Source organism: Rathayibacter sp. AY2B7 (genome assembly GCF_002931635.1).
Classification (GTDB): Bacteria; Actinomycetota; Actinomycetes; order Actinomycetales; family Microbacteriaceae; genus Rathayibacter.
Genome location: NZ_PSUC01000009.1, coordinates 1 through 54,671, shown reverse-complemented (window position 1 = coordinate 54,671; position 54,671 = coordinate 1). Strand labels below are relative to the sequence as shown.

The window sequence follows — 54,671 nt, the reverse complement described above, 5'->3', positions numbered from 1 at the left end:
TCCAGCTCGACGAGGGTGTTGAGGAGCGCCCCATTGATGGGGGTGGTGTCCGGTCCGTTGTAGAAGGACGGGAACTGCTCGACGGAGGTCGCCATGACCTCGCCGATCTTCGAGTCGCCGAAGAACGGGTCGGTGTACGACTGGACCTCTTCGCTGGCGATCGCCTCGGTGGCGGCGGGCAGCGTGCCCGAGGCCTTGAAGTGGTCGGTCTGGCCCTCGGCCGACATCATCGTCTTGATGTACTGCCAGGCGGCCTCGGGGTGCTCGGCGCGGGCGGGGATGGCGATGACGCTGCCGCCCCAGTTGCCGCCGATGCCGGGGACGCTGGTGACGCGCCAGTTGCCGGCGGTGTCGGGGGCGTCGGTCTTGATGCCGGCGAGGATCCACGAGGGGGCGATCGTCACGGCGAAGGCGCCGTTCGCGCGGCCCGGGGCCCAGCCCGAGGACCAGGCGGCGATGCCGGCGCTGATGCCGGCGTCCTTGGTGTCCACGGCGACCTGGAACGCGTCCTTCACCTGCGGGTTGGTGTCGTAGACCAGCTCGCCGTCCGGCGAGTAGTACTTCTCCGAGACCTGGTTGACGGTCGAGAAGAAGACGCTGGTCTCGATGTTGTCGACGAACGGCTTGCCGGTCGCCTCGGTGTACTTCTTGCCGGTCTCGATGAAGGACGGCCAGTCCTTCCAGAGCTCGGCGACCTGGTCGGGCTCGGTCGGCAGGCCGGCCTGCTCGAAGAGGTCGGCGCGGTAGGCGAAGCCCAGTCCGCCGACGTCGGTCGGGACGCCCACGACGGATCCGTCGTCGGCGGTCGCGGCGGAGGCGGCCCACGGGAGGTAGGTGGAGGCGACGTCGTCGCCGCCGAGGGTGCGCAGGTCGAGGAAGTTCGAGCTGTTGGCGACGAACTGGGGCAGGTCGTCGTTCTGGATCATGACCAGGTCGGGCACCTTGCCGCCGGCGAGGGCCGCGGTGAGGGCGGTGGCGGTCTCGGTCGTGCTGCCGACCTCGGAGAGCTTGATCTTCGCGTCGGGCATCTTCGCGAGGTACTCGTCGACGCTGTCCTTGGCGTTGATGCCGGTGAAGGACCAGAAGGTGGCTTCGGCGTTCGGGTCGTCCGAGGCGCCTCCTCCCCCTCCGGACGAGCACCCGGTCAGGGTGAGCGCGACTACTGCTGCTGCTGCGGCTACGGCCGTCAGGCTTCTTTTCACGACAATTCCTCTTCGTTGGGGATTCGCAGGGCTTCGGTGAGGGCGGGCCTCAGAGAACGATCTCTTGGCGGCCAACCTAACCCGCCCGCGAGCACGATGCAAGCGAGAACCGGTCTCCGCGAGATAACGATCTCCGCCTAGTATCAAAGGGAAGTTTCGCAAATCGAGCAGTTCCGGACGGCCGCCCGCCGCCCCGTGCGAGTCTTCACCTCGACGCTCTCCCCACCGTGCTCCGCGGGGAGGCGCGGAAGCCGGAACCTCCCCTCGCAGAAGGAAGCAGCATGACTCGACCCACGCTGGTGGACGTCGCCCAGGCCGCGGGCGTCTCGCGCGCCACCGCCGCCCGGGTGCTCGCAGGCGGCACCAATGTCGACGTCCGGATGACCGCCGCGGTCGAGCGCGCCGCGAAGTCTCTCGGCTACGAGGCGAACAGCGCCGCCCGGATGCTCCGCGGCGGGCGGGCCGGGGCCATCGCCCTGATCGTCGCCTTCAACGAGCTCGACAGCCTCACCGGGACGTTCTTCACCTCGGTGCTGAAGGGCGCCGCGAAGGGCCTCTACGCCGGCGAGGTGCAGCCCGTGCTGCTGCCCGCCGACCACGACGACAGCGACCGCATCCCCCGCTTCCTCCGCTCGCGGGCCGTCGACGGCGCGATCGTGATCCTCCAGCACGAGATCACCCACCTCGCCCAGGCGCTGGCCGACTCCCCCGTGCCGATCGCCTGGGTCGGCCGCCCGCGCGTCGCCCTGCCCGAGGACGCGATCGTCATCGACTCCGACAACTACGGAGGCGGCCGCCTCGCCGCCCGCGCGCTCGCCGACTCCGGCCGCCGGCGCCTGGGCATCATCGCCGGCCCGCACGACATGGAGCCCGCCCGCGACCGCATCCGCGGCTGGCGCGACGAGCTGACCGAGCTCGGCCTCGACTCCAGCCCGATCGTGCACGGCGAGTTCACCCTCGAGAGCGGTTCCGCCGCGATGGCGCGCCTCCTGCAGCGCCACCCCGACCTCGACGGCGTCTTCGCCTCCTCCGACCTGATGGCCAACGGCGCGATCCGCGTGCTCCAGGCGTCCGGCCGCCGCGTCCCCGCCGACGTCTCCGTGATCGGCTTCGACGACGTCGTCATCGCGACCACCTCGGATCCGACCCTCACGACCATCCGGCAGCCCCTGGAGGACATGGGCCGCGTCGCCGCCGAGACCGTCGTCGCCGTCGTGCAGGGCCGCCCGGTCGACCGGCAGCCGATCCTCGCGACGACACTCGTGCAGCGCGAGTCCGCATGACCCCGCCTCCCCCGCACCGCCTGATCGTCAGCACCGACGCCGCGAACGAGGCCGACGACCAGTTCGCGATCGTCCAGGCGCTGCTCTCGACCACCCTCGACGTCCGCGGTCTCGTGGCGGCGCACTTCGGCCGGCCGGGGAGCATGCCGGAGTCGCGCGCCGAGATCGACCGCATCGTGGAGTTGGCGGGAGCGACGGTGACCGTCGTCGACGGCGCCGAGTCGGCCCTGCCCGCGGCGGCGTCGGACGGCGCCCGCCTGATCGTCGCGGAGGCTCTGCGCGACGACGGCCGGCTGTGGATCGCCGTGCTCGGGCCGCTGACCGACGTCGCCGCCGCCCTGCTCCTCGAGCCGTCGATCGCCTCCCGTGACGTCGTGGTCGTCTGGGTCGGCGGCCCGCCCTACGACGAGATCCCCGCCTACAGCCCCGAGTTCAACCTGATCAACGACGTCGACGCGGCGAACCTGGTGCTCGAGTCGGGCATCGCCCTCTGGCAGATCCCGATGCCCGTGTACTCCGGAGTCGGAGTCGGGCACGCCGAGCTGCGGACGCGCCTGCGCGGAACCAGCCCCCTCGGCGACTACCTGGTGGACCAGCTGATCGCGTTCAACGACACCATCCCGTACGGGCCGCTCGACTTCCGGTCGCTGGGCGACAGCCCGGCCATCGGCGCCGTGATGAACCCCGCCGGCGGACGCTGGCGGGAGCGCCGCGCACCGCGGTTCTCCGCGGACGGCGAGCTCCTGCCCGACTCCGGGCCGCACACGATCCGTGTCTGCGAGGCGTTCGACACCCGCTGGCTGATCGAGGACCTGTTCGCGAAGCTCGTGGAGTTCGGGGAGCGGTCCGGCGGCGAGCGCTAGCGTTCCTGCCGCGAGCGCTCGGTAGACGAAGCGGGGCCTCGTGCCGGCGGACACGCCGCTGCGGCTACTGGTCGCGGGGCTCGTCACTGCGGCCTGCGCCCTGACGGCGATGATCACCCTCCCGGGGCCGCCCCCTCGACTTCCCTCAGGACGCGATTCAGCCGGACGACCCCGCCCCGTCACTTCGGCCGGCCGCTCGTCCGACACCTCAGAGAGTCGGCGACCACCCGGGTCGACGATCCCTCATCAGGACGGCGAGACGTCCCGCGCGAGCCGCTCGAGCACCTGTATCAAGGTCGCGCGATCGATGCCGTCGGTGCGATCGACGAGGTGCCTGCGAACCGCGGCGGCGTGGATCGGACGGGCGACGCGGACGGCATCCCGCCCCTCATCGGTGATGCACACGTGGACGCCGGCGTCCACGCTCCGACGACCCAGCAGACCGCGCTGCTCCATGCGGGTCAGTTGGTGTGAGAGCCGGCTGCGGTGCCACTGCATCGAGGTGGCGAGGTCGCTCTGGCGGAGCTCCCCGCCGCCGAGCTCGACCAGGCGCGTCAGGATGCCGAAGTCCGGGTCGGAGAGACCCGTGCCGGTCTTGATCTCCTCGGCGACGCGCTGCCGGACCTGGTCCGATGCGATCTTCCACGTGTGCCAGAGAACCTGCTCCTGTTCGCTCAGCGCTGCGGTCATCTGCTCAGACTACGGTCCCGGTGTTGACACGACAACGTCCCGAGCGCAGAGTGTTGACATGACAACACTTGGAGATCCTGCGACGAAGCTCGCCCTCGTCACCGGCGGCAACAAGGGCATCGGCCTGGCCATCACCCGCGGCCTCGCACAGCAGGGGTTCACCGTCCTGCTCGGCGCGAGGAGCGTCGACGCCGGCCGGGACGCCGCGGAGAGCCTCGACGGGGACGTCCGCCCCGTCCTTCTCGACGTCACCCGGCAAGACCATGTCGACGCCCTCGCGACGCGCGTCGCGGAGGAGTTCGGGCAACTCGACGTACTGGTGAACAATGCCGGCGTCAACACGCTCACCTTCCACCCGATGGATCATCTGCCGACGCCGACCGAGGAGACGGTCGACGACATCAGGAGCGTGTACGAGGTCAACGTCTTCGCCGTCGTGCGGATGATGACGGCCTTCCTGCCGCTCCTGACCCGGGCGGAGGACGCACGGGTGGTGAACGTCACGAGCAAGCGCGGCTCACTCGGCGAGGAGGGCGCCTGGGTGGGGCAGCCCTCCATGGCCTACTCCAGCTCGAAGACCGCCCTCAACGCGCTGACCGTGCACTACGCCCGCGAGTTCGCCGCCACGACGCTGAAGATCAACGGCGCGGCCCCGGGGCACGTCGCCACTGACTTCAACGACTTCCGCGGCACGAGGACGCCGGACGAAGGCGCGGCGGTCGCCGTTCGCCTGGCCACCCTGCCGGCCGACGGCCCGACGGGCGCGGTCTTCGAGGACGACCATCAGCTCGCCTGGTGAGCGCTTCTCGCGTCAGCGGAACCTCCGGCCGATCGCGCTGCCCGTCTGGAACATCAGGCGGACTCGCGGAGCACCAGCTGGTGGCGGACTGTGCGATGGACGGCCGGGCCGCCCCGGGGGAGCTCGCCGGCGATCATGGCGACCGCGAGGTCGAGGGCGTGCCGCGCGAGCTCGTCGAGATCGACGGCGAGGGTGGTCAGAGTCGGAGCGAGCAGCCGCCCGATCGAGAGGCCGTCGATCCCGACCACCCGGACGTCGCCGGGCACGTCGACACCCGCCCGGCGGCAGGCGGAGAGCACGCCGAGCGCGCAGAGGTCGTTGAACGCGACGATCGCGTCGGCGACCCGCGGCCGGGCGATGATCCGCTCGGTCGCGTCCGCGGCCGCCTGGGCGGTGGGGCCCTCGGCGCGGACGACGGAGGCCTCGAGTCCGCGCGCGGCGAAGGCCCGGATCAGCAGCTCGGCCCGCCGGCTCGGCCGGGCATCCCGCGAGACGTCGACGACCACCGGATTCCGCACGCCCGCTCCCGCCAGGTGCTCGGCCAGCGCCTCGACGGCGTCGGAGTGGTCGAGCAGCACCGCGGCGCGCAGCGGGTCGCCGGTCGGGTCGAGCTCGACGACGGGCACGGAGCCGAGCCGTTCGATCCACTCCGCCGCGCGATCGCCGAAGGTGCCGATCACCGCGTCGGTCTGCGCGCCCAGCGCCTGGATCATCCGGTCGGAGTCGGCGGCGAGGCCCACGTCCGCGAGCGACACGTTCCAGCCCCGCGCCGCCGCGACCCGGACGACGGCTGAGGCGAGCTCCGGCGACCACGGGTTCCGCAGGTCGTCGACGACGAGCCCGAGCTGGTGCTCGCCGCCGGTGACCAGGCCGCGGCCGAACCGCGACGGGCGGTAGGACAGCTGCTCCGCGGCGTCGAGGACCCGCCGCTTCGTCTCCTCGCTGATGCCCGGCAAGCCGTTCATCGCGCGGGTGACGGTCTGGCGGGAGACCCCGGCGGCGGCAGCGACGTCGTGGATCGTCGCGCGGCCGCCGGCCTCGGCACCGCTCAGGCGCGGAGGTCGAGCCATGCCGTCTGCTCCGGGGTCAGCTCGATCGACAGGCCGCGCATCGACGAGCGCAGCTCGGTGATCGTGCGCGGCCCGAAGAGCGGGAAGGTGGGGAACGGCTGCGCGAGCACGTAGGCCAGCGCGATCGCCGTCGCTCCGACACCGTGCTCGGCCGCCAGCTGCTCGGCCCGGCGCAGGCGCTCGAAGTTGTCCGGCCCGTAGTAGCAGCGCACCAGCTCGGCGTCGCTGGTGTCGTCCGGGCGGGCGCGGCCGGTGAAGAAGCCGCGCGCCTGCGAGGACCACGGCAGCAGCGGGATCTGCCGCTCGACCAGCCACTCCTTCGACGCCCGGTCGGTGACGTGGACGCAGCCCTCCCACGGCACGTCGTACGCCTCGGCCAGGCCGAAGTGGTCGCTCAGCGCCTGGAACCCGGCCCGCCCGTGAGTGCGGGCGTACTCCTGCGCCTCGTCGAAGCGGGCCGGCGTCCAGTTCGAGACGCCGTAGGCGCGGATCCGCCCGGCGCGCTGGTGCTCGTCCATCACGTCGACGAACTCGCCCACCGGCACCTCGAGGTTGTCGCGGTGCATCAGGTAGATGTCGGCGTAGTCGGTGCCCTGCCGCTCGAGGCTCTCGAGCAGCTGCCGGGAGAGCGACTCCGGGTCGCAGTAGGGGGTGTGCGCGCCCTTGGTGATCACGACGACGTCCTCGCGGATGCCGCGGTTGCGGATCCACCGGCCGAGGCGGCCCTCCATCTCGCCGTCGCCGTAGATGTAGCCGGTGTCGAAGGCGGTGCCGCCCTGCTCGACGAACGCGTCGAAGATCGCCGAGGCGTGCGCCAGATCCGGCTGGTTGTCGACGCCCATCACGAGCCGCGACATCCGCTTGCCGACGCCGGGGATCTCCCCGAAGAGCATCGGGCTGTCCGACGCCGCGCGCAGCGGCCGCCCGGACACCGTCGGGATGTCCGCGGTCTCGGCCTCGAACGGGAAGCGCAGGCCGATCGCGGCGCGCCAGCGGTCGAGCGTGCGGGCCGTCGCGAGGGTCTCCTCGAGCGTGATCTGCGGCGCCTCGACGGATCCGGCCGCCAGGGCGTCGGTCGTCGCGTCCGCCTCGAGCGCGTAGGGGCTCTCCCCCTCGAACGTGAGGATGCGCGGCTCCTCCCCCACGACGCTGATCTCGATGCCCGCGTCGGACGCACCGAACCACGGGTCGGCCACGTGCAGACGGCCGCGCGTGCCGTGGATTGTCAGGGCGTTCACGTCGTCGAGTGCCACGCCGGTGCGGAGGGTCGCGGTGATGCCGCCGCGGTAGGTCGCGCGGGCGACGCTCCACTCGTCGACGCCGGTCGGGCCGAGGCTGCCCCTCGCGTCGAACTCGACGGGCTCCGCGACGGCGGCACCGGTCGCGGCCTGCACCACGGCCGCCGCGGCGGTGACGGTGTATCCGCCGACGTCGAGGACGCCTCCTCCGGCCGTCGCGGCGTCGTACAGGCGGCCCTCGCGGGACGGGGTGCGGAAGGAGAAGGAGGCGTCGATGTGCACGACGTCGCCGATCGCGCCGTCGCGGACGAGCTCGAGCAGCGCGGCGGTCTGCGGGTGGAAGCGGTACATGTACGCCTCGACCAGCGGCAGACCGGCGCTGCGGGCGGCGTCGACCAGGGCCATCGCCGTGCCGTGGTTGACGGCGAGCGGCTTCTCGCAGAGCACGGCCTTGCCGGCCTCGAGCGCCTGCAGGACGAGCACGGCGTGACCCGTGTGCACGGTGGAGATGTAGACCGCGGTGACCCGCGGATCGGCGAGGACCGCGGCGTAGTCGCCGGCTGTCGCGTCCGCGAAGCCGTGCTCGACGGCCTCGGCGGCGAAGGCCGCGGCGCGCCCCGGGTCGGAGCTGCCCGCCGCGACGAGCCGGGCGCCGCGGTCGCTCGCCGGCAGCTGGGAGAGGAACCGGCGCGCGATGCTGCCGGGGCCGAGCACCGCCCAGCCGGGTGCGGGAGTGGTCGGGGTGGAGTCGGTCATGGGGACCCTTTCGCGGCGTCGTCGTCGTGAACGTTCACGCACCACGCTAGGCGGGCGGGAGGGGCCGGGACAAGTGCGGTGCGAAGCCTGTACGTGAACGTTCACCACGAGACCGAGGGCGCTCCCCCGCTGCTCGAGCGGCCGGGCGGAGGGAGCGGCGCCGCGATCGCTTCCGATGCCGAGCGCCGCCTCGGCCTCGTCGAGTGACGGCAGCGGCCCACGCGGAGATCGCCGAGGGCGTCGTTCCGCCGGAACAGGTCGCCGTCGCGGCCGGACGGAGCACACAGGCAGCGGCGCCTCGGAGTAGTCCGCCTTCCGCGGCGCCACGAGTACCGTCCCGAGTGGGGTGCCTCGGCGGGACTCTTCATCGGACGGGTCTGTCGGGACCCTGCGCTCCGCGGGATCCCGCGGCCGGTTTATGAATGACAGCGCTAGACGGCGGCGTTCTGATGCTGCCTCGTGGCGGCACGCATATTGCACTACAGCGCGACCGCGCTTACACGCGGGAGGGTCCGCGCGGAACGCTGTCAATGGAGACCGGATGTTGAGGTCTCTTGTGTGCGAGTTTGACGATAAACCAGATGTCGATGAGCGCAACGGCGAGGTTCATGCCAACCATCGGCCAGGTTTCGACAACGATGTTGTACGCGACCAGCATCACTGCCGCAACGAGGTTGAGAACGCGTAGGCGCATCATGTTGCCCTGGAGCAGCGAGGCGACGAGGATCGCCGAACCGATCCAGCCGAACACGTCGATCACGAGAAGGCTCCAGCCGGCGGGTGTTCCCCGCATGATTCGCGAACAACCAGGTCGAACTCGGCCGTTTCGTGAAGGGGCTCCGTTGGGCGATTTCGCGCGACCATTGCGAGGGCACGCTCGGCGATCTCGTGAATCGGCTGGCGCACCGTCGTTAGGGGAGGAAGGGAGTACGCCGAGTGTTCAGTGCCGTCGAAGCCTGTAACTGCGACGTCTCCTGGGACTGAGAGGCCTAGGCGGTGGCAAGCGAAGAGCACCCCGTACGCCTGCTCGTCGGTGGAGCAGTAGACAGCACGGGGGCGGTCAGGGCGCGCTAGGAGGTCGAGCATGACCTGAGCCGCATTCGCGCGGGAAAACTCGCTGCTGACCTCCGTCATGCCTACACCGCCGGCGGCGGTCGCAGCGCGTCGTACGCCGGCGCGGTGCTGTTGCGAGCCGGCCGCGTCCCCTGGTCCGTTCAGGAGAGCGATGGTCTCGTAGCCGTGCTCGATGAGGTGCGATGCGGCGGCGAACGCGGCTGCCTCGTAATCGATCGAAATCGTCGAGGCGTGGTGCGAGTCGGGGATGGGATGCAGCAGTACTACCGGGATCCCCGCTTGCTGCAGTGGTCCGAGGTCAGGTGCGTCATGGACGGAGACCACGACGACTGCGTCGACCCGGCGGTCGACGAACGCGGTGATGTTCGAATGTTCCCGCTTGGGGTCGAGCCCAGAGTCGCCGATGAGCAGCAGATCACCTTGAGCTGCGGCAGCCTCCTCGAGCGCACGTGCAAGCTCTCCGAAGAAGCGGTTGGCGATGTCGGGAACGACGAGACCGATGGACGAGGTCCGACCATGGCTGAGTGCGCGCGCCAACACGTTCGGTCGGTAGTCGAGTGCTCGAGCGGCATCGAGGACGCGCTCCCGGGTCGCGGGTGAGACGTTGCGGGGCCCGTTGTTGAACACATAGCTAACGACCGCGGTCGAGGTCCCTGCACGTTTCGCCACGTCTCGAGCTGTCGACATCGACGGCCTCCTTCTACCCGGTTAGATAGCTGAGACCGTAGCAGACCTGAAGTGGTCTCTGATCGTTGCTGTTTCCGCCTACGCCCAGCTACAGTGCCATCTACGCGGTTCGTCTAACCGCGTAGATACAGCCACCCGGCATGGGTTCGAAGGAGAAGCACCATGAAACGACCGATCATCATTGTCGCCGGCGTCATCGCCACGTCCCTTGCTCTGGCGGGTTGCACCGGGTCAGGGGGCTCATCGAGCACCGGTGAGGAAGGCGCGGGCAGTGTGCAGTTTGTGGGCCCCGAGGATCCGGCGGTGTTCGCGCCCGTAATCGCCGCGTTCGAGGAGAAGCATCCCGATATCACGGTCGATTACACGCAGGTCCCGTTCGATACCTACGCGACGACCCTCCAGCAGCGGCTCGCGGCGAAGGACGACACGATAGACGTGTTCGCCGTTGACCAGCCCAACCTCGCGCAGATCGCTGCGCAGGGTTTCCTCGAGGACCTCACAGACCTCAGCGACGACGCTCAGGCGGCTACGTCGGAGGCGCAGTACGGCATCAACATCTACCAGGACAAGATGTACGCGCTTCCGGTGTGGAACTCGACTCAGATGCTCTTCTACAACAAGGACATCCTCGACACCGCCGGCGTGGTAGCCCCCTCGCTGGACCCCGCCCAGCGCTGGACGTGGGATCAGGTCGAAGACGCGGGAACCAAGGCCAAGGCCGCGGGCATGGAGTCCGGTCTTCTGCTCGAGCAGGCGGAGGGGTACTACCAGCTGCAGCCGCTGGTCGAGTCCCTGGGTGGTGGTTCCGGGATCACTGGCGACGACATGCTCACCGTGGACGTCACGACCGACGGATGGAAGGAGGCGATGACCTGGTACGGCGAGACCTTTGCGTCGGGTCTCTCGCCGCGCGGTGTCGGTGGCTTCCAGACGAGTGCTGTGTTCAGCGACCAGAAGACGGCATTCTTCGTCGGCGGCCCGTGGGACATCGGCAACTTCGCCACGAATGCGACCTTCAACTGGGGGATCGCTCCGCACCCGTACTTCGCTGGCGGCGACGCTGTGACCCCGACCGGCTCTTGGTCGTGGGGCATCAATACGGCCTCGCAGAACAAGGATGCGGCGCGGACTTTCCTCGAGTACGTCGCGCTCGATCCTGAAGGCAACCTGGCCTCCACCGAGACGCAGACCATCATCCCGGCGAACACGGAGGCCGCGGCCCAGTATCTGCCTCGCCTCGAGGCGCTTGGTGGGGACCACAGCGCAGGTGCGGCCGATCTCATCACCTATGAGATCGAGAACACCGCCGTCGCGCGCCCTGTTTCCGTTGGGTACGTCCAGTTCGAATCGCTCATCAACAAGGCGTTCGCCGATATCCGTAACGGATCCGACGCCACCGAGCGGCTCGAGCAGGCACAGAAGCAGATCGAAGACGCATGGAGCCAGCTGCGATGACAGCTCTCGTCCCGGAACCGGGCGCGGCGAAGAGTCGCGCACGGTCCCGCGGCGCCCGCTCTGCTCTCAGCGGACCCGCCCCCATCGCTCTCCTCTTCCTCCTTCCCGCCCTCGTCTCGCTGCTCGTGCTCCGGCTGGCACCGGCGGGCGTCGCTCTCTTCGACAGCCTCTTCCGAACGAGCCTGCTCAGCGGCACCACATTCGTCGGCCTCGGCAACTACATCGAGCTCTTCGCCAACCCCGACTTCCAGAACTCCCTTAGCGTCACACTGCTGTTCACCATCGTGGTCAACCCGCTGCAGGTGGCGGCCGCGTTCCTTCTCGCGGTGCTCTTCACGCGCAAAGCGGCGGGAGCGCGGTTCTGGCGGTCTCTGGTGATCCTGCCCATCGCGGTACCTCCGGCCGTCTCCGCCGTGATCTGGAGCGTCATCTACCGACCGGACGGCCTGGGCAACGGCTTCCTCGCCATCTTCGGTATCCCCACGCAGCCCTTCCTGACCTCTCCCGAGCAATCGCTGATGTCGATCATCGTGCTCCTGTCCTGGATCGGAGTTGGCTACTGGATGATGTTCCTGATCGCCGGCATCAACGACGTCCCCGGTGAGTACTACGAGGCCGCCTCTCTCGACGGCGCTTCCGCTTGGCGCCAGCTGTGGACAGTCACCTTCCCGCTGGTCCGCCGACCGCTCGCCTTCGTGCTCGTCGCCGACACCGTGTCGAACTTCCTGATCTTCGCCCCCGTCCAGATCCTCACCAAGGGCGGGCCAAACGGGTCGACCAACCTCCTCATGTACGACATCTTCACGCGCGCGTACACCTTCGCCGACGTCAACAAAGCACAAGCCGAGGTCGTGATCCTCGTGTTGATCACGATCGTCATCGTCGCCGTGCAGTTCCGCATGCTCCGAACGGAGAACTGACATGACCACGCACGCACCTCGTCGGCGTACTAGCCCTAAGCGGCTCGCTCTTTACCTCGGAACGACCCTGCTCGCCGTCATCGCCGGAATTGCATTCCTGACACCCCTGTGGTGGTCGTTCATCAATTCCTTGCGACCAGGATCAGAGACCTTCAGCTACCTGAACCCCCTGCAATGGCAGACGTTCTTCACCCTCAGCCCGACCCTCGACAATTACGCCGCACTGCTGGACACCGACCTCTCCAGAGCCATCCTGAACTCGCTTCTGGTCAGCCTCGTGACCGTTGTCGCAGGCCTCGCCGTGTGCGCGACAGCCGCTTTCGGCCTCTCCGCCTTTCGCTTCCGCGGACAGGGGATCCTCTTCTCCGTCATCATCCTGACGTTCCTCATCCCCTTCGATGCCATCGCGATCCCCCTCGCCGACATGTTCCGCGATTGGAACCTGCAGAACACCTTCATCGGACTGATCCTCCCCGGCATCGGGAACGGGATGGCCATCTTCCTACTGCGCACCTTCTTCCTCGCCATCCCAGAGGAGCTCGTCGAAGCCGCAAGGCTGGACGGACTCGGCTGGTGGGGAGTCTTCACCAGGATCTACCTGCCACTGTCCCGACCCTCCCTCATCGGAGCGGGCCTGATGCTTTTCCTCTTCCAATGGCAGGCCTACGTCTGGCCGCTGCTCATGGGAACCGATAAGGACCACATCCTCGGTCCGGTCGCCCTGTCCAACCTGCAGGGACAGTTCCAGGTCGACTACGGGGTCCTCTTCGCCGCCTCGATGGTCCTCGTCCTCATCCCACTGATCATCATCCTCAGCTTCCAGCGCTACTTCATCCAGTCCGTGACCACCTCCGGACTCAAATGACCTCCACCGAAAGGTTCCCCGTGACCAACCACCACCGCGTCATCCTCGACACCGACATCGGCAGCGACGTCGACGACCTCATGGCGCTCACCCTCCTCCTCGGCACGCCTTCTGTAGAGCTCGTCGGCGTGACGACCGTCTATGGCGACACCCCGCTGCGCGCACGACTGGCCAAGAGAGTGTTGCGCATGGCTGGGTGCGATGCCCCCGTGCATGCAGGGCTCCGCGTGCCCCTCTCCAGGCGAGACGTCTGGTGGGCCGGCCACGAAGGCGCTCTGTACCCCGACCTCGACGCCGAAACCTACGATTCCGACGACGCCGTGCGCTATCTCATCGACACGGTCCTCGCGTCGCCCGGTGAGATCGAGCTCGTCGCCATCGGGCCCCTCACCAATATCGCCGCAGCGCTCATCGCCGAGCCACGTTTCGCAGGGGCCGTGGGGCGTGTGTGGATCATGGGAGGCGACTTCGCGGACGACACCCCCGAGCACAATCTCCTCTCGGACTCAGACGCCGCACGAACCGTCTTCGACTCCGGCATGACGATCACGATCACGGGACTCGAGGTCACCCGCCGTATCGACATCCGCACAGCGGAACTCGACCGCATCGAACAGTCCGGAGCTCTTGGAGCACTCATCAGAGCCGAGATCGAGCAGTGGTGGGCGTTCTGGAACGAGGAATGGAACGTGCCCCACGACCCGGTCACGGTCCTCACCCTCACTCACCCGGAACTCTTCGAGGCAACCGCTCCAGGACACGTCCAGATCGGTACAGGGGAGCGGGAGGGACGCACTGGCCACACGCTGGGAGGGGGACGCACACGCGTCATCACCGCTCTCGACGCAGCGGCGGTCTCGGAGAGCATCGTCTCCGGCATCGTGACGGGGAGCACCGAAGACGCGCCCCTCGGGATCGTCCCGTGACGCCCGCCATGGCAGTCCTCGGCTCGATCAACCGCGACCTCGTCACCCGCACGGCTCGCGCCCCCCTCCCCGGCGAGACCGTCATCGGTGGTCCGCTCGAGCGGCTACCCGGGGGTAAAGGCGCCAATCAGGCGATCGCGGCACACCGACTAGGAGCGTCCGTGCGCTTCCTCGGAGCGGTTGGCGACGATGAGGACGGTCGCTCCCTCGTCGCGCACCTCGCCGACGTCGGCGTGGACACCACTGGTATCCAAATCGTCGACACTCCGACCGGTGCCGCACTGATCGTCCTCGACGAGGACGGTGAGAACTCCATCGTCGTGTCCCCGGGTGCCAATCACCGCATCGACGCCACCCGGCTGACGATCGGACCCGATGAAGCACTCCTCGCTCAACTCGAAGTCCCTATCGAAACCGTGGAGGCGGTCGCCGCGAGGACGACAGGGTTCATCGCCGTGAACGTGTCACCGGCGCAGACTGTGCCCACAACCCTCCTCACCCGCATCGACCTCTGCATCGTCAATGAGACCGAGCTCGACTCCCTTCCGCAGCTGAAAAGTGCACCCCTGCTCGCTCTGACTCTCGGAGCGCGAGGTGCGGTGCTCTACCGCCACGGGCAGGAGGTGGCGCGCTCGAGCAGCTCCGCGGAGATCGTCGTCAACACCGTCGGTGCAGGCGACGCCTTCGCCGCCGCACTCACGGTCGGACTTCTTCGAGGAGACGACGAAGCAACAGCCCTGCACCGTGCCTGCGCCGTCGGAGCCGCCGCGGTTGCAGACCCGCTCTCGCAGCCTCCTCTCCGCCCCTTGGACTTCTACGGCGGGGGAAGTAACGGATGAACACCAGCGGTTTCCTAGCTGGCCTGCCGAAGGTTTCCCTCCACGATCACCTTGACGGCGCGATCCGCACAGCGACAGTGCTGGAGCTCTCCGGAGACAGAACGGGCCGGTTCTCCAGTCCGGGAGCACTCTCGGAGTGGATGCTCACGAACAGCGAATCCGGTTCACTCGACCAGTACCTCTCGAGCTTCGCCGTCATCGGCCCAGTCCTGCAGGTCAGAGAAGCACTCGAACGAGTCGCCTCCGAGTACGTCGAGGACCTCGTCGCCGACGGAGTCGTCTACGCCGAAGTCCGCTGGGCACCCGAAGCACACACGAGCGAGTCCCTCACCCTCGAGCAGGCCGTCGATGCAGTGCAACGCGGCCTCGACTCGGCGTGCTCGGCAGCGAACGCCGCCGGCCACCACATCCACGTCACTCAGATCCTTATCGCCCTCAGGCACCAGGACGCCTCGCTCGAGATCGCGCGGCTAGTCCTCGAACGCCGGAATGACGGAGTGGTCGCTTTCGACCTAGCGGGACCGGAGGCGGGATACCCGGCTCATCACCACAGAGCCGCACTCGACCTTCTTGCGGAGAACCTCATGCCGGTGACCATCCACGCCGGTGAAGGGGACGGCTTGCAATCCATCCGCTCCGCCCTCGTCGACGGTCGTGCTCTTCGGCTTGGGCACGGTGCTCGCCTCGCCGAAGACCTCACGACCGGAAGCGCCCCCCATGAACTTGCAGCATCATTTGGCGCGCTAGCGACGTGGGTCCTCGACCGGCAGATCGCGCTTGAACTCTCACCGACGTCGAACCGTCAAACGGGTGCCATCGCCGCGTGGGGAGACACTCTTCAACACCACCCGTTCGATCTGCTCTACCGAGGCGGCTTCGCGGTCACCGTCAACACGGATAACCGCACACTCAGCTCCACCACCCTCACCACCGAAATCGAACGCCTGAGCGACGCCTTCGGCTACGGACCGAGCGACTGGATCGCCTTCCAGCTCAACGCCGCGTCGGCAGCATTTCTCCCGCACGACAAAAAAGAAGCCCTGATCAACCAGATCATCGACTTCCGGAACCTTCATGCGGTAGACGACCCGCAGGAGGAATCATGACGGATACTCTCTCCCCCCAAGAAATGGCTGGTTCAGCTGCATCCGCCGTCAGAGAGGCAACGGGCATCTCGTCGGTCGACTTGGCCGTCACACTCGGGAGCGGCTGGCGATCAGCCGACCAGTTCATCGGCGAAACGGTAGCTGTGCTCGACGCGAGCGCCGTGCCCGGATTCCGATCTTCACCAGTGCCGGGACATGCCAGCGTCTTGAAGATCATGCGCACCCCGCGCGGAGCCACCATCCTTATCATCGGAGCGAGAACTCACCTCTACGAGGGCCACGGAGTCGCTGCTGTCGTGCACGGCGTGAGAACGGCAGCCGCGCTCGGCGCCCGCACCGTAGTGCTGACGAACGGAGCAGGCGCCGTCACGCCGAGACTCACGCCCGGACGAGCCGTCCTGATCAGAGATCACCTCAACCTCACCAGCCTCTCACCCCTCGTGGGCGCAGAGTTCGTCGACCTCACTGACCTGTACTCCTCCCGACTCCGACGGATCGCGCAGGGACTCGCTCCCGAACTCGGCGAAGGCGTCTACGCCCAGCTACCGGGACCGCATTACGAGACCCCCGCCGAAGTGCGCATGCTCGAGACACTCGGCGCCGACGTCGTCGGCATGTCGACTGCACTCGAAGCCATCGCCGCTCGCCACGTAGGTCTCGACGTTTGTGCGCTCTCGCTTGTCACCAACTTCGGAGCTGGCCTTCAAACCACCGCCCTCAACCACAGAGAGGTTCTCGAAGCCGGAGCTACCGCCGAGCACACCCTGGGCCCACTGTTGGCCCGCATCATCGACGCAATCGCCACTGGCGAACCGAAATAACACAGAGCTACCGTCCAGGGTGCCAGTCCGGAAAGCAGTAGCTTTCTGAGACGTGCCGTCTGGCGGTCGCTCCGCGCTCGGCGGGTCCAGGTTCTCGGGACATCGGCTGTCTTAGAAAGGCGTCTTGCCGCGTTTCGTCTCAGGAGGGGACGCGGAGGGTGTTTCCGAGTCAGAATGAGGTCGTGAGGCTTCTGGGTTATACGCGCGTGAGTACGTCGAGTCAGGACGCGCAGCTGCAGCTCAACGCGCTCGTCGCCGCCGGCGTGCAGAAGCGCGACGTCTTCGCGGACGTCACCTCGGGGAGCAAGACCGCGATCGAGCGGACCGGGATGAAAAAGCTCCTCGAGTACGCCGAGGACGGCGACACCGTCGTCGTCTGGCGAGTCGACCGCCTCGGCCGCTCCCTGATCGACGTGCTGAACACGGTGAACCTGCTGCGCGAGCGCGGGGTGCAGGTGCGGTCGATTTCGGACGGCATCGATCCGTCGACGTTAACGGGTCGGCTGATGTTGAACATGCTCGCCACGCTTGCGGAGTACGAGCGGGAACTCATCGTGGAGCGGGTCAACGCCGGCATCGCCGCCGCCCGCGCGAACGGGACCCGGTTCGGCCGGCCTCTGTCGGATCCGGTCGTGATCGCGGACAAGCTCGCGATCGCTGCGGACGCTCGCGCCCGTGGCCGCACCGCTGAGGACGCTGCTCGTCTCGTCGGGTGGAGTCGCGCGACGCTCTACCGCCACCAGCAGGCTCATGCGGCCCGCGAGAGCGCAGCGATGTAGCGACTGATGGACGGCCTCGAGCGGTGGCGGATCCTTCGACTTCACGTCGAAGATCAGGTCTCTCTCGCGGCCATCGCCCGCGAGAGCGGCATCGGCACGCGGACGCTGCAGCGCTGGCATCAGCTCTATAAGAGGGACGGGCTCGCCGGGCTCGACGACACTGCGAGGACGGACAAGGGCGGTCGGCGCACGGATCCGGCGACCGTCGCCGCCATCGAGCGGCTCGCCCTGACCCGGCCTCGACCGTCGATCGCCACGCTGCACCGCCTCACCATCGAGGAGTGCCTGCGCGACAGCAGGCCAGCGCCGAGCTACGCGACGGTCCGCGAGATCGTGCAGGCCCTCGACCCCGCGCTCGTCACTCTCGCGTTGGAGGGTCCTGCTTCCTATCGCGACCGCCACGAGCTGGTGTTCCGCCGTCGCGCGGAACGGCCGAACCAGATCTGGCAGGCCGACCACACCGAACTCGACATCCTCATCGTCGGAGCGAACGGCAAGCCCGACCGCCCTTGGCTGACGACCGTCATGGATGATCACTCCCGCGCGATCTGCGGCTACATGGTCTTCACCGGAGCGCCCTCATCACTGAACACCGCCCTCGCGCTGCGCCAGGCGATCTGGCGGAAGACCGACCCCGCGTGGGCGATGTGCTGAATCCCCGACGTGCTGCACGTCGATCACGGCTCCGACTTCACCAGCCACCACCTCGAGCGCACCGCCGTCGAGCTACACCTCCGGCTCATCTTCTCGACCGTCGGCCGGCCCCAGGGGCGCGGCAAGATCGAGCGCTTCTTCGGCACCATCAACACCGAAGTCCTCCCGACCCTCCCCGGCCACCTCGGCCCCGGGAACCGCAGCCCGCAGCCCGTGCTCGATCTCCCGGGCGTGGACCGGGCGATCGGCGCCTTCATCGCCACCTACAACCAGCGCATCCACCAGGAGCTCGGTGTTTCTCCGCGAGACGCGTGGGTCGCGGACGGGTGGATGCCCCGCATGCCCGACACCCTCGACGAGCTCGACGGCCTGTTGCTCACCGTGCCCACGCATCGGACCGTGCAACGAGACGGAATCCACTTCCAGGGCCAGCGCTACCTCGCGACCACCCTCGCCCCGTTCGTCGGACACACCGTCACCATCCGCTACGACCCCCGCGACGTCTCCGAGATCCGTGTCTACGACCACGACACCTTCATCTGCGTCGCCGTCGACGAAGCCCACCCCAACATCCGCCTCAGCCTCCGCGACATCGAAGCCGCCCGCCGCGCCCGCCGCCACGAACTCCGCCGCACCATCAACGACCGCATCCCCACCGTCGCCCACCGCGAGGAACCCCACCCCACGGCACCCGCCCCGCGCAAGAAACGACTCCGTACCTACGAGGAGGAGTGATGACCCAGAGCTTCATCATCACCAAGGAACACCGCCGCTTCACCGAGTTCGCGAACGCGGTGAAGAAGGAGCACACCATCGGCATCTGCCACGGCGACGCCGGAGTCGGTAAAACAAACTCCGCCCGCCGCTACGCCAACTGGGACACCCTCGAGCCCTACCTCACCACGTGGGGCCCACGGAGCGAGGACGACGCGAAACACAACGCGCTCGCGCATCGCTCCCGCACCGTCTTCTACACACCCGAGGTGCTGCCGCGACCCAAAGACCTCATGCGAGAGATCGGCAAGTGGCAGGCCCACCTCGGCATCTGCATCGATGAACACCTCCGCACCATCGGGAAGGTCACCGGCGTGCACAACGGCGACATCACCCGGCGAGTCGAGATGCTCATCGTCGACGAAGCCGAACGGCTCACGCCCACCGCTCTCGAGCTGCTCCGCGACGAACACGACCGCACCCACCTCGCGATAATCCTGATCGGCATGCCCGGCATCGACCAGCGCTTCCGCCACTACCCCCAGCTCTACAGCCGCCTCGGCTTCTCCCACCGCTACCGCGCCCTCGGCCGAGACGAACTCCTCTTCGTCCTCGATCGACACTGGAAACGCCTCGGACGCACCCTCGACCCCGACGACTTCACCGACGCTCAAGCCGTCGCCGCGATCGAACGCATCACCCGCGGGAACTTCCGCCTCCTCGAGCGCCTGTTCCCTCAGATCAGCCGCGTCCTCAAGATCAACGAGCTCGAGACGATCACCGACGACGTCATCGAGGCCGCCGCCAGCGTCCTCGTCATCGGCAACTGACCTAGCGACACCGAGCGATCAGAGAACGCCGCCATCAAGCGAGCAACTCCACAGCCGAGCTGCTCAGGTGCGACGTCTCGTCAACGTTCGTCTAGGAGACACGTGATTCAGCAGTGTGCGGCGTCACCGGCGTCGTTCGCCCTCCGGTAGCGGCTTCGCAGCGCGGCCCCGATCGGGTGGGTCCGCTTGCTGGCTCGTCTGTAGCTCGTAGGAGCTACGAGATATAGACTGTCGGGGCCCGGGACGGTGAGTCTCGGGAAGTGAACCCGAGACCCGTCCGGAATGGACGCGGCGCTCGGGTTTCGCGCATTCAGGGTGTGATGTCGATCACTGCACTGATCATCGATTGCGCGCGCCGCCGCCAGTCTCCGCCGCGAGCCCACGCCCACCCCACGGCGTCGGGGATCGCGAGCAGCGGCTCGCTGGCCGCAGACTCGTGCCAGTACTCCAAGGTGCCGACGCTCCCGGTGCGGCGGGTCGCCTCGATCATGCACTGCTTGTCGCGCGCGACCAGCGTCTCATCGCGCTCGAGGCAGAGACGGCCTCCGGTAGGGCCGATGGTGCCGACGAGTTCCTCAAGGCAGCGTCGACGGCGGACGACCTCGCTGCCGAGGTCCCGCGGAGCCCGGAAGATCGTCACCGTGGTGTCGAGGGTGGCGAAAGTGTCGAGCAGGAGTCGCTTTCGCGACTCGTTCTCCTGCTTCATGTGAAGGCGAGGCTGCCCGGGAAGGAGTAGAGCGCGAACCGTGCGCCGCGATTCCGCGATGTCACGGGGAATGATCGCCGCCGCGATGAGCAGGTAGTCCTTTGCTTTCGACTCGTCGACGAAGACGGAGGCGGCGCTCACGTCTCGTCCTCGGGAGGCCAATTGATCTCGAAGTAGCCGGTCCGGTCGCGATCGCTGGCCGCTCCGCCCCACAGCCTGACGATCGACCGCCCGAACTCGCGCGGATCGACCGCATCCTCGCCATCGAGGGGCGCCTCGATCGTGAACGTCAGCATGTTGCCCGGCTCATTGAGCATGGGAGGAGGAGCGGTGACCGTCGATGCGATCGTCCTGCCAGCGATGCGGTAGTCCCGGACGAGCCAGACGAGCCATTCCGTGACCAGCCAGCCGTCACCTGAGGGGCCGGCGGAAAAGATGTCGACGTGGCTGTCGGCTGATTTGATATTCCACCAGAGGGTCCAGACCGGGCGCCCTCGGCGCTCGTCGGTCGTCGCGTGAGCTCTGATGCCGGGCATGGCGTTGAGAAGCCTGCACGGCCATCGCAGCACCGCAGGCGTGTGCGGGTCGTCCTGCTCGGCCGCATCAACGGTGGCGGGTCGAGACCTCTCCAAGCCCGCTAGCCCGCTCAGGTACTGAGCGCGCTCGAAACCGTCGTGGATCTTCCACCAGTGGTCGTCGTCCGAATCGAAATCGGCGGCCCGGTACCAATGGCCCGACAACTTGGCGACGACATGAGCAAGAACACCGACCGCGGTCGTGCTCGCGAGCATCGCCTCCGCATGGGCGACGTCGGGATCTTCCTGGCTCCCAACCTTCGCCGCGAGAACAAGATCGCGCAGCATCTCCAGGTCGGTACGGCGATACTCCGCCGACGCTTGCGAAACGGTCTTCGCGCTCACTCCCAGCTCGGCCGCGACGCTACGTCCCGTTGCTCCCGGTTTGAGTGTCGCCTCATAGATTGCCTTCCGCCGCACCGCAGCCAGCTGCGAGTGAAGGCCCCGAACCTCTTCCCCGACGCGTACACATTCACTCGCGCGCTCGATCGGATCCGGGATCGCCGACACGGACGCGACGAGCTGCCGCAGCAGCCCATCCGCATCGCGCTCCTCGGTCTCAGCCATAGCACGACCCTAGCAGCACGTTACCCCTGGGGGGAATGCTAGAACCGGCAGGAGTAATTCTCTAAGCGGGCACTCGGCCGTGGAGCCGTCCGCCGCTGGATCGAGCGAAGGCGGAGGGGGCGAGTCGCTCGCCCTGTCCCTGGCGGGGGCACGGAACGAGCCGACCGCCTGACTCGTCGCTTCACTCTGCGCTCAGCTCGGACGGTCGATCGCAGATGCGCTGGTTTCGATCTGATCGATTTCAGTCGATAACATCGGTGTATGCCGATTGATTCTGTGCGGGGCACGTCTGCCGCCGTATCCCTGTTCCATTCCTTGGCTGACCCGAAGCGTCTCCAAATCGTGAGGCGCTTGCGGCAGGGGGAGGCTCGGGTGAGCGATCTCGTGGCCGAGTTGGGTGTGGCGCAGTCCACGGCCTCGGAGCACATGAGCTGCCTGCGTGAATGCGGCCTCGTGGTGGGGCGCGCGGAGGGGCGACAGGTGTTCTACTCCCTGGCCCGGCCGGAGCTGATCGACCTGCTGGAGTCCGCAGAGGCTCTACTGGAAGCGACGGGCTTCCAGGTCGACCTGTGCGGCATGTTCGGAACGGACTCCCGGGACGCAACCGACGCGGATGCCGCGTCGACGGTGAGCCGCGACGCGGGGGCTGCGAAGTGATCGGCACGATCGCCGCGGCGATCGGTTTGTTCGCAGCGACGAACATCGATGACATCGTGGTTTTGACGGTGCTGTTCCTCGCGTCCGCGCGCGGCTCGTTGCCGGCATGGAAGGTCGTCGCGGGGCAGTATCTCGGTTTCGCGACTCTCGTCGCGATCAGCGTGGTCGCTGCCGCCGGTCTGACGATCATTCCGGATGAGTGGGTGGGCCTGCTGGGCCTGATTCCTCTGGCGATCGGTCTGTACGGGCTGATCCGCACCCTGCGCAACAGGGGCGACGATGACGATGACGATGAGGGCTCGATCAGCGCGGTCGGGCTGCTGGGTGTCGCGGGCATCACGATTGCGAACGGCGCGGACAACATCTCGCTGTACACGCCGGTGTTCCGTACCAGCCCGGTCGCGGACACGGTGGTCACGATCATCGTGTTCTTCCTGCTCGTGGCGGTGTGGTGCCTGGTCGCTCGCGTCGTCGGGACGAACAAGACAGTCACGGAGCTGCTCGAGCGGGTCGAGCACTGGCTCGTGCCTGCCGTGTTCATCGGTCTGGGGCTCTTCATCCTGATCGAGTCGGGTGTCCTGCCCCGACTCCTCGAACTCTTCTGATGGCCGCGACGCGCACGGCCGCGTTCCGAGTGGCGGTGGCGGCCGCGCTGATCGCGGCAGCGTTCGCCCTCGATCAGCTCACCAAGAGCTGGGCGCTCACGGAGCTAGGCGACGGGCGCACCATCGAGCTCGCGCTGGGCGCCCGGCTGAAGTTGATCTTCAATCCCGGCGTCGCGTTCGGGATGGGCTCGGAGCTGGGCCCGCCGCTGGCGGTGGGACTGATCGGCATCGCCGGCGCTCTCACGGTCTGGGTCTTCGTGCGTGCCGCTCGAGGCGCGCCGATGGGCGGCACGGCTCTCCTGGCTCTTGCCGCTGGGGGTGGCGCCGGGAACATCTGGGACCGCATCAGCCGCGCAACAGGCACTCCCCTCAGCGGGGAGGTCGTGGACTTCATCGCGGTCGACTGGTTCGCGATCTTCAACGTCGCGGACATCTTCGCCACCTGTGGCATCGCCGGCTGGGCTGTCCTCCAGGTCTTCGGCAAGCACGACAGTCCCGAACCGCGCAGGTCCGAAACGTGATCACTTCGCCGCCCCCCGTCCTAACCCCTCGCAAATCCTCCGCGACCGTTCGTCGCGCGACGATCACCGGCCTGACAGAAAGCACCACCGTGACAACCAGCACTCTGATCGCGGTCACCTCGTGAGCGCCCTCACCCGCCGCGCCCTGCTGACCTTCCCCCCGCTCGCCGTGATCGGCTTGGCGACCAGCGGGTGCGCCCGCGATGACCTCGCGGAGCAGTACCGGGGCGGGTCGAACAAGAACTACGTCGCCGGCGACGGCACGGTCATCGAGTGGCCGATTGGCAGCCGCGGCGAGCCGGTGGAGTTCGTGGGAACAGGCGAGACCGGGGAGTCGATCAGCTCGGACGACTATCGCGGGCAGGTGCTCGTTGTGAACTTCTGGTACGCCGCGTGCGCCCCCTGCCGCGCCGAAGCACCCGACCTCCAGGCGCTGCACGAGCAGTACGACGGGAACGGCGCGACGTTTCTGGGGGTCAACGTCCGCGACCAGGCCGAGACGGCCGTGGCGTTCGCGAACACCTACGACATCACCTACCCTTCGATCATCGACACCGACGCCGCGGTGGCTCTCGCGTTCGCTGGGAAGTTCGCCGCGAACGCCGTCCCCACCACCCTCGTCCTCGACGTCGAGGGTCGGCCCGCCGCGCGGATCCTCGGCCGCGTCACGGCCCGCTCGATCCTCGACACCCTCATCGCGGACACCATCGCGGAGGCGGCGTCGTGAACTGGGGAGAGGCCGTGTTCAGCGGCCAACTGTTGCTCGCTGCACCCATCGCGGTCCTCGCCGGGCTCGTCTCGTTCGCGTCCCCGTGCGTGCTGCCCCTCGTTCCCGGCTACCTCGCCTACATCGGCGGGAACCCGGACCTCGCCGCGGGCAGCCGCCGTCGCCTCGTCGCCGGGGTGGGCCTGTTCGTCGCCGGCTTCGCCGTCGTCTTCATCGCCTACGGTGCCGCGTTCGGCGCGCTCGGCACGTGGCTGCTCGAATGGCAGGACACCGTCACCCGCATCCTCGGCGTGCTCGTGATCCTCATGGGTGTCGTGTTCATCGGTCAGGTTCGGTTCCTGCAACGCACGATCCGTCCCCGCTGGAAACCGGCAACCGGACTCGCCGGAGCACCCCTGCTCGGTGTCGTGTTCGGGCTCGGGTGGACGCCCTGCTTCGGACCCACCCTCGCCGCGATCTCCGCGTTGAGCCTGGACGGGGCGTCCGCGGGCCGCGGCGCGCTGCTCGGGCTGCTGTACTGCCTGGGCTTGGGGATCCCGTTCCTGCTGATCGCGCTCGGATTCTCCTGGGCGGCAACCGCGACCAGCTTCCTCAAGCGCCACATCCGCACCATCAACCTCCTCGGCGGAGGGCTGCTGATCCTCATCGGCACCGCGATGGTCACCGGCCTGTGGACCCAGTTGATCTACCGCCTGCAGAACCTCATCAACGGGTTCGTCCTCCCCATCTGACCTTCCATTCCCTCGCCCGACAGGACCGCAGAATGAGCACGCCCACACCCACACCCACACCCATGCCCACGCCCACCGAGACCGAACAGTTGACCCGACGCGGGCTGCGCCTCGCGCAGTTCACCGTCGCCTACAACGTCATCGAGGGGATCGTCGCGATCGCGGCGGGCATCGCCGCGGGACTCGTGTCCGTGATCGGGTTCGGCATCGATTCCGGTATCGAATCGATCGCCGCCGTGCTGGTGGGCCTGCGTCTGGCGGCGCGGCTGCGACACGGCGAAGCGGACGAGGCCAAGGAGCGGCGCACGCTGAAATTCGTCGCGGTGACGTTCTTCCTCCTCGCCGCGTACGTGACCATCGAGGGCATCCGGAGCCTGATCGAGGGTGAGGCTCCCGAGTCCTCGCCCGTCAGCATCGTGCTCCTGGCCCTCTCGATCATCGTCATGCCGGTGCTCGCCGGGCTGAAGACCCGCGTCGGGAAGAAGCTCGGTGACCCCCTGATCCTCGCGGACGCCGCAGAGACCCGAATCTGCGTCCTGCTGAGCGTCTCCACCCTCGTCGGACTCGTTCTGTACGCGCTCACCGGTGCGGCGTGGCTGGACCCCGTTGCGGGCTTCGTCATCGCCCTCTTCGCGATCCACGAGGGCCGCGAGGCCTGGGAAGGCGAACTCGTGGAGGACGACGATGATGATGACGACTAGATCAGCAGGCGACGAGCGACAGCAAACACCTCCGCAAGACCAGCACCTCCGTCAATCGGACGCCTGGGCGGCCTGATCGACGCGTCGACATCGCACGATTGGATCTGGACGCCTTAAAAATGAAGACCCCGCGAGGCGGGGTCTTCGGCTGGCAACGTTCCGGGAACCGGCCCGTTGTGATGATCACGATACACGCGGATCCTGGGCGCTCAACAGGATCCTTATCCCGCCGCGACAGAGAACGGGCGTTCTGTGTGAGCGTCCGCTCGCTGCGCCGTGAGCTATTCGGGCAAGGAATTCACGGGCGCCCGCGGGGCGCAGCACCGGTCACTCGTGACGGGCGGGTCTGGTGGAGGCCGCGCCTCGTGAGACCTCGGGGCTTGAGGATCGACAGTCCGATGATGACGGTGAGGACGATCGCGCCGCCGAGCGTTGCGACGACGAGCTGCGTGCGGGTGCCGTCGAGCGTCGCGGGGATCTGGCCGTTGTGGGCGGCGGCGGCCATCGTCCCGATCAGGCGGGTGTGGATGAGGAGGACTGCGGTCGCGAAGACGGTCAGCCAGAGTTTGATCGCCACCCAGTAGTGACGCAGCAGCCCCCAGTGCGTCCCGAGTCCTTGGAGGATCCCGGTCGCGAGGGAGGCGAGGGCGAACGGCACGATCACGAGCATCCCCACCGGTTCCAGCGCCAGGTACGCGCCGCGCACCACGAGGGGGTCGCTGTTCGTCGCTCCGAGAACGGCGATCGCGAGGAAGGCGCAGACGGCGCCGAACCAGCCGACCGAGACCAGCACGTGCACGGTGAGGGCGAGTTGCCGGGCGCGCGGGGTGAACATCATCAGTGGTTCATCATCTGAGCTCCGCCGCCGGTGAGCAGGTGCACGGCGATGAAGACGATCCCGAGCGCAGCAACGACGAGCGAGAACACCTTTACCCACACAGGTCGCGGCGGCGGAGGCGTGCCGGCGGGGTCGGAGTAACTCATGAGCCACAGCCTAGATAGCGGCCCTGGTCGTCGCGCTGCACGGCGGGCTTGCGGCGGCGCGGTCGCGGGAGGTGCCGCTACTGCTCGTCGGTGTTCTTCTGCTGTGCGTGCGCTTCTTCGAGGTCGAGCTGCCGGGACACGATCTCCCGGTAGGTCGTTCGTCGGACGCGCCGGATCATGTCGACGGACAGCAGGACGGCGGCTCCCGCGACGAGGAAGGTCAGCAGGAAGCCGAACAGGCCCGGAGTGACGGTGTCCTCGTTGAACGGCGCGGGGGTGGGGGTCGCCGGGGACGGCGGGGTGGTGGTGAGTTCCGTGAGCAGTTCCAGTAGCAAGAGCGTGTTCCGTTCGTCGGGTGAGCAGGTCGTCGGTGATGTCGGATCCGCGAGGTGCGGCCTCGCGGCGGGTGTCCCGGTGGCGTCCTGCCGGGCCGCGGGAGCGCGCGTGGACAGGTGACGTCTGCGGAGTCGTGCGTGTCCAGGAGTGTCCAGCTCCGGGAATGAACGAGCCTTCAACCCCGTTGTCAGATACCCCGGGGGGGTATACGGTTCGGTGAGGTCGGTTCAGGCCGGAAGGAGTCACGATGGTCAAGCACGAGGGGCATTCGAGCGGGCACGGTGAGCATCACGGGGCGACGCCAATGCCGGCGCAGTCCGAGCACGGCGGCCACGCGATGCCGGGAGAGCGCGGGGCGTCGCACGGTCAGGCCGTGAGTACGGCTCCGGACGGTCACGCCGGGCATCCGGTCAGCAGCGAGCACGGTGACCCTGCCGGTCACCCGGGCCACGGCGAGCACGACGGCCACGCAGGGCACAGCGGTCACGCGGGTCACGGAGGTCACGGTGATCACGTGGGCCAGTTCCGGCGTCTGTTCTGGATCATGTTGGTTTTCGCGGTGCCGGTGGTGGGTTTCAGCGGCATGTTCGCGATGATCCTGGGCTATTCGCTGCCGGAGGCGTCGTGGGTCGCGTGGATCTCGCCGGTGCTGGGCACGGTCATGTACGTGTGGGGCGGCCGGCCGTTCCTTGAAGGCGCGGTGTCGGAGCTGCGCTCGAAGACGCCGGGGATGATGCTGCTGATCGCGTTGGCGATCACGGTCGCGTTCCTCGCATCGTGGGGTGCAAGCCTGGGGCTGCTGGATCACGAGCTCGATTTCTGGTGGGAGCTCGCGCTGCTGATCGTGATCATGCTGCTCGGGCACTGGATCGAGATGCGCTCCCTCGCACAGACCTCCTCCGCCTTGGATTCCCTCGCGGCGCTGCTGCCGGATGAGGCGGAGCGGGTGCGCGAGAGCGGCGTGGAGAAGGTGTCTCCCGCGGACCTGGTGCAGGGCGACGTCGTGATCGTGCGTCCCGGCGGCCGGGTGCCGGCCGATGGCCGAGTGCTCGAGGGCACCGCGGATATGGACGAGTCGATGATCACCGGGGAGTCCCGAGCGGTCAGCCGAGGACCGGGGTCGATGGTCGTCGCCGGCACGGTCGCCACGGACACGGCCCTGCGGGTGGAGGTGACGGCGGTCGGAGATGACACGGCTCTCGCCGGCATCCAACGCCTGGTCACCGAGGCGCAGAACTCCTCCTCGAGGGCGCAGCGCATCGCGGATGTCGCGGCCGGGTGGCTGTTCTGGTTCGCGTTGGGCGCGGGCGTGATCACCGCGATCGTGTGGTCGCTGCTGGGCAGCCCTGATGAGGCGGTGATCCGCACGATCACGGTCCTGGTGATCGCGTGCCCGCACGCGCTGGGCCTGGCGATCCCGCTGGTGGTGTCCATCGCGACCGAGCGCGCCGCGAAGGGTGGCGTGCTCGTGAAGGACCGTCTGGCGTTGGAGAGCATGCGGACGGTGACCACGGTCCTGTTCGATAAGACCGGCACCCTGACCAAGGGTGAGCCGACGCTGACCGCCGTGCACACCGTCGAGGGTGTGGGCGAGGAGGAGCTGCTTGCGGTCGCCGCAGCGGTGGAGGCGGACAGTGAGCACCCGCTGGCGCGGGCCATCGTGAACGCTGCACGCGACCGCGGTGTGCGGGTGTCGGCGGCGACCGGGTTCGAGGCGTCGACCGCGGTCGGTGTCACCGCGCACGTCGAGGGGCGGGCAGTGAGTGTGGGGGGTCCGTCGATGCTCCGCGCGCACGACGCGGCGCCGCTCGAGCAGACGCGGGCGTGGGAGGCGGAAGGGATGATCATCCTGCACGTGCTCCGCGACGGCCGGGTTATCGGGGCGTTGGGGCTCGCGGATGAGGTGCGGGAGGAGTCCCGGCAGGCCGTGGACGCGCTGCACGCGATCGGCGTGCAGGTGGTCATGATCACCGGCGACGCCGAAGCCGTCGCGAACACCGTCGGCGCGGAGCTCGGTATCGATCGGGTGTTCGCGGGGGTGAAGCCGGAGGACAAGGCCGCGAAGGTGATCGAGCTGCAGAACGAGGGCCGGCGGGTCGCGATGGTCGGTGACGGTGTCAACGATGCGCCCGCTCTCGCGCAGGCTGACGTGGGGATCGCGATCGGTGCGGGCACCGATGTCGCGATCGCGTCCGCCGGGGTGATCCTGGCGTCCGATGATCCCCGGTCGGTGCTGTCGGTGATCGAGCTGTCGAGGGCGAGCTACCGGAAGATGAAGCAGAACCTGTGGTGGGCGGCCGGCTACAACCTGCTCTCCGTCCCGCTGGCTGCGGGAGTGCTGGCCCCGATCGGGTTCGTGCTGCCGATGTCGGTGGGTGCGCTGCTGATGTCGGCGTCCACGGTCGTCGTCGCTGTGAACGCGCAACTGCTGCGCCGGCTGGACCTGTCCCCGCAGGCCAGCACTCGCGCCGCGCGCGAGCGCGGCACCAGCCCGGTCCCTCACGAGGAGGGCCGCAGCACCGTCCAGGTGCGTCCGTAGTCGCCGCTGGCGACCACGCCGCGCTCGTCGGCGACGAGGAGCCACTGTTCTTCGCCGTCGACGAGCGTGAACGCCTCCGGCGTCCCCTCGACCCTTCCGTGGCTTCGCCAGGAGCCCTCCAGAGTCCCCGTCCACAGCACTCCGTCGACGTCGACACCCACCAGCTCCCCGCCGGCACTGCTGTCCACGAGGAACAGGGCGGGCGCGCCGGGGACGGGCCGGAAGGTGACCGCCGCGTCGTCGCTGATCTGCAAGCCGGTCTCGGTGGTCGCGAACACCCGGTCGGGGCGCTCCGGGTCCGCGGTCAGATCCCGTAGCGGCAGGCGTGCGGCCGGGGTCCAGGTGGCGCCGGAGTCGTCGCTTCGGAGGATGGCGCCGCCGGTCGCGTCGTATCCGTAGACGCGGGTGGTAGTGCCGGTGAGGGCGACGGTCGCGAGGTCGTGGAAGTCCGTCTCTCCGCTGAGGGACAGCGGCTCCCAGGTCGCGGCCGCGTCGGTGCTGCGGATCAGGCCCAGATTCGGACCCGGCGCTGACGTCTCGGCGGGGTCGGGATGCCCGGAGGCGTAGAACACGCCTTCCGGGGTGATCGTGAACCCCATCGTGTCCTGCGCCCGCCCACCGATCGGCCCCTCACCCGAAGGCGCACCGGCGCTGGTGGTGGGGTAGGTGTCGGGGAGGGTGTCGGTCGGGATCACCCACACTCCCGAGTGCGCGGCCGCGTAGGTGAGTCCGGTCGCCGGATCCCAACCCAGCCCGTGCACATGCTCCAACCCTTCCGGGGCGGCTACGAGCGCGCCGGTTTCTGCACGGTCCGACATGGTGCAGCCGGCGAGCAGCGCCACCGTCACCGCGGCGCCGATCGCCACGACGAGACGGCGCGGGCGGTGCGGGTGCTCAGCCAAGGGTCACTCCTCGGGCGCTCATGAACGGTTCGGGGTCGACGCGGGCGCCGTTGACGCGGGTCTCGTAGTGGAGGTGGCAGCCGGAGGATGCACCGGTGGAGCCGACGAGGGCGATGCTCTGCCCCGCGGTGACGCTCTGCCCGACGGAGACGAGGTTGGTGCTGTTGTGGGCGTAGCCGGTCTGGATGCCGTTCCCGTGATCCAGGAGCACCCAGTTGCCGTAGGAGCCCAGCGGCCCGGAGTAGGCGACGGTCCCGGCGGACGCGGCGGCGACGGGCACTCCGCAGCCGGCCGCGAGGTCGGTGCCGTAGTGGAAGGACCCGACTCCGGCGACCGGCCGGTTCGGGCGCGGCCCGAACGCGGAACTGATCCACCCCGACACCGGCCTCACCCACCCCGACCCCGACGGCACCGGCGCCGCACTGCCGGCGGCCGGGGCGGCCGGGCGGGAGACGGGGGCGTTCCCACCGGACACGGGTGCGGGCGCGGTGCGGACGGCGGTGGCGGCGGCTTGCGCGGCGCGGGCGGCGGCGGCTTGCGCGGCCTGCGCGGCGGCGGCCGTTTCGGCGGCACGCCGCGCGTCTTCGCCGCGCTGATAGTCGGCCTCGGTCGCTTCGCGGTCCTCGGTGAGGACGCTGAGCTGCGCCTGCAACGTGGCCGCGTTCACCGCCTGCTCGTCGCGGCGCTGCTGCACAGCGTCGCTGGCCGCGATCGCGTCGGCCAGCGCGTTCTGCGACGCGCTCGCCAGCTCGCCCAGCTCCGCTTTCGCGATGTCCGCCTGCTCGGTGAGCGCCTGGGCGGTGTTCGCGTCCGCGGTCGCGGTGGCGTAGATCGTGTCCGTCTTCTCGGCCAGCTTGCTCATCGTCGCGAGCTGATTCAGGAGGCTGCTGCTGTCCTTCCCTGTCAGCAGCGACAGGGTGAGGTTCGAGCCGGCGGTGCGGGACAGGGATGCCGCGAGACGGCCCGCCTGCACCTGCGACGTGTCCGCGCGATCGGAGGCGGCGTCCGCCTGCTCCTGCAACGTCGCCGCACGGTGATTCGCCCGGTCGTAGGCGCCCTGAGCTCGTTCGTACGCTTCGCCGCGCTGCTGCTGCTCCCGCTGCGCGGCGGCGACGTCCGCCTCCAACCTTTCCAGCAGGCCGGTCAGCTCGGTGATCTGCGTTTGGGTGCTCGCCTCGCTCGCGCGAGCGCTCTGCACCTGCTCCCAACTCGGATACTCCGCCGCCTGCGAGGCCGGCGCGCTGAGGAACAGGGATGCGGTGACGGCGAACACGAGGACCGCCGCGGCGCCCGCCCGGCGGGCGGGTGTCGTGCGCGGGTCAGCCAAGACCGACACCCAGATCGCTCATGAAAACCTCCGGGTCCACGGGGCTCCCGTCCACGCGGGTCTCGAAGTGCAGGTGGCAGCCGGAGGACGCTCCGGTGGAGCCCACGAGTGCGATGAGGTCGCCGGCGGCGACCGTGTCGCCCACGTTCACGAGCAGGTCGCTGTTGTGCGCGTAGCCCGTCTCGATGCCGTCGCTGCTCTCCACCAGGATCCAGTTGCCGTAGCTGCCGGCGTAGTCGGCTTCCTCGACGGTCCCACCGGTTGCGGCGACCACGGGTGTTCCGCAGGGGGCGGCGAGGTCGGTGCCCTTGTGGAACGGGCTCACTCCCGAGACCGGAGCATTCGGGCGCGGACCGAAGGTGCTCGAGATGCGGCCCGCGACCGGCACCCGCCAGGCGGCACCCGCGATGCCGCTGTCCTCGAGGGACGCGGCGGAGTCTTCTGATGCGTCGTCCACGAGGGCCGTGGCGACGGCGGCGGTCACCAGCACCTCGGGTTTGGCTTCCGCGCCGAACGCGTCACGGGTGACGGTGAGCTGCACGGCGCCGGCGGCGACGAACGTCTGCGGCTGCACCTCGCTGACGGCCAGGGTCGCGGTCGTGGTCGGGGTGCCTTCCACGGCGAACGCGGGCATGGAGGAGGTCACCGCGATCATCGTGACGAGAGTCATCGCGGACATCCCGGCCAGGCGCGGCCGCATCGTGGCCGTGCCCGGCGGGGTCGGTCGCGGGCGGGCCGCGGCGCGGGCGGCCTGCTGCAACGCGTGAGCGTCTGCGCGCGAGGGCGCCGTGTACGTCGTCCGGCGGCCAAGCGTGAGTACCGCCTGCCGGGGGGACGTCTCGCGGGCGCTGGTCCGGGTGCGGTGCACGTCACGGCGGCGCGGATCGTTCGTCGGCGTCGACGCGCCGCTCACCGGGCAACTCCCGCGCGACGGGGACGTGAACGAAGAGGGGTGTGGTGCATGGGGAACGTTTCTGGTTCGAGCGCCCTCGATGAGCGCAAAGAAGAGAGGGGTGGGGATCGCCAGGTACGGCGACCCCCACCGGGGCGCGGCGGTATCGCGCGCGCCCGGGCGCGACGCAGCAGCGCTGCGCCTGCCCAGGAGGAGGGGGAAGGGGCGTCAGAGAAGGCGGGTCAGCGGGACGCGAGGAGGTCCTGCATGGTCGCAATCTCCTCCGTCTGCGTCTGCACGATCATCTCCGCCATCTCGATCGCGTCCGCGTTCTGGCCCTTATCGACCTCGGTCTGCGCCATCTCCACAGCACCCTCGTGGTGCATCATCATCTGCTCGAGGAACAGCTTCTCCGCCTCGGCGCCGGTCGCGCTCTCCAGCGCGGACATGTCCTCGTCGGACATCATCCCGTCCATGCTGTGATCCATGCCCGACATCGAGTCCTCAGCCCCCCACGCGGTGAGCCACTCCTCGAGCTGAGAAATTTCCGGCCCCTGAGCTTCCTTGATCTGGGTCGCGAGGTCGGTGACGTCGGTGCTGATGCCGTCCTTCGCGAGGATCATGTCGGACATCTCCACCGCCTGCTCGTGGTGGGGCTTCATCATCTGCGCGAACATCACGTCCTGATCGTTGAAGTCCACCTCCGCCGCAGCAGTCGAAGACGAGGACGGCGCCGCGGACGCGGACGAGGAGGAGCCGCCGTGGTCCATTCCCTCCATGCCGCCCGATCCGGAGGAGCTGTCCGAGCAGGCGGTAAGAGTGATCGCGGTCGCCAGAGCGAGAGTCGAGGCGAGAAGAGTGCGCTTGGTGTTCATGAGTCGTCGTATCCGTTCAGTCGGTTGCAGAAATCGCCGGAACCGCGCCCCGCGGGCACGGTAGAGAGGTCGCAGCGGACGCTGCGATCACAGGCGAATCAGGTGCGACTGATCGACAACACCGTCAACGACGGCAGATACACGTGGAACCTTGCGCGCGGCACCAGCCGCACCAGACGCGGACCCGCGTCCAATACGCGCGCGAACATCGCGGGCACCCGGTCCAGGAGGATCAGGGACGCGAGGAAGAACACGATGACGCACGTCGCCGCCATCAGCGCGCACCCCATCGCGCAACTGTCATCACACGGCACCATCGGCACGACCGCGCCCTGATCGGCGCCGGCCGCGAAAGCCATCCCGCCGGTCGAGGCGGCCACCGGATCGGCGTGAGCATCGGACTGCGCGTGCGCGTGTCCTGCGGACAGGGAGGCGTCGGAGTGGCTGCCCATCATGGAGTGCATCGCGAACACGCCCAGCAGCAGAGCCGCCAACGTCAGCACCACGACCACCGCGCGCGTCAGCGGCGCGGACAGCTTAGAAACGACGCTGTCGCTCATGATCCACACCTCCGAAACCGCACGTCACTCCACCCCGAGCATCGATGAGGACGCCCGGGCATACCCCCCTAGAGTATGCAGAAAGCAGCCGGAGCGGCTGAAAACCCTCTCCGTACCCGTCCGACCCACACCAGCAGCGGACGAGCTGCACCAGCACGAGGGGGACGAGGACACCGTGACCGAGCAAACCACCGAGCACGACGACACCGCCGGCACCCACGGCTACATCTCCGACAAGGACCAGTACCTCCGCCGGCTGCGCCGCATCGAGGGACAAGTCCGAGGGCTCCAGAACATGGTCGAGGACGAGCAGTACTGCATCAAGATCCTCACCCAGATCTCTGCCACGACCAGCGCCCTTGAATCCGTCGCACTCGGTCTCCTTAACGACCACCTCAACCACTGCGTCCTCGAGGCCGCTGCGGCCGGCGGTGACGACGCGAAGATCAAGCTGCGAGAAGCGTCCGACGCCATCGCCCGACTCGTCCGCTCCTGACGCGCAAGGGTTCGAGGTTCGCCGCGACCGCACAGCGGAACTAGTTCATCTCACCCCCGAGCGACACGGAACGACGTCAGAACGCAGCCACAGAACGCCGTGATTCACACCGGGTGGCCGAATCACTGTGCGCGGTGTGCCGCTGACGTTCGTCTATGGGAGGGCCGGGCGTGAGCTGGTGATGATCTGGCACACGCTGTTGGCGGTGCAGTCGGCGGGGTCGAGTTCGCGGCTCGCGACGAGTGCGTTCTCCAGCTCGGTCTCTAGGAGCGCGAGTTCTCGCTGCCGGGCGCGGACGTCATCGAGCCTGCTGGTGAGCAGGGTGGTGACGTGCTCGCAGGGCGTTTCCCCTGCCTGTCGAAGCGCGAGGACGCTGCTGATGTCCGTGAGGGTCAAGCCGGCGGTCTGGGACGCCCGGATGAACCGCAACCGCGCGGCGGCGTCGTCGCCGTACTGCCGGTATCCGTTCGTCTCCCGCTCGGGGAAGGGCAGGAGCCCTTGGCGTTCGTAGAACCGGATCGTCTGTGCGCTCACTCCGGTGGTGTGGGCAAGTTCTCCGATGCGCATGACCTCATTCCACCACTTGACCTTGCAGTCCGGTACAGGGTTTACGGTCGGGTCGTGGAGATCACCTTGCAGTACTTCGATGGATGCCCGAACTGGACGGTCGCGGCGACGCGTCTCGCGGAAATCGCTCAGGATCAGCCCGATCTGACCGTGAAGCGGTTGCTGGTCGAGTCGGTGGAGCAGGCGGAAGCGATCGGTTTCCGAGGATCGCCGAGCATGGTGGTCAACGGTGCCGACCTGTTCCCCGACCCGAACGCGACGGTCGGGCTCGCGTGCCGCATCTATGTCACGCCCGACGGGCTCGCGGGCGCGCCGACGATGGAGCAGCTGCGCTCGGCCCTCTCTGCCGCATGAGCGCGGGGACTCCGACCGGGATGAGCACGACCGGCGCTGCTGTCGTAGAGAAGGAGAACTTGATGAGCGAGGAGTTCGACCTGTTCGTCATCGGTGCCGGGATGGCCGGCACGACGGCCGCGAACAAATGCGCCGCTCAGGGCTGGCGCGTGGGCATCGTGGACGCCCTGCCGTATGGAGGCACGTGCGCGCTGCGCGGCTGCGATCCGAAGAAGATCCTCCGGCGCGGAGCGGAAGTCATCGACGCCGCCCATCTGATGCACGGCAAGGGCATCACCGAGGGCACGGTGTCGATCGACTGGCCTGCACTGATGGCCCACAAGCGAGGATTCACCGATGGTGTGCCTCAGGGGATGGAGGACGAGCTCGTCGGGAACGGGGTCGCGACCTTCCACGGCAGCGCCCGGTTCACGGGCCCGAACCAGATCGACGTCAACGGGACGCGACACCAGGCGAAGAGGTTCCTCATCGCCTCCGGCGCCCGACCGCGGTCACTGACGTTTCCGGGGCAGGAGCACCTGATTGACAGCAGCGACTTCCTCGACCTCGATCGGCTCCCGGAGCGGATCGTGTTCGTGGGTGGCGGGTTCATCTCGTTCGAGTTCGCTCACATCGCTGCCCGCGCCGGAACGAGCTGCGTGATCATCGATCACGGCGAGCACCCGTTGAAGGAATTCGACCCGGACCTCGTCGACCTGCTCGTGGAGCGCACCAGGAGCACCGGCATCTCCGTGCAGCTCGCCACCACCATCCGCAGCGTCACTCCCACCGCAGCGGGTCTCGACGTCGCGCTCGAGCGCGACGGTGAGATGTTCGTGATCGGCGCCGACCTCGTGGTGCACGGCGCCGGACGAGTGGCGAACCTCGATGGCCTGAACCTGGACGCCGCGAACATCGCCTTCACCCCGCGCGGAGTCACGGTCACCGGACACCTCCAGAGCACCACCAATCCCGCGGTCTACGCGGCCGGCGACTGCGCCGACACGCCAGGAAGACCCCTGACCCCGGTCGCCGTGTTCGAGGGCAAGGTCGCAGCCTCCAACATGCTCAAGGGCACCACCACGACCCCCGACTACACGGCCGTGCCCACCACCGTGTTCACCATCCCCGAACTCAACCGCGTCGGCGCGCTCGAACGCGACGCGAGAGACAGCGGCGCAGACATCACCGTGCGACACCTCGACACCAGGGGCTGGTACTCCACCTACCGCGTCGGTGAGACGACCGCCGCGACGAAGATCATCATCGACAAGAACACCGACACGATCCTCGGCGCGCACCTCCTCGGTCCCGGCTACGCCGAACTGATCAACATCCTCAGTCTCGCGATCAAGCTCGGCCTGACCACCCGACAGCTCAAATCGATGACCGCCACCTACCCCTCCCTCGGTTCCGACCTCGGCTCCATGCTCTAGCCGTTTCCGTTCCGCACCAGACCCGAGCGGAGAGAACCCGCCGGGAGGATGATCGGACAATGCCCATCGATGCTCCGCGACGCGACCCACGCCCCAGCGTTCGCATACGCAAACCACCTCTGCCGGAGGGCAAGGACCGCCGACACGATCAGCTCCCATGACCGTTGACACCCGCGTCGTCTGCTCCTGCTGCGGCAAGCTCCGCAACAGGAAACACGTCCATGCCCTGCACGGAGGCACCGCGTACGTGTGCCGCCTCTGCGGTCTCTGGATAGCTCTACGCCCACACGACGACGACCAGCACGCACCCTCCCACTAGCTCACCTTTCACCACGAAACCCCCACGCAACCACGCTCACCCGCTGAAAGCACACGACACGGAACGGCATCAAAACGCCGCCACCGAACGCCAAGACTCACAGGTTTTCGCGGCGCTCGGTGTCGCGTCTGCGTGTACCGGTGAACGATCCCCTACCGCGACGGTCAGGACGGGCGTCGACGTTCGATGAGGATCGTGTCACGCCAGGTACCGGCGGCTGGTCCGTAAGTCATCAGCGCGATCCGGTCGCGGGTGCCGACGCGGCGGAAGCCGGCGCGGTCGTGGAGGGCGAGGCTGGCGGTGTTCTCGGGGAAGATGCTCGACTGGATCGTCCAGAGACCAGCAGCGTCCGCGGTCTCGATGAGAGCCCGCAGGAGTGCCGCGCCGGCGCCGCGGCCGCGGGCTGCGGCGGCGACGTAGACGGAGTGCTCGACCACTCCGCGGTAGACGGGCCGGCTCGACACGGGCGAGAGCGCCGCCCACCCGAGGACACGGTCGCCGTCGACGGCGACCAGGCGCCCGACGTCGAGCTTCCCCGCATCGAACATCTCCCACGTCGGCGGTTCGGCCTCGAAGGTGGCGTGCCCGGTCGCGATGCCCTCTCGGTAGATCGCCTCGACCGCCGCCCAGTCCTCGGGGAGCATCGCCCGGACCGCCATCACGAGCAGCAGCTTCCTCCGGCGGATCCGATGTCAGTCGAGCAGACGCCGGTCTCGGGGAGCACGAGCTGCACCCGCCGGGCCGCGGCGTGATCGCCCGCGAGCTCGTCCGCGATAGAGCGGACCTGCTCGTAACCGGTGACCAGGAGGAAGGTCGGGGCGCGGCCGTAGGACTTCATGCCGGCGATGAAGAAGTTCGGTTCGGGGTGGGCGAGTTCCGCGACGCCGTGCGGGTCGACGGTGCCGCAGGAGTGCAGGTTCGGATCGATCAGCGTCGCGAGCGCGCGGGGCGCTTCCACGATCTCGTCCAGGGAGACGCGGATCTCGCGCAGCATGTCGAGGTCGGGCCGGAACCCGGTCGCCTGCACGACGACATCCGCCTCGACGCTCTCGCGCTCCTTCCGGCGGCGCCCGAGGACGGCGACCCGGCCGGTGGTGGTCTTCTCGAGGCGGTCGATCTCGAAGCGGTCCAGGAGGGTGATCGCGCCGTCGCGGACGAGCTGGTGGACGGTACCGCCGAGCTTGCCGCGCTCCTCCAATTCGTCGTCGCCCGAGCCGAAGACGCGCAGCGGGCTGGTGCCGCGGATCGCCCAGGTGATCCTCGTCTCCGGCTCCTCGCGGGCGAGTCGGGCGAGCTTGATCAGGGTGTTCGCAGCGGAGTGGCCGGCGCCGACGACGAGGACGCTCTTCCCGGCGAACCTGGCACGGTCGGCGCCGAGCACATCGGGCAGCGCGTGACTGAGATGCTCGGCGACGTCGGCGGCGCCGATCGGGTCGAGGCCGGCCGAGGCGAGGGCGTTGGGCGTGGAGTAGGTGCCCGAGGTGTCGATGACTGCGCGGGCGGTGACGTCGACGGCGCCCTCCACAGTGTCCAGACGCAGCAGGAACGGGGTACCCGCGCGTCCGGTAGAGCGAGTGCGGTCCATGCCCTCGCGGGTCACAGCCAGCACGCGGGAGCGGTATCGGATGACGGAGTCGAGCTGCGGGGTCGCGGCGAGGGGCGCGAGGTAGTCGCGGACGAACTCGTGCCCGGTGGGCAGTTTCTTTGCCGCGGGCGCCTCCCAGCCGGCGGCGTCGAGCAGGCGCCCGGCGGCCGCGTCGACCAGGTACTCCCACGGGGAGAACAGGCGGGTGTGGCCCCACTGCTGCACCGCGGCTCCGGCGCTTTCACCAGCCTCGTAGACCACGACGTCGAGGCCTCGCTCGAGCAGCTGCGCGGCGGCGGCGAGACCGACAGGGCCGGCGCCGATCACGGCGGCGGGCAGGCCGGTGAGGCGGCGCTCGTCGGTGCGGGGCGGGACGGTCAGCAGCATGGTCATCAGGTGCACTCCTCAACATCGACGGTCATCGATGGACCGAGTCTGCCTCGCTATATCGATGACTGTCAATGTGTGGGAGGGTGAAGTCATGGCGACGAGCGAGCTGACTCTCACCGCGGCGGCGGCCGCGTGCTGTGCGCCGCTCGCGCGCGAGCCGCTGAGCGCGGAGGGCGCGGAGCTGCTGGCACGGGCGTTGAAGGCGATGGCGGATCCGGCGAGGCTTCGCCTGGTGTCGATCGTGGCTTCGAGCAGCTCGGGCGAGGTGTGCGTGTGCGACTTCACGGAGCCGGTCGGGCTGAGTCAGCCCACGGTGTCGCACCACTTGAAGATCCTCGTGGACGCCGGGATCCTGGCCCGCGAGAAGCGCGGCACGTGGGCGTACTTCTCCCTCGTCCCCGGTGCGCTCGACTCCCTCGCGGGGATGCTCACCCGCGTCTGATCAGGCGGCCGTGACCCTCGCTGCGAGAGCGTCGACGCGCGCGGCGAGCTCGTCGTAGGCGGCATCGAACGCGGCGTCCGTGCCGGCAGGTACCGGGTCGGGGATCGACCAGTGCAGCGCCTCCGAGCCGAGTTCCTCGTGCGCGGCGTCGCAGACAGTGATCACGAGGTCGGTGTCGGCGGCCACGTCCGCGAACTGCTGCGGAGCATTCCCTGTCAGCGTCAGGCCGTGCCGCTCGGCAGTCGTGATGGCGCCAGCCGCGATCGCCGCGGCGGGGTGCGTGCCGGCGGACGCCACGGGGATCGAGCTGCGCTGCGCCCAGAGCTGCGCGGCGAGCTGGGAGCGGGCGGAGTTCGCGGTACACACGAACAGCACCCGCCGCGCCGCGGCGGTGGTCGAGGGCCCGAGCTGATCGAACGCGCCGGGGATCAAGTGCACGTAGCTGCGGCGCCGGTCCGCCTCCGAACGGCGACGGAGGATCATGCCCTCGCGCTCGAGGACGGCGAGGTGGTGCGCGACGAGGTTCGAGGGCATCCCTAGTCGGTCCTGCAGCTCCCGCGGCGCCAAGTCTCCAAGGGTAAGGAGGTCCGTGATCCGCAGCCGCGCGGGGTCGCTGAGGGCTGCGTGCCGGGCGGCGCGCGCTTCCAATTCGGTTCGCTCGGTGTTCATTGACTCAATCTTGACTGAGTGATCGTAAGCGGTCAAGATGGCCGACGACATGGACACCACTTCCCCTCCTCCGCTCGCTCGTCGGGCCGTGGCCGAGTTCCTCGGCACCGGTCTGCTCGCGGCGATCGTCGTCGGCTCCGGCATCGCCGCCCAGTCGCTCTCCCCGAACGATGTCGGCGTGCAACTGCTGGAGAACTCCCTCGCGACCGCGCTGGGCCTCGCGGTGCTGATCCTGACACTCGGGCCGGTGTCGGGGGCGCACTTCAACCCGCTCGTCTCCGCCATCGACGCGCTCCTCGGCCGCCGCGACCGGACCGGCCTGTCGGGGCGGGAGCTGGCGGTGTTCGTCGGCGCGCAGCTGCTCGGCGGCATCGGAGGCGCGGTCCTCGCGAACGCGATGTTCGAGGTCCCGACCTCGATCGCGACGACCGAGCGGGTCACCGCCGGGCACCTGCTCGGGGAGGTCGTCGCCACCGCGGGCCTGGTTCTCGTGATCCTTCCCCTCGCCCGCACGAACCGCGGCCCGCTCGCTGCGGCCGCGGTCGGCGCGTACATCGGTGCGGCGTACTGGTTCACGTCCTCGACCTCGTTCGCGAACCCCGCGGTGACTCTCGGCCGTGTCTTCACCGACACCTTCGCCGGCATCGCCCCCACCTCCGTCCTGCCGTTCATCGCCGCGCAGTTCGTCGGTGCCGCGATCGGCGTCGGCATCGCCGTGTTCCTCTTCCCGGGCGCCGCCCGGACCGCCGGCGACCTCGTTGTCCCCGCCGCCACCTCGACCTCTTCGCACGTCTGATCCGAAAGGCCTTCTGATGCATCTCGTCGCCATCGGCGGCAGCGACGCGGGGATCTCCGCCGCGCTGCGCGCCCGCGAGCTCGACCCGTCCGTCGACGTGACCGTCGTCGTCGCCGACTCCTACCCGAACTTCTCCATCTGCGGGATCCCGTACTACTTCTCCCGCGAGGTACAGCCCTGGCAGTCCCTCGCGCACCGCACCCACGCCGACCTCGAAGCCACCGGCATGACCCTGCGCCTGGACACCTTCGCGACGGACATCGACGTCGCCGGGCAGCGGCTCACCGTCCGCACCCCCGGCGGCACGCTCGACCGGATCGGGTACGACGAGCTGATCGTCGGCACCGGCGCTCTCGCGTCCTCCGCGGGTATCGCCGGAGTGGACGAACTGGGTCCGGAGGACGGAGTGCACATACTGCACTCGATGGGCGACACCTTCGCGCTCGAGCGCTTCCTCGACAGTCGCGACCCGCAGACGGCGATCATCGTCGGCGCCGGCTACGTCGGCCTCGAGATGGCCGAAGCCCTCACCGTCCGAGGCCTGCGCGTCGTTCAGCTGCAGCGCGGCCCGGAAGTGCTCTCCACCCTCGACCCCGAACTCGGCGCCCTCGTGCACACAGAACTCGACCAGCACGGCGTCGAGGTCCTCACCCGGACCACCGTCGCCTCGATCGAGAAGACCGCCGCCGGGCTCGCCGTGCACGCCGACCACGACGGCACACCCCTCATCCGCACCGCCGACGTCGTCCTTCTCGTCGTCGGCGTGAAGCCGAACACCGACCTGCTCGCCCGCGCCGGAGCGTCTCTCGGCGCCGGCCGCGCGGTCGTCGTCGACGAGGCGATGCGCACGGGCCTGCCGCACGTGTTCGCGGCAGGCGACGGAGTGACCACGCACCACCGTCTGCTCGGCAGCACCTACCTGCCGCTGGGCACCACGGCCCACAAGCAGGGACGGGTGGCCGGCGAGAACGCTCTCGGCGGCGATGCCCGGTTCGCCGGCTCGGTCGGCACGCAGGTCGTGAAGGTCTTCGACCTCGTCGCCTCCCGCACCGGCCTCCGCGAGCACGAGGCCCTCGCCGCCGGGTACGCGCCTGCGACGACGACCGCGGTGGCGGACGATCACAAGCGCTACTACCCGGGCGCGCAGCCGATCACGATCCGCATCACCGGTGACACCCGCGACGGACGTCTGCTCGGCGCGCAGCTCGTCGGACGCCTCGGCACCGAGACGGCGAAGCGCGTCGACACCTACGCGACCGCCCTGTTCGCCGGGCTCACCGTCGAGCAGGTCTCCGACCTCGACCTCTCGTACACACCCCCGCTCGGCTCCCCCTGGGACGCCGTGCAGATCGCCACCCAGACCTGGACCCGCACCACCACCGGAAGCAGCATCCCCGCATGACCGAGAAGCCCACCGTCCTCTTCCTCTGCCAGCACAACGCCGGCCGCTCCCAACTCGGCGCAGGCCTGCTCGAAGTCCTCGCCGGCGACCGCTACACCGCCACCTCCGCCGGTCTCTCCCCGGCCGAAATGGTGAACCCCGCGATCGCTGCGACCGTCGCTGAGCTCGGCCTCGATATCAGCGACCGCACCCCCCGCTCCGTCACGGTGGAGGACCTCGAGAACGCGGACATCGTCGTCGCCATGAAGCCCGGCCTTACCCTCCCTGCGACTCCGACCGGCCGGTTCCTGGAGTGGAAGTTCCCCGACCCGACCGACTGGAGCGCCGAGAACGTCCGCCCCCTCCGCGAGGCCGTCGCCGCGCGCATCCGCACGGAACTCCTCGATTAGACGCGACACGGAGCGGCATCAGAACGCCGCCACAGAACGCTGAAGCTCACAATCCCGCGGCCGGTTCTACTGCGCGCACGTGTACCGGTGGACGATCCCCATACGGGACGGCCTCCCGTTCCTATCCCGGCGTGAGGAGCGGCTGGAGAGGAAGTCACTTCGGCGACGGCGAGCACCCCCGGAGTTGCAGAGCGGGGACGCTACGACCTGCCGGCCGAATCGCTGGCGAGCAGGCCAGGAAGTGCGGCTTCCGCCGTCGTGGTGAGGGTGCGCCGGAGCCAGCGCGAGGCAGGGTCGGCGTCCGCGCGCTGGTGCCACCGCTGCTCGACAGTCACAGTCGGGAGACCGAACGGGACGCGATGGATGCGCAGGGGCACTCCCCGTTCGACGAGATGAGCCGCCAGGCACGAGGGGATGAGGCAGAGCAGGTCGTCCTCGAGTGCCATCAGTGCGCCGACCGCGTAGCTGGGCACGACCGCCACCACGCGCCGGGCGAGACCGGCCCCGTCGAGGGCGTCGTCGAGGGGTCCGCGGTCGAGCCCGCGGCGGGATGCGGAGACGTGGGGCACGGAGCAGAGGTCCTCGGCCGTCAGCAGTGCCTGCTCGCCCAGGCGGGACGCGGCGGCGACCACCGCGACGAACGTGTCGGTGAACAACAGCGACGTCCGGACGTCCGCCGGGCCGGGATCCGCGACACCCACGTCGAGGTCGAGGGAGCCGGCCCGGAGCAGGTCCGGGTCCTTCGCGTCCTGGGGCAGGAAGCGGAGCCGGATGTTCGGCGCCTCCGTCTTCACGAGTCGCGTGAGTCGAGGAGCGAGGACTGGGGTGAGAGCGTCGTTGATGCGGATCGTGAACGTCCGGCTCCAGGTAGCCGGGTCTCCCGAGCTCTCGAAGTGGAGCCGGTCGGCGTCCTCGAGAAGGCTGCGCACCCGGCCGGCCGCGCGCTGGGCGAAAGGCGTCGGCACCATGCTCCGACCCGCGCGCACGAGGATCGGATCGCGCATCGACAGCCGCAGTCGCCCGAGTGCTCGGCTCGTCGCCGGGACCGACAGGTGCAGGAGTTCGGACGCGCCGGTGACGCTGCCTGCGGAGAGGAGCGCGTCGAAGACCCGCAGGAGGTTCAGATCGAGCTGCTCGGTCGACATGTAGTCATTGTGCCGCGCGCAACCGTTTCTTGCCGATGTTGCTCTCGACGAGAACCGCGAGGCGCTTCACCATGGAGAACGAGCGATCCGCTCCCCCTCTCCTCGGCATCCGGCCGAGCACCCCGACCAGGAGGTCCCCATGGCACGCATCGTGCGCCCGCGAGCATTCGGCGGTCCCGACGTCCTCGACGTCGTCGAGATCGACACCCCCGTCCCCGGCCCCGGCGAGGTGGTGGTCGAGGTGCGGGCCGCCGGAGTGAACCCACTCGACTGGAAGCTCTACAGCGGAGCCTTCCACGAGGTCGACGACGACGAGAAGGACGCCGCCGGCCTGTCGGAGGTGATGCCGAGCCTCGGCATGGACGCCGCCGGAGTCGTCGCAGCGGTCGGACCCGGCGTCCACGGCGTCACCGTCGGGGACGAGGTCATCGTCTACCCCGTGACCGCCGCGTACGCCGATCGCGTCGTCGTCCACGCGAGCTCACTGATCCCGAAACCCGAGAGCCTCTCCTGGCCGGAGGCGGGCGGGCTCATGCTCGCCGGACTCACCGCAGCCCACACGGTCCACGCGACCGGTGTCCGGGCCGGCGACACCGTCCTCGTCCACGGCGGCTCCGGCGGCGTCGGACTCATCGCCGTCCAGCTCGCCCGCCACCTCGGCGCGACGGTCGTCGCCACCGCCGCGGAGCGCAACCACGAGCTGCTCCGTGAGCTCGGAGCGACGCCCGTCGCGTACGGCCCCGGACTGGCCGACCGGGTCCGGGCCGCGGCACCGCAGGGAGTCGATGCCGCGATCGACACCGCGGGCACCGACGAGGCACTCGACGTGTCGCTGGAGCTGATCGCCGACCCCGCACGCATCGCCTCCATCACGGGATCCGACCGCCGCATCGGAACCGGCGTGACACTCATCGGCTACGGACCCGGTCAGGACGCCGGCACCGAGTACCGCTCATCCCAGCGCGCACGCCTCGCCGAGCTGGCCGGGGTCGGCGCGGTCCGCGTGATCATCGCGGACACCTTCTCTCTCGACCAGGTCGCGCAGGCACACGAACTCGGCCGCTCCGGTCGTGCGACCGGCAAGATCGTCCTCCTGCCCTGAGCCGAGACGCCGTCCCCACGACGTCAGAGAACCCAGGCCTGCATCACGACGCGGGAATGCAGTGCTCTCGGGAGTCCCACTGAACGATCCCCTTTCGGGACGCACCATCAGCGGAACTCGACGCTGCTCAGGATCAGCGGATGAGGGCTGCGGCGGAAAGGTCGGTGCCGTGGCAGCGGAGTGGAGTCGTCACGCGACCGGCTGTCCGGCGATCCAGACGGCGACCGGCCGGGTCAGGACGGAGACGTCGCTCACGGGGTCGCCGTCGACGAGGAGCAGGTCCGCGCGTCGGCCGACGGCGACGACTCCCCGGTCGGCGAGGCCGAGCGCGGAAGCGGCTCCACTCGTCGCGGCGCGGACCGCGTCGACAGCGGAGAGACCGGCCTGACGGAGAAGGCCGAGCTCGGTATGCAGGGACGCGCCGTGCGGGACGGGGGCGAACGGGCTCTCATTGGCGTCGGTACCGGCGACGATCCGGACGCCCGCGGCGTGCATCCGGCGCACGCTCTCGACGGCGTTGCCGATCGCCGCGTCGGCGCGGTCGCCGAGGCGGGCGCGGGCCATGACCTGCATCATCACCAGGGTCGGCGACGCGATCGTCCCCTGCGCGAGCATCTTCGCGGCGGTCTCCTCCGGCAGCGGCCGATCCAGGGGCGCGTGGGTGAGGACGTCCACGCCGGCGTCGAGACCGCGCGAGAACGCGTTCGCGGTCACGACGTGCGCCACGGTCGTCCAGCCGCGGCGGTGGGCGCCTTCGACGAGAGCGGTGATCGTCGGGACGTCGAGGGCGGGGACGTCGGTCGCGTCTGGGTCCTCGATGATGATCTTGATCAGGTCGGAGCCGTTCTCGCTCCGCCAGGTGAGGAACCGCTCGGCGTCCGCCGCGCCGGTGACCGCGCTCTCCTCGGGGTTCCCCATCAGCGCGATCTGAGTGCTGCCCGGCGCTGAGGCGGCCGAGCCGGCACTCCGCAGCGACGGGGCACCCCGCTGCATCCGCTGCTCGGCGACGAGGCTGTCGGGATGCGTGCCGAGGTCGATCATCGTCGTCACGCCCGCGCGGGCAGCGGACTCGAGTGCGCCGCGTGAGCCGAGGTGGACATGCGTGTCGATCAGCCCGGGCACGAGGAACCGGCCTGCCCCGTCGATGACGTCGCCGAGCGCGACCGCGCTGCCCGAGCGGCGGATGCCGCGGATCGTGCCGTCGAACTCGACGTTCACCGCTCCCCGGGGAAGCGAGGGGTCGAGAGCGGCGAGGCGGACATCGACGAGAGTGACGGTCATGTGGGGTGCTCCTTCGATTCGAGGACGGTCAGCGGCTCTGGACGGGCAGCTGGAGGGAGGAGGCGTGCTCGCCGCCGGTGTGGACGATGTGCTGCCCGGCGTTCGCACCGACGTACTCGCGGATGCCGGGCATGAGGGTGCCCATCAGGTTGCGCGAGCTGATGACGAAGCGCAGCTGCTCCCCCGGGTGGAAGAGCAGGCCGAGCGGCAGCAGGTCGATCTCGACCTCGGCGATCTCGCCGTCGGCGAGCTTCTCGACGCGGTCGAAGGCGTGCGCGGGGACGTCGTCGGTCGTGAGCGCCAGGTCCAGGTGGCGGGCCGAGACGCGCAGGCGTCCGTCGGAGCCCTTGTAGCGGAGGATCGTGGCGCCGTGGTCGGTGAGGTCGTGCGCCCGGGCGGTGCGGTTCGCCACGGTGAACGCCTGCAGCGGGGTGCCGTGCGCGTCGAGCTTCTGCACGAGGACGAAGAGGTCGAGGTCGTCGGAACCGCGCGCCTCGACGAACAGGTGCGCCTTCGGGTAGCCGACGAGCACCGTCTCCTCGTCGAAGCGGGTCAGGAACGACACGGCGCTGGGGTTCGCGTCGACCGTGTACGCGGCCTCGACCGGAGCAGGTGGCGCGGTCGCCGTCAGCACGCGGGCTGCGCCGTCGAGGTAGTACCGCGTCGGCACGACGTCCGCGGGCGGGAACGACTCCGCCTCGAGGGCGACGCGGTCGCCGCCCTCGAGGTCGAGGAGGGAGTAGCGGACCCGGGGCGTGTGCTCCCAGCCGGAGTCCTCGCCGCGGAGGTAGTGGTCGAAGAAGCGGCGCAGATCCTCGACGTTGGCCTCGTCGTAGTAGTCGGGCCACTCCTGCGTGTTGTGGATGCGCAGCCACTTCTCCTCGGACGCGATCCGGCGCCAGGCGCGGAAGGTGCCGGCGGTGTGCAGGGTGTTGGAGTAGCTGGCGACGACGTAGGCGGGGACGGTGATCCTCTCGAACGCGGGGATCTTCTGCTCCCACAGCTCGTCGACGAGGGGGTGCGCCTCCGCCTCGGCCAGGACGTCCTCCTTGCGGTTCCTGCCGAAGAAGCTGCCGTCCTGCAGCTGCCGCGCGAAGCCGGTGTCGGGCATGCCGCCGCGGAAGACGAGGTCGCGGTAGACGTCGCTGACGCCCTCCCACGGGTTGATCGCCGCCAGGTGCGGCGGCTGCTCCGCCGCGGTGAACCACTGCGAGACCGCGAGGTAGGACGTGCCGGACATGCCGACCTTGCCGGTGCACCACTCCTGCTCGGCGAGCCACTCGATCAGGTCGTGGCAGTCGCGGCCCTCCTGGCGATCCCAGAGCACGCTGTCGCCCTCGGAGTCGACCACGCCGCGCACGTCCGGGTTGCAGATCGCATAGCCGCGGGCGCACCAGTACGCCGGGTCCGGGCCCTCGAACTTCTCCAGCCCGGAGACGACGCCGTTGTCGAGGCCGACCAGCCCGAAGACTCCCATCACGCTGGGCGAGCTGCCCTGACCCTTCCCGTACGGGCTCCACGCGACGATCACCGGGACCGGCTCCGAGCCGACCGGGCGGAACACGTCGACGTGGATCGTCACTCCATCGCGCAGCGTCACAGCGACGTCCTTCTCGAGCACGACGTCGACCGGCAGCTCCCGGAACGGCGGGGCGAGGCGGAAGCCTGCCTCCAGGACGCGGGCACCGGGCTCGAACGCGGTGAGCACTCCGCTGCGCACGGCGGGCAGCGGGTGGGAGGCGGTGTAGATCTTCTCGGTCATGGCGTGCTCCAGGTTCTGGCGATCGTGCGGTGAGTCCTCCGTGGGCTCGCGTCGGGCCGAGCGTACGTCCGATCGGTCACGAACTCAACAGGCGTTGAGAACATGAGCACGGCGAGGTAGCGTCGGAGAATGAACGAGACCCAGCGATCGCCGCGCCCCGGTCGACGCCCCGGCTCCGCCACCACGAGGGGCGCCGTGCTGACGGCGGCTCGGGCGAGCTTCGCCGCCGACGGCTACGCCGGAACGACCATCCGCCGTATCGCGACGGATGCCGGAGTCGACCCGTCCCAGGTCATGCAGTTCTTCGGCTCGAAGGACGAGCTGTTCGCCGCGGTGATGGCGGTCCCCGCCTCCGCGCTGCACCGCTTCGACACCGCCTTCGATGGCGCCGACGAGCACCTCGGCGAGCGGGTCGTCCGCGCGTACCTCGAAGCCTTCGAGGGCGACGACGCGGAGTCGGAGCCGCTGATGGCGATGCTCCGCGGCGCCGTCACGAACGCGCAGGCGAGCGAGACCCTGCGGGACTTCATCCAGTCCCGGCTCACCCACGGCACGGCCGGCCGGGGCGAGGACGCGACGCTCCGCGCCGGCCTCGCCGCCTCGATGCTGATCGGCGTCGTCGTCGGCCGCCGCGTCGTTGGCGTGCCGGCCCTGCTCGCCGCGGATCTCCACCGGATCGTCGCCACAGTCGGACCGGTCATCCAGCAGCTGCTCGCCCGGGAGGCGACGACGGTGTGACGCTGTCGCCTTCCCCGGCTCGCAAGCGTCCCGCTCACCCATCCCCTTACGGGACGACTGGGATAACGTCGACGCACGCCCGACCGCTGGACGAGACGGGTACGAGATCTCTCGAGTGGATGTCAATTTTCGAGGTCGACAAGCATCTCACCTCCCGCTCGCCTGCTGCGCCGCCACCGCGTATCGAGATCATCGCGCGCGCACACTTCTGCGTCGGGTCGTGCCGTCGACGTCAACAGCACTTGCGACGGGTTCGTTCTTCAGAGGTCACGCCGGGCGGTGAGCGGCTCGGCGCCGAGAACCTCCAGCAGAGCGAGGTTCTCGGCGTCGCGTGAGCCTGCCGGTGCGGTGTAGAGCACGAGGTGCTGGTCGCGTTCGGTGATGGCGAGGGAGTCGCAGTCGACGGTGATCGCCCCCACCGGTGTGCGGCGGAACGTCTTCCGCAGCGGTGGCGGCGTCTGAACGTCGTGCCGTCTCCAGAGCCGTGCGAACTCGGCGCTGCCGGCAAGGAGGTCCTCGATCAGTTCCGCGACGACGGGGTCAGAGGGGTACGTGGCGTGAGCGCTGCGGAGCTGCGTGACGACGCCCTCCTGGAACGCGATCTCGTCCGAGATGCCGTAGATCGCTTCCGGTGGCTGCTCTGCGGCGAGGAAGGTCTTCCTCGCGAGGTTGCGGTCGCGCGGCGGCAGCAACGAGAAGTCCTCCATGAGGGCTGCTGCGAGATCGTTCCACGCGAGCACCTCGAAGGTGGCGGACAGGACGATGCCGGCGGTGTGCGGGAGTCGTTCGAGGAGCGCGAGGACGCTCGGTCGAACGTCGCGACGGTGCAAGCCCGACGGGGTCGGAGCGGTGCCGGCGAGCCGGTGCAGGTGGTCGGACTCCTCGGACGTGAGACGGAGAGCACCAGCGATACCACCGAGGACGACGTCCGAGGGTCGAGGAGCGCGGCCCTGTTCGAGACGGGCGTAGTACTCGGTGGAGATGTGCGCGAGAACGGCGATCTCCTCCCTGCGCAGTCCCGGTGTTCTGCGGCGTGGTCCCGACGGTAATCCGACGTCCTCCGGCCGGAGACGCTCGCGGCGACTTCGGAGGAACGCTGCAAGCTCACCCTTGTCCATGCTCCCCAGTGTGCGCCTGAGCCGGCGATGGATCCTCGTACCGTTTGTGCCTGGATGCGGATTCCGCGGGCGGCGACGGTGTTCGTATGACGCACACCAACGAATCCACACCGGTCGGCCTGCTGACCGGCAAAGTCATCTTCATCACCGGAGCCAGCCGTGGCATCGGCGCCGCGGCGGCTCGCCTCTTCGCTGGCGAGGGTGCCGCTGTCGTGCTGGCGGCCCGCAACACGAGAGCGCTCGGCTCGATCGTCGACGAGATCCGCGGTCAGGGCGGCACGGCTGATGCCGTCGCCATGGACCTCGCTGACCGGGCGAGCATCCGCGCCGCCGTGGACCACGTCGAGGAGCTCCACGGACGCCTCGACGGCGCCTTCAACAACGGCGGCGTGAACCAGCAGAACGTCGGTCCCCTCGACACCACTTCCGACGACGACATCGACGAGCAGTTCGCGGTGAACTTCCGTGCTCACTGGGTCGCGATGCTTGCCGAAGCAGCCCTCATGAGGAAGTCCGGAGGAGGTGCGATCGTCAACACCTCCAGCATCGGCAGTCGCCGCGCAGTTCCGCCCCTGCCCGCGTACGGGGCGATGAAGCGAGCACTGAACAGCATCACCGAGACCGCGGCGGTGACCTGGGCCGGGGAAGGGATCCGCGTCAACGGGATCACGCCAGGTGGAACCGCAACGGAAATGATGGACGAGTGGGAGAAGAAGACGCCGGGGATCATCGACGCGAACAACGCAGCTAGCCCCATCGGCCGCATGGCGACCGCCCTCGAAGTCGCCGAGGTCGCCGGTTTCCTCCTGAGCGACCGCGCCTCAGCCGTGACGGGCGCCATCGTGCCCGTCGACGGCGGCGCCGGCGCCTGAGGCAGGGGGAACGCACATGACCGACACAACCACCGACAACGGCTCGACCCGCGGTAGCGGACCCTCTTGGACGGACCTCAGCAGCCAGGTGGCGGTCGTCACCGGGGCCAGCCGAGGGATCGGGCGAGCGATCGCACTCCGACTCGGCCTCCTCGGCGCCAGCGTCGTCGTGAACTACTCACGCGACGCAGCAGGAGCAGCAGACACCGTCGCCGCCATCACGGCAGCCGGCTCCAACGCCGTGGCCGTCCAGGCCGACGTGTCGGATCCGACGCAGGTCGACTCGCTGTTCACCTCAGCGTTAGCGCAGTTCGGAGGTGTCGACGTCGTCGTGGCGAACGCCGGTATCGATGAAACCGGCGGACCGATCGTCGACGTCACCGAAGCGGAGTACGACCGGATGTTCGGCGTCAACGCCAAGGGTGCGTTCTTCACGCTCCAGCAGGCAGCACGCACGGTGAACCGGGGCGGAACGATCCTCTACATCGGATCAGGTTCCGTACTGCGACCCGCCGCAGGGTTCGGGCTCTACGCGTCGAGCAAGCTGGTCGGCGGGTACCTCACCGGGGTGCTCGCTCAGGAGGTCGGGGGGCGTGGCGTGACCGTCAACACCATCATCGCCAGCGCGACGGACGGCGCCGGGTACTTCGCCGCCGCATCCGACGATGACCCGCTCCGCACGCTGGTGCAGACCGCCAGCCCCCTCGGATCGAGGATGGGCTCGGTCGATGACGTGGCCGACGCGGTCGAGTTCTTCGTCGGCCCGCTCGCACGCTGGGTCAGCGGCGGTGAACTCCTCGTCAGCGGCGGACAGAACTAAAGGCGGCACAGTCGATCACGACCCCGCTCGAGCGTCATGCCCGAGCGGGGTCTCCACCACTCGATTCCTGATCGTCCTCAGCCGTCGCTCGGGAGGCCCCGAGTGCCATCCCTCTGCCTGTTGTGCAGATGACCTCAAGCATCTGAATCTCCACGGTCGTCTGCACGAGTGCCGCGACGTCGCCATGAGTTGTGCAGGAGGCCGAGAGAATTGACAGGCGCTCGGTGTCGCGTCTGCGTGTACCGGTGAACGATCCCCAAACGGGACGCCAGAGGCGATGCGGATGAGGCGATGCGCGCGATTGCTTGGTGGCGCGCTCGCTACGCTCACGGGATGGTCGGCCTCTCGCAGTGGCGCCGGCGAGCTGATGCTCGCCGTTCGCGCCGCGCCCGGTTCCGGGTTCTGCTCGCTGAGGTCTGTGGTGAGTGCTCGCACCCCTGGGTGGAGCACCTCGCGGACGCCGGCGCGATCGACAGCCCCGTGTGCTCGGAGTGCGTCTACGAGCTCGAGCATGGGTTCAGTAGCGGACCGATTTGTCACCGACCGGTTCCGATCGATGTGTTGAGTCGCGCTGATGCCGCTGCCGCAATGGCAGGGCAGGGCTGCAGCGATCGACTGGTCGGAGCAGGCCAGATTCGGGTCGATGGAGAAGACTGTGACGCCTCTTCGATCGCGACCCTGCGCGAAGCGACAGCCGCTCTCTTCTTCGGGCTGGTCCAGCCCAGAGATGTGATCGCTCTGGCGGCGAACCTTCTCGCAGCGGGGAGAGACGGCGTGTCCCTCATCGCACTCGCCTCTCTTTACTCCAGCGCCACTCCCGCCGACGTCTTCGACCTCAGCTCGGTGGCACTCATCGAAGCGGGAGCGCGGCCGCTGGATCGAGACGGTGACGAGATCCCGCTTCTCGCGCTGCGCGTCGCCTGCCGTCGGCTCCTCGACGGGGACTGGGATCTTCGCTCCTTCTCCTCCTGGGTGCACGACCGCATCGGCCACGACGGACCGTCAGCTGCGCAGCCGCTTGTCGACATCGATGACGAGCTCGACGGACGAGGCATCGGAGCCGGCGAGCGATACCGCCAGAAGGTCGTTCGACTCGCCGCTACCTTCCTCGCTGATACAGAAGGACAGGCGAGCGAGGACCACTAGCGAATCCGTCCGGCGCACGATCCCCATACGGGATGGCTCGCTCACGTCAGTAGGTGATGCGATGAGTGCCCGGAGGCAGGTCGCTTCGGGCCGGTACGGTGACCGCATGGACGACGACCACGAACGTCAGAACCTTGAGACACGGACCGAGATCGTCAACGCCTTCATCAGAGCTGTCGAGAACCCCGAGAAGCTGTTTCGGGTCTGCGCGAACGTGTCGGGAGGTCGCGACGACGAGAGGGCAGCCGTCGCCGCAGAGTTCGAGGTCAGTGACGTGGTGGCCGACGCGATCCTCGACTTGCAGGTGAGGCGCTTCACGCCGAGGTCGATCGAGCAGATGCGGAACGAGCTGGCCGACTACGACCGTCGACTGTCCGAACTCGAACGCCCGTAGGACGATCCGCTCCAGGCACGGTGACTACGGATCTATCCGGCAGTGATCAGCTCGCCGGGCGCACCGAGAGACGCGAGGTCGACATCGCCCTGTGACGTCAGGAGCTCGCCGCTGATTCCGTCGTAGACGGCGGTGAAGACGTCCACCCGATGGAGGTCGAAGCCGTAGGGCACGTCCGTTTTCTCCGCCGGCGCGTGCACGGTCAGCGCCCACACCGGCTCGTCCGTTGCGACCCAGTAGTGGTCCGCGAGAGCGGGGTCGTACGCGGCGAGCTCCTTGTACGCGGCTCTGACCGCGTAGATCGGATACTGCTTCTTCTCCTCCGCGCTGAGCATCGAGAGACGGACTCCGGTGCCGTTAGCCAGGTCGAGCGCCGGGTTCGTCAGCTGCTGGACGTCGATGATCGGCCCCTCAGAGGCGGCGGTGGCGATGGGGGTGCCCGGTGGGCCCTCCGTCGGGACGGTGGGTGTCAGGGCCTCCGTCGTCTCCGTTGGTTGGGCAGGCGTCTCGGTGGAGATGGGGGTCGTGCTGGCGGTGGCGTCGATGGTGACGGGACCGGAGCGGATGCGCATCGTCGTGGAGGTCTGGGTGAGGCTGACGTCCTTGGTGCCCAGGACGTCCATCAGCCACTGCTCTCGTTCGCCAGCGGCGGCGAGGCAGCCGACGTAGGTCGTCGCGGGGCCCCCGCTGACGACCCACACGGACGTCTGCAGACCCGCGGACTGGAGGTCGTAGGTCAGCGTGTTGCACGGCCCGTCGACGCTGAGCTTCGACCGGCCGTCGATGCCGATGATGCGAAGGCTGACGGGGTGATCGAGCAGCCATCCGCTCGATCCCTGGTCACCGACGACCGAGGTGGTCTCGTAGACGGACCTGGTCGCGTCCTCGGCGCTGAGCAGCTCACCGGGTATCTGCGTCGTCGGTGGGGAACCGGGGCTGCTGGCGCTCGTCGCGCATCCACTGACGAGGAGCGCCGCGGAGAGGCAGAGGATGGTGAGGGCGAGTGTTTTCGTGCGTCGGAAGGTCACTGGTCGACTCCGGTCCGCGTCGCGGGCGGGTTGGTGCAGTCGAATCTGGTGGTCAGTCCCGTGAAGATCTCGATCCGGCCGCCCTCCTGGCACACCTGGGTTCCTGCGAGGGAGAACAAGGCGGCGTCCGTTCCGTCTCCGTTGGTGCCCGCGAGCGCAGCGCACGCCGCGGCGAGCGACGCAGTGGAGTGTTCTGCGGGTGTCTGGATCTCGCCCGACAGGGCAACGCCCTGCCCGTCCGGTTCCCAGCAGGTGACGGGCGCTGCGACCGGAGTGCCGCGCTCGGTCGTCACCGCCGTGAGGACTGCCGCGCTGAGGACGGCGCCGGCGATGCCGGCGAGCGTCACCGCCGCGGCCTGGCGAAGACGTCGGCGGCGGCGGATGCGGTGCGCGAGGCGTGCGCTGATGCGCTCGAGCTGCTCATCGCTCAGGTCACGACTGTCCATGGTCCTCTGTCCGTTCCGTCAGGGCTCTCGTCACCGATACCCGTGCCCGCGAGAGGCGATTGCGGACCGTCCCGTGGGACAGGCCGAGGGAACGCGCGGCATCGCTGTAGCTGAGGTCGTCCTCGATGCACGCCGTCCAGATCGCCCGGTCCGTCACGCTCATCTGCTCGACCAGACGCCGCACGTCGAGCAGCCGGTCGTTCGCCTCAGCGTCGGTGC

Annotated in this window: 59 protein-coding genes and 1 pseudogene (1 of these 60 running past the window's edge); 33 read left to right on the top strand and 27 right to left on the bottom strand. The window is 68.9% G+C overall.

What is annotated here, in order from left to right; genetic code table 11:
* On the bottom strand, window positions 1-1,202 hold the 5' portion of the coding sequence (locus tag C5C27_RS03425; RefSeq protein ID WP_104238438.1) for an extracellular solute-binding protein. 73 nt of this gene lie to the left of the window's left edge; the window shows 1,202 of its 1,275 coding nt (coding positions 1-1,202); it begins with the start codon at window positions 1,200-1,202; its stop codon lies beyond the left edge, outside the window.
* Between the two features lie 281 nt (window positions 1,203-1,483).
* Here C5C27_RS03425 and C5C27_RS03420 point away from each other — a divergent pair, with 281 nt between their 5' ends.
* Together C5C27_RS03420 and C5C27_RS03415 are read left to right on the top strand one after the other, a co-directional pair.
* Window positions 1,484-2,485: a LacI family DNA-binding transcriptional regulator gene (locus C5C27_RS03420; protein ID WP_104261720.1), complete on the top strand. Its 1,002-nt coding sequence runs from the start codon at window positions 1,484-1,486 to the stop codon at window positions 2,483-2,485.
* Entirely contained in the window at window positions 2,482-3,348 is an 867-nt protein-coding gene (locus tag C5C27_RS03415; protein WP_104313628.1) for a nucleoside hydrolase, read from the top strand. The genes C5C27_RS03420 and C5C27_RS03415 overlap by 4 nt, the downstream gene beginning before the upstream one ends.
* A 246-nt stretch (window positions 3,349-3,594) precedes the next feature.
* Here C5C27_RS03415 and C5C27_RS03410 read toward each other — a convergent pair whose 3' ends face one another.
* Entirely contained in the window at window positions 3,595-4,038 is a 444-nt protein-coding gene (locus C5C27_RS03410; RefSeq protein ID WP_146079600.1) for a MarR family winged helix-turn-helix transcriptional regulator, read from the bottom strand.
* Window positions 4,039-4,096: 58 nt separating this feature from the next.
* Here C5C27_RS03410 and C5C27_RS03405 point away from each other — a divergent pair, with 58 nt between their 5' ends.
* Window positions 4,097-4,837 (top strand): SDR family NAD(P)-dependent oxidoreductase, encoded by a 741-nt coding sequence (locus C5C27_RS03405; protein WP_104313627.1) that lies wholly within the window; start codon window positions 4,097-4,099, stop codon window positions 4,835-4,837.
* 53 nt (window positions 4,838-4,890) lie between these two features.
* Here the strand turns inward: C5C27_RS03405 and C5C27_RS03400 are convergent, their stop codons facing one another.
* The 4 genes from C5C27_RS03400 to C5C27_RS03385 all read right to left on the bottom strand — a co-directional run bounded on the left by C5C27_RS03400 (window position 4,891) and on the right by C5C27_RS03385 (window position 9,662).
* Complete coding sequence (locus C5C27_RS03400; protein ID WP_104313626.1) at window positions 4,891-5,907, bottom strand: LacI family DNA-binding transcriptional regulator; 1,017 nt, start codon at window positions 5,905-5,907, stop codon at window positions 4,891-4,893.
* Entirely contained in the window at window positions 5,886-7,901 is a 2,016-nt protein-coding gene (locus C5C27_RS03395) for an aldo/keto reductase (protein ID WP_104313625.1), read from the bottom strand. Before C5C27_RS03395 ends, C5C27_RS03400 begins: the two co-directional genes overlap by 22 nt.
* A 496-nt stretch (window positions 7,902-8,397) precedes the next feature.
* Window positions 8,398-8,661, bottom strand: coding sequence for a YgjV family protein (locus C5C27_RS03390; protein ID WP_104313624.1), 264 nt, complete (start codon window positions 8,659-8,661; stop codon window positions 8,398-8,400).
* Window positions 8,658-9,662: a LacI family DNA-binding transcriptional regulator gene (locus C5C27_RS03385; RefSeq protein ID WP_104313623.1), complete on the bottom strand. Its 1,005-nt coding sequence runs from the start codon at window positions 9,660-9,662 to the stop codon at window positions 8,658-8,660. Before C5C27_RS03385 ends, C5C27_RS03390 begins: the two co-directional genes overlap by 4 nt.
* Window positions 9,663-9,824: 162 nt before the next feature.
* On the opposite strand from C5C27_RS03385, the gene C5C27_RS03380 reads away from it, so the two are divergent.
* From C5C27_RS03380 to C5C27_RS03335, 10 genes and pseudogenes are all read left to right on the top strand, one after another.
* A complete protein-coding gene (locus C5C27_RS03380; protein WP_104313622.1) occupies window positions 9,825-11,117 on the top strand; it encodes a sugar ABC transporter substrate-binding protein in 1,293 nt (430 codons plus the stop codon).
* Window positions 11,114-12,037 (top strand): carbohydrate ABC transporter permease, encoded by a 924-nt coding sequence (locus C5C27_RS03375; RefSeq protein ID WP_104313621.1) that lies wholly within the window; start codon window positions 11,114-11,116, stop codon window positions 12,035-12,037. The genes C5C27_RS03380 and C5C27_RS03375 overlap by 4 nt, the downstream gene beginning before the upstream one ends.
* Window position 12,038: 1 nt before the next feature.
* Complete coding sequence (locus tag C5C27_RS03370) at window positions 12,039-12,902, top strand: carbohydrate ABC transporter permease (RefSeq protein WP_104313620.1); 864 nt, start codon at window positions 12,039-12,041, stop codon at window positions 12,900-12,902.
* Window positions 12,903-12,922: 20 nt separating this feature from the next.
* A complete protein-coding gene (locus tag C5C27_RS03365) occupies window positions 12,923-13,828 on the top strand; it encodes a nucleoside hydrolase (protein ID WP_181133435.1) in 906 nt (301 codons plus the stop codon).
* A gap of 8 nt (window positions 13,829-13,836) precedes the next feature.
* The gene (locus C5C27_RS03360) at window positions 13,837-14,667 is read left to right on the top strand and encodes a ribokinase (RefSeq protein ID WP_104313635.1); all 831 of its coding nucleotides are present in this window, start codon (window positions 13,837-13,839) and stop codon (window positions 14,665-14,667) included.
* Window positions 14,664-15,773: an adenosine deaminase gene (locus tag C5C27_RS03355; protein ID WP_104313618.1), complete on the top strand. Its 1,110-nt coding sequence runs from the start codon at window positions 14,664-14,666 to the stop codon at window positions 15,771-15,773. The genes C5C27_RS03360 and C5C27_RS03355 overlap by 4 nt, the downstream gene beginning before the upstream one ends.
* Window positions 15,770-16,594 (top strand): purine-nucleoside phosphorylase, encoded by an 825-nt coding sequence (locus C5C27_RS03350; protein WP_104313617.1) that lies wholly within the window; start codon window positions 15,770-15,772, stop codon window positions 16,592-16,594. Before C5C27_RS03355 ends, C5C27_RS03350 begins: the two co-directional genes overlap by 4 nt.
* A gap of 182 nt (window positions 16,595-16,776) precedes the next feature.
* On the top strand, window positions 16,777-17,373 hold the full coding sequence (locus tag C5C27_RS03345; RefSeq protein ID WP_104313634.1) for a recombinase family protein: 597 nt from the start codon (window positions 16,777-16,779) through the stop codon (window positions 17,371-17,373).
* Window positions 17,374-17,379: 6 nt separating this feature from the next.
* Window positions 17,380-18,762 (top strand): annotated as a pseudogene (locus tag C5C27_RS18805) (Mu transposase C-terminal domain-containing protein).
* A complete protein-coding gene (locus tag C5C27_RS03335) occupies window positions 18,762-19,571 on the top strand; it encodes an AAA family ATPase (protein ID WP_104313616.1) in 810 nt (269 codons plus the stop codon). The pseudogene C5C27_RS18805 and the gene C5C27_RS03335 overlap by 1 nt, the downstream one beginning before the upstream one ends.
* A gap of 310 nt (window positions 19,572-19,881) precedes the next feature.
* Here the strand turns inward: C5C27_RS03335 and C5C27_RS03330 are convergent, their stop codons facing one another.
* A complete protein-coding gene (locus C5C27_RS03330; RefSeq protein ID WP_104313615.1) occupies window positions 19,882-20,418 on the bottom strand; it encodes a hypothetical protein in 537 nt (178 codons plus the stop codon).
* The gene (locus C5C27_RS03325) at window positions 20,415-21,419 is read right to left on the bottom strand and encodes a hypothetical protein (RefSeq protein WP_104313614.1); all 1,005 of its coding nucleotides are present in this window, start codon (window positions 21,417-21,419) and stop codon (window positions 20,415-20,417) included. Before C5C27_RS03325 ends, C5C27_RS03330 begins: the two co-directional genes overlap by 4 nt.
* Before the next feature lie 261 nt (window positions 21,420-21,680).
* On the opposite strand from C5C27_RS03325, the gene C5C27_RS03320 reads away from it, so the two are divergent.
* The 6 genes from C5C27_RS03320 (at window position 21,681) to C5C27_RS03295 (ending at window position 25,361) form a co-directional block, all read left to right on the top strand.
* Window positions 21,681-22,076: a metalloregulator ArsR/SmtB family transcription factor gene (locus C5C27_RS03320; RefSeq protein WP_104313613.1), complete on the top strand. Its 396-nt coding sequence runs from the start codon at window positions 21,681-21,683 to the stop codon at window positions 22,074-22,076.
* Window positions 22,073-22,681, top strand: a complete 609-nt coding sequence (locus tag C5C27_RS03315; RefSeq protein ID WP_104313612.1) for a cadmium resistance transporter — start codon at window positions 22,073-22,075, stop codon at window positions 22,679-22,681. Before C5C27_RS03320 ends, C5C27_RS03315 begins: the two co-directional genes overlap by 4 nt.
* Window positions 22,681-23,202 carry a signal peptidase II gene (locus C5C27_RS03310; protein WP_104313611.1) on the top strand — a complete coding sequence of 174 codons (522 nt, stop codon included), beginning with the start codon at window positions 22,681-22,683 and terminating at the stop codon, window positions 23,200-23,202. Before C5C27_RS03315 ends, C5C27_RS03310 begins: the two co-directional genes overlap by 1 nt.
* 121 nt (window positions 23,203-23,323) lie before the next feature.
* Window positions 23,324-23,929: a TlpA disulfide reductase family protein gene (locus C5C27_RS03305; RefSeq protein WP_104313610.1), complete on the top strand. Its 606-nt coding sequence runs from the start codon at window positions 23,324-23,326 to the stop codon at window positions 23,927-23,929.
* A 32-nt stretch (window positions 23,930-23,961) separates the two neighbouring features.
* On the top strand, window positions 23,962-24,660 hold the full coding sequence (locus tag C5C27_RS03300; RefSeq protein WP_244259537.1) for a cytochrome c biogenesis CcdA family protein: 699 nt from the start codon (window positions 23,962-23,964) through the stop codon (window positions 24,658-24,660).
* Window positions 24,600-25,361 carry a cation diffusion facilitator family transporter gene (locus tag C5C27_RS03295; RefSeq protein WP_258066486.1) on the top strand — a complete coding sequence of 254 codons (762 nt, stop codon included), beginning with the start codon at window positions 24,600-24,602 and terminating at the stop codon, window positions 25,359-25,361. Before C5C27_RS03300 ends, C5C27_RS03295 begins: the two co-directional genes overlap by 61 nt.
* Window positions 25,362-25,659: 298 nt before the next feature.
* Here the strand turns inward: C5C27_RS03295 and C5C27_RS03290 are convergent, their stop codons facing one another.
* From C5C27_RS03290 to C5C27_RS03285, 3 genes are all read right to left on the bottom strand, one after another.
* The gene (locus C5C27_RS03290; protein ID WP_219813129.1) at window positions 25,660-26,199 is read right to left on the bottom strand and encodes a DUF2269 domain-containing protein; all 540 of its coding nucleotides are present in this window, start codon (window positions 26,197-26,199) and stop codon (window positions 25,660-25,662) included.
* Window positions 26,199-26,345 (bottom strand): hypothetical protein, encoded by a 147-nt coding sequence (locus C5C27_RS17875; protein WP_159910452.1) that lies wholly within the window; start codon window positions 26,343-26,345, stop codon window positions 26,199-26,201. The genes C5C27_RS03290 and C5C27_RS17875 overlap by 1 nt, the downstream gene beginning before the upstream one ends.
* 77 nt (window positions 26,346-26,422) lie before the next feature.
* A complete protein-coding gene (locus C5C27_RS03285; protein ID WP_243588138.1) occupies window positions 26,423-26,680 on the bottom strand; it encodes a hypothetical protein in 258 nt (85 codons plus the stop codon).
* A gap of 248 nt (window positions 26,681-26,928) precedes the next feature.
* Here C5C27_RS03285 and C5C27_RS03280 point away from each other — a divergent pair, with 248 nt between their 5' ends.
* Entirely contained in the window at window positions 26,929-29,220 is a 2,292-nt protein-coding gene (locus tag C5C27_RS03280; RefSeq protein WP_243588137.1) for a heavy metal translocating P-type ATPase, read from the top strand.
* Here C5C27_RS03280 and C5C27_RS03275 read toward each other — a convergent pair.
* The 5 genes from C5C27_RS03275 to C5C27_RS03255 form a co-directional block, all read right to left on the bottom strand.
* Entirely contained in the window at window positions 29,181-30,122 is a 942-nt protein-coding gene (locus C5C27_RS03275; RefSeq protein ID WP_146079598.1) for a F510_1955 family glycosylhydrolase, read from the bottom strand. The genes C5C27_RS03280 and C5C27_RS03275 overlap by 40 nt on opposite strands.
* Window positions 30,115-31,449, bottom strand: a complete 1,335-nt coding sequence (locus C5C27_RS03270; RefSeq protein WP_146079597.1) for a M23 family metallopeptidase — start codon at window positions 31,447-31,449, stop codon at window positions 30,115-30,117. Before C5C27_RS03270 ends, C5C27_RS03275 begins: the two co-directional genes overlap by 8 nt.
* Entirely contained in the window at window positions 31,442-32,119 is a 678-nt protein-coding gene (locus tag C5C27_RS03265) for a M23 family metallopeptidase (protein ID WP_181133434.1), read from the bottom strand. The genes C5C27_RS03270 and C5C27_RS03265 overlap by 8 nt, the downstream gene beginning before the upstream one ends.
* Window positions 32,120-32,583: 464 nt before the next feature.
* Complete coding sequence (locus tag C5C27_RS03260; RefSeq protein WP_104313604.1) at window positions 32,584-33,216, bottom strand: DUF305 domain-containing protein; 633 nt, start codon at window positions 33,214-33,216, stop codon at window positions 32,584-32,586.
* 98 nt (window positions 33,217-33,314) lie between these two features.
* On the bottom strand, window positions 33,315-33,776 hold the full coding sequence (locus C5C27_RS03255) for a hypothetical protein (RefSeq protein ID WP_146079596.1): 462 nt from the start codon (window positions 33,774-33,776) through the stop codon (window positions 33,315-33,317).
* Between the two features lie 175 nt (window positions 33,777-33,951).
* Between C5C27_RS03255 and C5C27_RS18475 the strand changes: the two genes are divergently transcribed.
* Complete coding sequence (locus C5C27_RS18475; RefSeq protein ID WP_104313602.1) at window positions 33,952-34,272, top strand: metal-sensitive transcriptional regulator; 321 nt, start codon at window positions 33,952-33,954, stop codon at window positions 34,270-34,272.
* Between the two features lie 153 nt (window positions 34,273-34,425).
* Here the strand turns inward: C5C27_RS18475 and C5C27_RS03245 are convergent, their stop codons facing one another.
* The gene (locus tag C5C27_RS03245; protein ID WP_104313601.1) at window positions 34,426-34,839 is read right to left on the bottom strand and encodes a heavy metal-responsive transcriptional regulator; all 414 of its coding nucleotides are present in this window, start codon (window positions 34,837-34,839) and stop codon (window positions 34,426-34,428) included.
* Between the two features lie 54 nt (window positions 34,840-34,893).
* Here C5C27_RS03245 and C5C27_RS03240 point away from each other — a divergent pair, with 54 nt between their 5' ends.
* Together C5C27_RS03240 and C5C27_RS03235 are read left to right on the top strand one after the other, a co-directional pair.
* Window positions 34,894-35,193 carry a thioredoxin family protein gene (locus C5C27_RS03240; protein ID WP_104313600.1) on the top strand — a complete coding sequence of 100 codons (300 nt, stop codon included), beginning with the start codon at window positions 34,894-34,896 and terminating at the stop codon, window positions 35,191-35,193.
* Between the two features lie 62 nt (window positions 35,194-35,255).
* Window positions 35,256-36,608, top strand: coding sequence for an NAD(P)/FAD-dependent oxidoreductase (locus tag C5C27_RS03235; protein WP_104313599.1), 1,353 nt, complete (start codon window positions 35,256-35,258; stop codon window positions 36,606-36,608).
* Between the two features lie 483 nt (window positions 36,609-37,091).
* On the opposite strand, the gene C5C27_RS03230 is transcribed toward C5C27_RS03235, so the two are convergent.
* On the bottom strand, window positions 37,092-37,586 hold the full coding sequence (locus tag C5C27_RS03230) for a GNAT family N-acetyltransferase (RefSeq protein ID WP_254071684.1): 495 nt from the start codon (window positions 37,584-37,586) through the stop codon (window positions 37,092-37,094).
* Complete coding sequence (locus C5C27_RS03225) at window positions 37,586-38,905, bottom strand: NAD(P)-binding domain-containing protein (RefSeq protein ID WP_104313597.1); 1,320 nt, start codon at window positions 38,903-38,905, stop codon at window positions 37,586-37,588. The genes C5C27_RS03230 and C5C27_RS03225 overlap by 1 nt, the downstream gene beginning before the upstream one ends.
* 88 nt (window positions 38,906-38,993) lie before the next feature.
* On the opposite strand from C5C27_RS03225, the gene C5C27_RS03220 reads away from it, so the two are divergent.
* Window positions 38,994-39,344: a helix-turn-helix transcriptional regulator gene (locus tag C5C27_RS03220; protein ID WP_104238450.1), complete on the top strand. Its 351-nt coding sequence runs from the start codon at window positions 38,994-38,996 to the stop codon at window positions 39,342-39,344.
* Here C5C27_RS03220 and C5C27_RS03215 read toward each other — a convergent pair whose 3' ends face one another.
* Window positions 39,345-40,013 carry a helix-turn-helix domain-containing protein gene (locus C5C27_RS03215; protein WP_104313630.1) on the bottom strand — a complete coding sequence of 223 codons (669 nt, stop codon included), beginning with the start codon at window positions 40,011-40,013 and terminating at the stop codon, window positions 39,345-39,347.
* Window positions 40,014-40,062: 49 nt separating this feature from the next.
* Between C5C27_RS03215 and C5C27_RS03210 the strand changes: the two genes are divergently transcribed.
* Genes C5C27_RS03210 through C5C27_RS03200 form a run of 3 tightly spaced genes read left to right on the top strand, consistent with a single transcriptional unit; the run spans window position 40,063 to window position 42,600 of the window.
* On the top strand, window positions 40,063-40,809 hold the full coding sequence (locus C5C27_RS03210) for an MIP/aquaporin family protein (RefSeq protein WP_181133432.1): 747 nt from the start codon (window positions 40,063-40,065) through the stop codon (window positions 40,807-40,809).
* A gap of 16 nt (window positions 40,810-40,825) precedes the next feature.
* Entirely contained in the window at window positions 40,826-42,211 is a 1,386-nt protein-coding gene (locus C5C27_RS03205) for an FAD-dependent oxidoreductase (RefSeq protein ID WP_104313595.1), read from the top strand.
* Entirely contained in the window at window positions 42,208-42,600 is a 393-nt protein-coding gene (locus C5C27_RS03200; RefSeq protein WP_104313594.1) for a low molecular weight phosphatase family protein, read from the top strand. The genes C5C27_RS03205 and C5C27_RS03200 overlap by 4 nt, the downstream gene beginning before the upstream one ends.
* Window positions 42,601-42,800: 200 nt before the next feature.
* Here the strand turns inward: C5C27_RS03200 and C5C27_RS03195 are convergent, their stop codons facing one another.
* Entirely contained in the window at window positions 42,801-43,745 is a 945-nt protein-coding gene (locus C5C27_RS03195; RefSeq protein WP_104313593.1) for a LysR family transcriptional regulator, read from the bottom strand.
* 139 nt (window positions 43,746-43,884) lie between these two features.
* Here C5C27_RS03195 and C5C27_RS03190 point away from each other — a divergent pair, with 139 nt between their 5' ends.
* Entirely contained in the window at window positions 43,885-44,847 is a 963-nt protein-coding gene (locus C5C27_RS03190; protein WP_104313592.1) for an NADP-dependent oxidoreductase, read from the top strand.
* A 189-nt stretch (window positions 44,848-45,036) separates the two neighbouring features.
* Here C5C27_RS03190 and C5C27_RS03185 read toward each other — a convergent pair whose 3' ends face one another.
* Together C5C27_RS03185 and C5C27_RS03180 are read right to left on the bottom strand one after the other, a co-directional pair.
* The gene (locus C5C27_RS03185; protein WP_104313591.1) at window positions 45,037-46,128 is read right to left on the bottom strand and encodes an amidohydrolase family protein; all 1,092 of its coding nucleotides are present in this window, start codon (window positions 46,126-46,128) and stop codon (window positions 45,037-45,039) included.
* A 28-nt stretch (window positions 46,129-46,156) separates the two neighbouring features.
* Window positions 46,157-47,890, bottom strand: coding sequence for a CocE/NonD family hydrolase (locus C5C27_RS03180; RefSeq protein WP_104313590.1), 1,734 nt, complete (start codon window positions 47,888-47,890; stop codon window positions 46,157-46,159).
* 129 nt (window positions 47,891-48,019) lie between these two features.
* On the opposite strand from C5C27_RS03180, the gene C5C27_RS03175 reads away from it, so the two are divergent.
* Complete coding sequence (locus tag C5C27_RS03175; protein ID WP_104313589.1) at window positions 48,020-48,628, top strand: TetR/AcrR family transcriptional regulator; 609 nt, start codon at window positions 48,020-48,022, stop codon at window positions 48,626-48,628.
* A 260-nt stretch (window positions 48,629-48,888) separates the two neighbouring features.
* Here C5C27_RS03175 and C5C27_RS03170 read toward each other — a convergent pair whose 3' ends face one another.
* Window positions 48,889-49,746 carry a helix-turn-helix transcriptional regulator gene (locus C5C27_RS03170; RefSeq protein WP_104238908.1) on the bottom strand — a complete coding sequence of 286 codons (858 nt, stop codon included), beginning with the start codon at window positions 49,744-49,746 and terminating at the stop codon, window positions 48,889-48,891.
* Between the two features lie 44 nt (window positions 49,747-49,790).
* On the opposite strand from C5C27_RS03170, the gene C5C27_RS03165 reads away from it, so the two are divergent.
* From C5C27_RS03165 to C5C27_RS17865, 4 genes are all read left to right on the top strand, one after another.
* Window positions 49,791-50,618: an SDR family NAD(P)-dependent oxidoreductase gene (locus tag C5C27_RS03165; protein WP_258066485.1), complete on the top strand. Its 828-nt coding sequence runs from the start codon at window positions 49,791-49,793 to the stop codon at window positions 50,616-50,618.
* Window positions 50,619-50,634: 16 nt separating this feature from the next.
* Window positions 50,635-51,438, top strand: a complete 804-nt coding sequence (locus tag C5C27_RS03160; RefSeq protein WP_104313587.1) for an SDR family oxidoreductase — start codon at window positions 50,635-50,637, stop codon at window positions 51,436-51,438.
* A 333-nt stretch (window positions 51,439-51,771) separates the two neighbouring features.
* Window positions 51,772-52,584, top strand: a complete 813-nt coding sequence (locus C5C27_RS03155) for a hypothetical protein (RefSeq protein ID WP_146079595.1) — start codon at window positions 51,772-51,774, stop codon at window positions 52,582-52,584.
* A gap of 106 nt (window positions 52,585-52,690) precedes the next feature.
* On the top strand, window positions 52,691-52,978 hold the full coding sequence (locus tag C5C27_RS17865) for a DNA gyrase subunit A (RefSeq protein WP_181133431.1): 288 nt from the start codon (window positions 52,691-52,693) through the stop codon (window positions 52,976-52,978).
* Between the two features lie 32 nt (window positions 52,979-53,010).
* On the opposite strand, the gene C5C27_RS03145 is transcribed toward C5C27_RS17865, so the two are convergent.
* From C5C27_RS03145 to C5C27_RS03135, 3 genes are all read right to left on the bottom strand, one after another.
* Entirely contained in the window at window positions 53,011-54,006 is a 996-nt protein-coding gene (locus C5C27_RS03145) for a hypothetical protein (protein ID WP_104313585.1), read from the bottom strand.
* Window positions 54,003-54,452 (bottom strand): hypothetical protein, encoded by a 450-nt coding sequence (locus C5C27_RS03140; RefSeq protein WP_104313584.1) that lies wholly within the window; start codon window positions 54,450-54,452, stop codon window positions 54,003-54,005. The genes C5C27_RS03145 and C5C27_RS03140 overlap by 4 nt, the downstream gene beginning before the upstream one ends.
* Window positions 54,439-54,671 (bottom strand): RNA polymerase sigma factor (locus C5C27_RS03135; protein ID WP_181133430.1); only part of this gene is annotated, 233 nt, incomplete at its 5' end. The genes C5C27_RS03135 and C5C27_RS03140, both read right to left, overlap by 14 nt.

What these genes read in the sequence shown, in the direction of transcription:
- C5C27_RS03420 (WP_104261720.1), top strand. Translation starts at nt 1,484, where the DNA reads ATGACTCGACCCACGCTGGTGGACGTCGCCCAGGCCGCGGGCGTCTCG.
- C5C27_RS03415 (WP_104313628.1), top strand. Translation starts at nt 2,482, where the DNA reads ATGACCCCGCCTCCCCCGCACCGCCTGATCGTCAGCACCGACGCCGCG.
- C5C27_RS03410 (WP_146079600.1), bottom strand. Translation starts at nt 4,038, where the DNA reads ATGACCGCAGCGCTGAGCGAACAGGAGCAGGTTCTCTGGCACACGTGG.
- C5C27_RS03405 (WP_104313627.1), top strand. Translation starts at nt 4,097, where the DNA reads ATGACAACACTTGGAGATCCTGCGACGAAGCTCGCCCTCGTCACCGGC.
- C5C27_RS03400 (WP_104313626.1), bottom strand. Translation starts at nt 5,907, where the DNA reads ATGGCTCGACCTCCGCGCCTGAGCGGTGCCGAGGCCGGCGGCCGCGCG.
- C5C27_RS03395 (WP_104313625.1), bottom strand. Translation starts at nt 7,901, where the DNA reads ATGACCGACTCCACCCCGACCACTCCCGCACCCGGCTGGGCGGTGCTC.
- C5C27_RS03385 (WP_104313623.1), bottom strand. Translation starts at nt 9,662, where the DNA reads ATGTCGACAGCTCGAGACGTGGCGAAACGTGCAGGGACCTCGACCGCG.
- C5C27_RS03380 (WP_104313622.1), top strand. Translation starts at nt 9,825, where the DNA reads ATGAAACGACCGATCATCATTGTCGCCGGCGTCATCGCCACGTCCCTT.
- C5C27_RS03375 (WP_104313621.1), top strand. Translation starts at nt 11,114, where the DNA reads ATGACAGCTCTCGTCCCGGAACCGGGCGCGGCGAAGAGTCGCGCACGG.
- C5C27_RS03370 (WP_104313620.1), top strand. Translation starts at nt 12,039, where the DNA reads ATGACCACGCACGCACCTCGTCGGCGTACTAGCCCTAAGCGGCTCGCT.
- C5C27_RS03360 (WP_104313635.1), top strand. Translation starts at nt 13,837, where the DNA reads ATGGCAGTCCTCGGCTCGATCAACCGCGACCTCGTCACCCGCACGGCT.
- C5C27_RS03355 (WP_104313618.1), top strand. Translation starts at nt 14,664, where the DNA reads ATGAACACCAGCGGTTTCCTAGCTGGCCTGCCGAAGGTTTCCCTCCAC.
- C5C27_RS03350 (WP_104313617.1), top strand. Translation starts at nt 15,770, where the DNA reads ATGACGGATACTCTCTCCCCCCAAGAAATGGCTGGTTCAGCTGCATCC.
- C5C27_RS03335 (WP_104313616.1), top strand. Translation starts at nt 18,762, where the DNA reads ATGACCCAGAGCTTCATCATCACCAAGGAACACCGCCGCTTCACCGAG.
- C5C27_RS03325 (WP_104313614.1), bottom strand. Translation starts at nt 21,419, where the DNA reads ATGGCTGAGACCGAGGAGCGCGATGCGGATGGGCTGCTGCGGCAGCTC.
- C5C27_RS03320 (WP_104313613.1), top strand. Translation starts at nt 21,681, where the DNA reads ATGCCGATTGATTCTGTGCGGGGCACGTCTGCCGCCGTATCCCTGTTC.
- C5C27_RS03310 (WP_104313611.1), top strand. Translation starts at nt 22,681, where the DNA reads ATGGCCGCGACGCGCACGGCCGCGTTCCGAGTGGCGGTGGCGGCCGCG.
- C5C27_RS03290 (WP_219813129.1), bottom strand. Translation starts at nt 26,199, where the DNA reads ATGATGTTCACCCCGCGCGCCCGGCAACTCGCCCTCACCGTGCACGTG.
- C5C27_RS17875 (WP_159910452.1), bottom strand. Translation starts at nt 26,345, where the DNA reads ATGAGTTACTCCGACCCCGCCGGCACGCCTCCGCCGCCGCGACCTGTG.
- C5C27_RS03280 (WP_243588137.1), top strand. Translation starts at nt 26,929, where the DNA reads ATGGTCAAGCACGAGGGGCATTCGAGCGGGCACGGTGAGCATCACGGG.
- C5C27_RS03265 (WP_181133434.1), bottom strand. Translation starts at nt 32,119, where the DNA reads ATGACTCTCGTCACGATGATCGCGGTGACCTCCTCCATGCCCGCGTTC.
- C5C27_RS03260 (WP_104313604.1), bottom strand. Translation starts at nt 33,216, where the DNA reads ATGAACACCAAGCGCACTCTTCTCGCCTCGACTCTCGCTCTGGCGACC.
- C5C27_RS03255 (WP_146079596.1), bottom strand. Translation starts at nt 33,776, where the DNA reads ATGAGCGACAGCGTCGTTTCTAAGCTGTCCGCGCCGCTGACGCGCGCG.
- C5C27_RS03245 (WP_104313601.1), bottom strand. Translation starts at nt 34,839, where the DNA reads ATGCGCATCGGAGAACTTGCCCACACCACCGGAGTGAGCGCACAGACG.
- C5C27_RS03235 (WP_104313599.1), top strand. Translation starts at nt 35,256, where the DNA reads ATGAGCGAGGAGTTCGACCTGTTCGTCATCGGTGCCGGGATGGCCGGC.
- C5C27_RS03230 (WP_254071684.1), bottom strand. Translation starts at nt 37,586, where the DNA reads ATGGCGGTCCGGGCGATGCTCCCCGAGGACTGGGCGGCGGTCGAGGCG.
- C5C27_RS03225 (WP_104313597.1), bottom strand. Translation starts at nt 38,905, where the DNA reads ATGACCATGCTGCTGACCGTCCCGCCCCGCACCGACGAGCGCCGCCTC.
- C5C27_RS03220 (WP_104238450.1), top strand. Translation starts at nt 38,994, where the DNA reads ATGGCGACGAGCGAGCTGACTCTCACCGCGGCGGCGGCCGCGTGCTGT.
- C5C27_RS03215 (WP_104313630.1), bottom strand. Translation starts at nt 40,013, where the DNA reads ATGAACACCGAGCGAACCGAATTGGAAGCGCGCGCCGCCCGGCACGCA.
- C5C27_RS03210 (WP_181133432.1), top strand. Translation starts at nt 40,063, where the DNA reads ATGGACACCACTTCCCCTCCTCCGCTCGCTCGTCGGGCCGTGGCCGAG.
- C5C27_RS03205 (WP_104313595.1), top strand. Translation starts at nt 40,826, where the DNA reads ATGCATCTCGTCGCCATCGGCGGCAGCGACGCGGGGATCTCCGCCGCG.
- C5C27_RS03200 (WP_104313594.1), top strand. Translation starts at nt 42,208, where the DNA reads ATGACCGAGAAGCCCACCGTCCTCTTCCTCTGCCAGCACAACGCCGGC.
- C5C27_RS03195 (WP_104313593.1), bottom strand. Translation starts at nt 43,745, where the DNA reads ATGTCGACCGAGCAGCTCGATCTGAACCTCCTGCGGGTCTTCGACGCG.
- C5C27_RS03190 (WP_104313592.1), top strand. Translation starts at nt 43,885, where the DNA reads ATGGCACGCATCGTGCGCCCGCGAGCATTCGGCGGTCCCGACGTCCTC.
- C5C27_RS03185 (WP_104313591.1), bottom strand. Translation starts at nt 46,128, where the DNA reads ATGACCGTCACTCTCGTCGATGTCCGCCTCGCCGCTCTCGACCCCTCG.
- C5C27_RS03180 (WP_104313590.1), bottom strand. Translation starts at nt 47,890, where the DNA reads ATGACCGAGAAGATCTACACCGCCTCCCACCCGCTGCCCGCCGTGCGC.
- C5C27_RS03175 (WP_104313589.1), top strand. Translation starts at nt 48,020, where the DNA reads ATGAACGAGACCCAGCGATCGCCGCGCCCCGGTCGACGCCCCGGCTCC.
- C5C27_RS03170 (WP_104238908.1), bottom strand. Translation starts at nt 49,746, where the DNA reads ATGGACAAGGGTGAGCTTGCAGCGTTCCTCCGAAGTCGCCGCGAGCGT.
- C5C27_RS03160 (WP_104313587.1), top strand. Translation starts at nt 50,635, where the DNA reads ATGACCGACACAACCACCGACAACGGCTCGACCCGCGGTAGCGGACCC.
- C5C27_RS03155 (WP_146079595.1), top strand. Translation starts at nt 51,772, where the DNA reads ATGGTCGGCCTCTCGCAGTGGCGCCGGCGAGCTGATGCTCGCCGTTCG.
- C5C27_RS17865 (WP_181133431.1), top strand. Translation starts at nt 52,691, where the DNA reads ATGGACGACGACCACGAACGTCAGAACCTTGAGACACGGACCGAGATC.
- C5C27_RS03140 (WP_104313584.1), bottom strand. Translation starts at nt 54,452, where the DNA reads ATGGACAGTCGTGACCTGAGCGATGAGCAGCTCGAGCGCATCAGCGCA.